At 71.2% G+C, this 55,037-nt stretch carries 55 protein-coding genes and 1 tRNA gene (1 of these 56 running past the window's edge); 28 read left to right on the top strand and 28 right to left on the bottom strand.

Features of this window, described 5'->3' with window-relative positions; genetic code table 11:
• The 4 genes from dctP to H288_RS0107095 all read left to right on the top strand — a co-directional run.
• Positions 1-308, top strand: the 3' portion of a protein-coding gene (gene dctP, locus H288_RS0107110; protein WP_020091898.1) for a TRAP transporter substrate-binding protein DctP. 715 nt of this gene lie to the left of the window's left edge; only the last 308 of its 1,023 coding nucleotides appear in the window; the start codon falls outside the window, past its left edge; the stop codon is at positions 306-308.
• Positions 305-997, top strand: a complete 693-nt coding sequence (locus tag H288_RS0107105; protein WP_020091897.1) for a TRAP transporter small permease — start codon at positions 305-307, stop codon at positions 995-997. Before dctP ends, H288_RS0107105 begins: the two co-directional genes overlap by 4 nt.
• Positions 994-2,346: a TRAP transporter large permease gene (locus tag H288_RS0107100; RefSeq protein ID WP_020091896.1), complete on the top strand. Its 1,353-nt coding sequence runs from the start codon at positions 994-996 to the stop codon at positions 2,344-2,346. The genes H288_RS0107105 and H288_RS0107100 overlap by 4 nt, the downstream gene beginning before the upstream one ends.
• Positions 2,347-2,540: 194 nt before the next feature.
• Positions 2,541-3,008: a YbaK/EbsC family protein gene (locus tag H288_RS0107095; RefSeq protein WP_020091895.1), complete on the top strand. Its 468-nt coding sequence runs from the start codon at positions 2,541-2,543 to the stop codon at positions 3,006-3,008.
• Positions 3,009-3,260: 252 nt separating this feature from the next.
• Here H288_RS0107095 and H288_RS0107090 read toward each other — a convergent pair whose 3' ends face one another.
• The 4 genes from H288_RS0107090 to H288_RS0107075 form a co-directional block, all read right to left on the bottom strand.
• Positions 3,261-4,073, bottom strand: a complete 813-nt coding sequence (locus H288_RS0107090; protein ID WP_020091894.1) for an enoyl-CoA hydratase/isomerase family protein — start codon at positions 4,071-4,073, stop codon at positions 3,261-3,263.
• Between the two features lie 23 nt (positions 4,074-4,096).
• Complete coding sequence (locus tag H288_RS0107085; protein WP_020091893.1) at positions 4,097-5,317, bottom strand: CoA transferase; 1,221 nt, start codon at positions 5,315-5,317, stop codon at positions 4,097-4,099.
• A gap of 6 nt (positions 5,318-5,323) precedes the next feature.
• On the bottom strand, positions 5,324-6,616 hold the full coding sequence (locus H288_RS0107080; protein WP_020091892.1) for an MFS transporter: 1,293 nt from the start codon (positions 6,614-6,616) through the stop codon (positions 5,324-5,326).
• A gap of 225 nt (positions 6,617-6,841) precedes the next feature.
• The gene (locus H288_RS0107075) at positions 6,842-8,104 is read right to left on the bottom strand and encodes an MFS transporter (RefSeq protein ID WP_020091891.1); all 1,263 of its coding nucleotides are present in this window, start codon (positions 8,102-8,104) and stop codon (positions 6,842-6,844) included.
• 512 nt (positions 8,105-8,616) lie between these two features.
• On the opposite strand from H288_RS0107075, the gene H288_RS0107070 reads away from it, so the two are divergent.
• The gene (locus tag H288_RS0107070) at positions 8,617-9,564 is read left to right on the top strand and encodes a L,D-transpeptidase (protein ID WP_020091890.1); all 948 of its coding nucleotides are present in this window, start codon (positions 8,617-8,619) and stop codon (positions 9,562-9,564) included.
• Positions 9,565-9,621: 57 nt separating this feature from the next.
• Here H288_RS0107070 and glpX read toward each other — a convergent pair whose 3' ends face one another.
• From glpX to H288_RS0107055, 3 genes are all read right to left on the bottom strand, one after another.
• Positions 9,622-10,605: a class II fructose-bisphosphatase gene (glpX, locus tag H288_RS0107065; RefSeq protein ID WP_020091889.1), complete on the bottom strand. Its 984-nt coding sequence runs from the start codon at positions 10,603-10,605 to the stop codon at positions 9,622-9,624.
• A gap of 145 nt (positions 10,606-10,750) precedes the next feature.
• Positions 10,751-12,067 (bottom strand): homoserine dehydrogenase, encoded by a 1,317-nt coding sequence (locus H288_RS0107060; RefSeq protein WP_020091888.1) that lies wholly within the window; start codon positions 12,065-12,067, stop codon positions 10,751-10,753.
• A 109-nt stretch (positions 12,068-12,176) separates the two neighbouring features.
• Positions 12,177-12,863, bottom strand: coding sequence for a ceramidase domain-containing protein (locus H288_RS0107055; RefSeq protein ID WP_020091887.1), 687 nt, complete (start codon positions 12,861-12,863; stop codon positions 12,177-12,179).
• Positions 12,864-12,958: 95 nt separating this feature from the next.
• Here H288_RS0107055 and xth point away from each other — a divergent pair, with 95 nt between their 5' ends.
• Both xth and H288_RS0107045 read left to right on the top strand, forming a co-directional pair.
• Positions 12,959-13,753 carry an exodeoxyribonuclease III gene (gene xth, locus H288_RS0107050; protein ID WP_020091886.1) on the top strand — a complete coding sequence of 265 codons (795 nt, stop codon included), beginning with the start codon at positions 12,959-12,961 and terminating at the stop codon, positions 13,751-13,753.
• Positions 13,754-13,776: 23 nt separating this feature from the next.
• Positions 13,777-14,400 carry a glutathione S-transferase family protein gene (locus H288_RS0107045; RefSeq protein ID WP_020091885.1) on the top strand — a complete coding sequence of 208 codons (624 nt, stop codon included), beginning with the start codon at positions 13,777-13,779 and terminating at the stop codon, positions 14,398-14,400.
• Between the two features lie 35 nt (positions 14,401-14,435).
• Here H288_RS0107045 and H288_RS0107040 read toward each other — a convergent pair whose 3' ends face one another.
• The 6 genes from H288_RS0107040 to H288_RS0107015 form a co-directional block, all read right to left on the bottom strand.
• Complete coding sequence (locus H288_RS0107040) at positions 14,436-15,338, bottom strand: tetratricopeptide repeat protein (RefSeq protein ID WP_020091884.1); 903 nt, start codon at positions 15,336-15,338, stop codon at positions 14,436-14,438.
• Positions 15,325-17,055 (bottom strand): dihydroxy-acid dehydratase, encoded by a 1,731-nt coding sequence (gene ilvD, locus H288_RS0107035; RefSeq protein ID WP_020091883.1) that lies wholly within the window; start codon positions 17,053-17,055, stop codon positions 15,325-15,327. The genes H288_RS0107040 and ilvD overlap by 14 nt, the downstream gene beginning before the upstream one ends.
• Before the next feature lie 716 nt (positions 17,056-17,771).
• Positions 17,772-18,632 (bottom strand): transglutaminase family protein, encoded by an 861-nt coding sequence (locus tag H288_RS0107030; RefSeq protein ID WP_020091882.1) that lies wholly within the window; start codon positions 18,630-18,632, stop codon positions 17,772-17,774.
• 218 nt (positions 18,633-18,850) lie between these two features.
• Entirely contained in the window at positions 18,851-19,456 is a 606-nt protein-coding gene (locus H288_RS0107025) for an LUD domain-containing protein (RefSeq protein WP_020091881.1), read from the bottom strand.
• Positions 19,453-21,024: a lactate utilization protein B gene (locus tag H288_RS0107020; RefSeq protein WP_020091880.1), complete on the bottom strand. Its 1,572-nt coding sequence runs from the start codon at positions 21,022-21,024 to the stop codon at positions 19,453-19,455. The genes H288_RS0107025 and H288_RS0107020 overlap by 4 nt, the downstream gene beginning before the upstream one ends.
• Positions 21,021-21,764: a (Fe-S)-binding protein gene (locus tag H288_RS0107015; RefSeq protein WP_020091879.1), complete on the bottom strand. Its 744-nt coding sequence runs from the start codon at positions 21,762-21,764 to the stop codon at positions 21,021-21,023. The genes H288_RS0107020 and H288_RS0107015 overlap by 4 nt, the downstream gene beginning before the upstream one ends.
• A 216-nt stretch (positions 21,765-21,980) precedes the next feature.
• Between H288_RS0107015 and H288_RS0107010 the strand changes: the two genes are divergently transcribed.
• Together H288_RS0107010 and H288_RS0107005 are read left to right on the top strand one after the other, a co-directional pair.
• Positions 21,981-22,373, top strand: coding sequence for a DUF2267 domain-containing protein (locus H288_RS0107010; protein WP_020091878.1), 393 nt, complete (start codon positions 21,981-21,983; stop codon positions 22,371-22,373).
• 174 nt (positions 22,374-22,547) lie between these two features.
• Positions 22,548-22,766, top strand: a complete 219-nt coding sequence (locus H288_RS0107005) for a hypothetical protein (RefSeq protein ID WP_012319883.1) — start codon at positions 22,548-22,550, stop codon at positions 22,764-22,766.
• Positions 22,767-22,769: 3 nt separating this feature from the next.
• On the opposite strand, the gene H288_RS0107000 is transcribed toward H288_RS0107005, so the two are convergent.
• Both H288_RS0107000 and H288_RS0106995 read right to left on the bottom strand, forming a co-directional pair.
• Entirely contained in the window at positions 22,770-23,663 is an 894-nt protein-coding gene (locus H288_RS0107000) for a hypothetical protein (RefSeq protein ID WP_020091877.1), read from the bottom strand.
• Positions 23,664-23,747: 84 nt separating this feature from the next.
• Positions 23,748-25,817: a M3 family metallopeptidase gene (locus H288_RS0106995; RefSeq protein WP_026604746.1), complete on the bottom strand. Its 2,070-nt coding sequence runs from the start codon at positions 25,815-25,817 to the stop codon at positions 23,748-23,750.
• 183 nt (positions 25,818-26,000) lie between these two features.
• On the opposite strand from H288_RS0106995, the gene H288_RS0106990 reads away from it, so the two are divergent.
• From H288_RS0106990 to H288_RS0106980, 3 genes are all read left to right on the top strand, one after another.
• Positions 26,001-26,960, top strand: a complete 960-nt coding sequence (locus H288_RS0106990) for an extensin family protein (protein ID WP_020091875.1) — start codon at positions 26,001-26,003, stop codon at positions 26,958-26,960.
• 76 nt (positions 26,961-27,036) lie between these two features.
• Complete coding sequence (locus H288_RS0106985; protein ID WP_043712288.1) at positions 27,037-28,146, top strand: L,D-transpeptidase; 1,110 nt, start codon at positions 27,037-27,039, stop codon at positions 28,144-28,146.
• Positions 28,147-28,416: 270 nt separating this feature from the next.
• Positions 28,417-28,806, top strand: a complete 390-nt coding sequence (locus H288_RS0106980) for a response regulator (protein ID WP_012319888.1) — start codon at positions 28,417-28,419, stop codon at positions 28,804-28,806.
• 38 nt (positions 28,807-28,844) lie between these two features.
• Here the strand turns inward: H288_RS0106980 and H288_RS0106975 are convergent, their stop codons facing one another.
• Together H288_RS0106975 and rsmI are read right to left on the bottom strand one after the other, a co-directional pair.
• Positions 28,845-29,234, bottom strand: a complete 390-nt coding sequence (locus tag H288_RS0106975; RefSeq protein WP_020091873.1) for a YraN family protein — start codon at positions 29,232-29,234, stop codon at positions 28,845-28,847.
• Positions 29,231-30,202, bottom strand: coding sequence for a 16S rRNA (cytidine(1402)-2'-O)-methyltransferase (gene rsmI / locus H288_RS0106970; protein ID WP_020091872.1), 972 nt, complete (start codon positions 30,200-30,202; stop codon positions 29,231-29,233). The genes H288_RS0106975 and rsmI overlap by 4 nt, the downstream gene beginning before the upstream one ends.
• A gap of 135 nt (positions 30,203-30,337) precedes the next feature.
• Between rsmI and H288_RS0106965 the strand changes: the two genes are divergently transcribed.
• Positions 30,338-31,600, top strand: coding sequence for a penicillin-binding protein activator (locus H288_RS0106965; protein ID WP_020091871.1), 1,263 nt, complete (start codon positions 30,338-30,340; stop codon positions 31,598-31,600).
• Here the strand turns inward: H288_RS0106965 and hemW are convergent, their stop codons facing one another.
• The 3 genes from hemW to rph are packed head-to-tail and all read right to left on the bottom strand — an operon-like array spanning position 31,601 to position 34,154.
• The gene (hemW, locus tag H288_RS0106960; protein ID WP_043712285.1) at positions 31,601-32,776 is read right to left on the bottom strand and encodes a radical SAM family heme chaperone HemW; all 1,176 of its coding nucleotides are present in this window, start codon (positions 32,774-32,776) and stop codon (positions 31,601-31,603) included.
• A 38-nt stretch (positions 32,777-32,814) separates the two neighbouring features.
• Entirely contained in the window at positions 32,815-33,444 is a 630-nt protein-coding gene (rdgB, locus tag H288_RS0106955) for an RdgB/HAM1 family non-canonical purine NTP pyrophosphatase (RefSeq protein WP_020091869.1), read from the bottom strand.
• Positions 33,441-34,154 (bottom strand): ribonuclease PH, encoded by a 714-nt coding sequence (rph, locus tag H288_RS0106950; protein ID WP_026604745.1) that lies wholly within the window; start codon positions 34,152-34,154, stop codon positions 33,441-33,443. The genes rdgB and rph overlap by 4 nt, the downstream gene beginning before the upstream one ends.
• 167 nt (positions 34,155-34,321) lie before the next feature.
• Between rph and hrcA the strand changes: the two genes are divergently transcribed.
• Complete coding sequence (gene hrcA, locus H288_RS0106945) at positions 34,322-35,377, top strand: heat-inducible transcriptional repressor HrcA (RefSeq protein WP_020091867.1); 1,056 nt, start codon at positions 34,322-34,324, stop codon at positions 35,375-35,377.
• 54 nt (positions 35,378-35,431) lie between these two features.
• Here hrcA and H288_RS32170 read toward each other — a convergent pair whose 3' ends face one another.
• Complete coding sequence (locus tag H288_RS32170) at positions 35,432-36,502, bottom strand: DUF1236 domain-containing protein (protein WP_326491905.1); 1,071 nt, start codon at positions 36,500-36,502, stop codon at positions 35,432-35,434.
• Positions 36,503-36,525: 23 nt separating this feature from the next.
• Between H288_RS32170 and H288_RS0106930 the strand changes: the two genes are divergently transcribed.
• The 3 genes from H288_RS0106930 to H288_RS0106920 all read left to right on the top strand — a co-directional run bounded on the left by H288_RS0106930 (position 36,526) and on the right by H288_RS0106920 (position 39,514).
• Complete coding sequence (locus H288_RS0106930; protein ID WP_020091864.1) at positions 36,526-37,890, top strand: MFS family transporter; 1,365 nt, start codon at positions 36,526-36,528, stop codon at positions 37,888-37,890.
• 82 nt (positions 37,891-37,972) lie between these two features.
• The gene (locus H288_RS0106925; protein WP_020091863.1) at positions 37,973-39,178 is read left to right on the top strand and encodes an alpha/beta hydrolase; all 1,206 of its coding nucleotides are present in this window, start codon (positions 37,973-37,975) and stop codon (positions 39,176-39,178) included.
• Positions 39,179-39,232: 54 nt separating this feature from the next.
• Positions 39,233-39,514, top strand: coding sequence for a DUF2312 domain-containing protein (locus H288_RS0106920; protein WP_020091862.1), 282 nt, complete (start codon positions 39,233-39,235; stop codon positions 39,512-39,514).
• A 54-nt stretch (positions 39,515-39,568) separates the two neighbouring features.
• Here H288_RS0106920 and H288_RS0106915 read toward each other — a convergent pair whose 3' ends face one another.
• Positions 39,569-40,546 (bottom strand): phosphoribosylaminoimidazolesuccinocarboxamide synthase, encoded by a 978-nt coding sequence (locus tag H288_RS0106915; protein ID WP_020091861.1) that lies wholly within the window; start codon positions 40,544-40,546, stop codon positions 39,569-39,571.
• Positions 40,547-40,758: 212 nt separating this feature from the next.
• Here H288_RS0106915 and H288_RS0106910 point away from each other — a divergent pair, with 212 nt between their 5' ends.
• The gene (locus H288_RS0106910) at positions 40,759-41,511 is read left to right on the top strand and encodes a Crp/Fnr family transcriptional regulator (RefSeq protein ID WP_020091860.1); all 753 of its coding nucleotides are present in this window, start codon (positions 40,759-40,761) and stop codon (positions 41,509-41,511) included.
• A 104-nt stretch (positions 41,512-41,615) separates the two neighbouring features.
• Here H288_RS0106910 and H288_RS0106905 read toward each other — a convergent pair.
• The 3 genes from H288_RS0106905 to H288_RS0106895 all read right to left on the bottom strand — a co-directional run bounded on the left by H288_RS0106905 (position 41,616) and on the right by H288_RS0106895 (position 42,630).
• Positions 41,616-41,691: transfer RNA gene (locus H288_RS0106905), tRNA-Phe, on the bottom strand.
• A 103-nt stretch (positions 41,692-41,794) separates the two neighbouring features.
• The gene (gene yacG, locus H288_RS0106900; RefSeq protein ID WP_020091859.1) at positions 41,795-41,980 is read right to left on the bottom strand and encodes a DNA gyrase inhibitor YacG; all 186 of its coding nucleotides are present in this window, start codon (positions 41,978-41,980) and stop codon (positions 41,795-41,797) included.
• Positions 41,977-42,630 (bottom strand): Maf-like protein, encoded by a 654-nt coding sequence (locus tag H288_RS0106895; protein WP_020091858.1) that lies wholly within the window; start codon positions 42,628-42,630, stop codon positions 41,977-41,979. Before H288_RS0106895 ends, yacG begins: the two co-directional genes overlap by 4 nt.
• A gap of 378 nt (positions 42,631-43,008) precedes the next feature.
• Between H288_RS0106895 and H288_RS0106890 the strand changes: the two genes are divergently transcribed.
• From H288_RS0106890 to H288_RS0106845, 10 genes are all read left to right on the top strand, one after another.
• On the top strand, positions 43,009-43,218 hold the full coding sequence (locus tag H288_RS0106890; protein WP_020091857.1) for a hypothetical protein: 210 nt from the start codon (positions 43,009-43,011) through the stop codon (positions 43,216-43,218).
• A gap of 170 nt (positions 43,219-43,388) precedes the next feature.
• Positions 43,389-43,634: a hypothetical protein gene (locus H288_RS0106885; RefSeq protein ID WP_020091856.1), complete on the top strand. Its 246-nt coding sequence runs from the start codon at positions 43,389-43,391 to the stop codon at positions 43,632-43,634.
• 235 nt (positions 43,635-43,869) lie between these two features.
• Positions 43,870-45,078, top strand: a complete 1,209-nt coding sequence (gene phaZ, locus H288_RS0106880) for a polyhydroxyalkanoate depolymerase (protein ID WP_020091855.1) — start codon at positions 43,870-43,872, stop codon at positions 45,076-45,078.
• A gap of 139 nt (positions 45,079-45,217) precedes the next feature.
• Entirely contained in the window at positions 45,218-47,848 is a 2,631-nt protein-coding gene (locus H288_RS0106875; RefSeq protein ID WP_051123723.1) for a TIGR02302 family protein, read from the top strand.
• Positions 47,849-47,915: 67 nt separating this feature from the next.
• A complete protein-coding gene (locus H288_RS0106870) occupies positions 47,916-48,101 on the top strand; it encodes a twin transmembrane helix small protein (protein WP_020091853.1) in 186 nt (61 codons plus the stop codon).
• A 138-nt stretch (positions 48,102-48,239) separates the two neighbouring features.
• Positions 48,240-48,869: an acyloxyacyl hydrolase gene (locus H288_RS0106865; RefSeq protein ID WP_020091852.1), complete on the top strand. Its 630-nt coding sequence runs from the start codon at positions 48,240-48,242 to the stop codon at positions 48,867-48,869.
• Between the two features lie 13 nt (positions 48,870-48,882).
• A complete protein-coding gene (locus H288_RS0106860; RefSeq protein WP_020091851.1) occupies positions 48,883-49,455 on the top strand; it encodes a cob(I)yrinic acid a,c-diamide adenosyltransferase in 573 nt (190 codons plus the stop codon).
• A gap of 167 nt (positions 49,456-49,622) precedes the next feature.
• Entirely contained in the window at positions 49,623-50,372 is a 750-nt protein-coding gene (locus H288_RS0106855; protein ID WP_020091850.1) for an electron transfer flavoprotein subunit beta/FixA family protein, read from the top strand.
• 66 nt (positions 50,373-50,438) lie between these two features.
• On the top strand, positions 50,439-51,392 hold the full coding sequence (locus tag H288_RS0106850; protein ID WP_020091849.1) for an FAD-binding protein: 954 nt from the start codon (positions 50,439-50,441) through the stop codon (positions 51,390-51,392).
• Positions 51,393-51,575: 183 nt separating this feature from the next.
• Complete coding sequence (locus tag H288_RS0106845) at positions 51,576-52,457, top strand: 3-hydroxybutyryl-CoA dehydrogenase (RefSeq protein ID WP_026604743.1); 882 nt, start codon at positions 51,576-51,578, stop codon at positions 52,455-52,457.
• Between the two features lie 45 nt (positions 52,458-52,502).
• On the opposite strand, the gene H288_RS0106840 is transcribed toward H288_RS0106845, so the two are convergent.
• From H288_RS0106840 to H288_RS0106830, 3 genes are all read right to left on the bottom strand, one after another.
• Positions 52,503-52,805, bottom strand: a complete 303-nt coding sequence (locus H288_RS0106840) for a hypothetical protein (RefSeq protein WP_020091847.1) — start codon at positions 52,803-52,805, stop codon at positions 52,503-52,505.
• A gap of 113 nt (positions 52,806-52,918) precedes the next feature.
• On the bottom strand, positions 52,919-53,932 hold the full coding sequence (locus H288_RS0106835) for an NAD(P)H-quinone oxidoreductase (protein WP_020091846.1): 1,014 nt from the start codon (positions 53,930-53,932) through the stop codon (positions 52,919-52,921).
• Positions 53,933-54,053: 121 nt separating this feature from the next.
• The coding region (locus H288_RS0106830) for an ABC transporter substrate-binding protein (RefSeq protein ID WP_020091845.1) at positions 54,054-55,037 on the bottom strand (984 nt) is incomplete at its 5' end.

Genomic DNA, 55,037 nt, shown 5'->3' with positions numbered 1-55,037 from the left:
GCTCCTACTGGTTCATGCTCGAGCCGATCATGATGTCCAAGATCGTGTTCTCGGGCCTGCCGAAGGAGCAGCAGGATCTGATCATGGCGGTCGGCACGGAGCTCGAGGCCTTCGGCCAGGCCGGCGCGAAGGAGGACGACACCCGCGTCGAGGAAATCTTCGCGAAGGCCGGCGCCAAGGTCGTCCAAGTCGACGAGAAGTCCCTCGGCCAGTGGCGTGATCTCGCCCGCAGCACGGCCTGGAAGGATTACGCAGCCAAGAACGCGAACTGCGCGGAACTGCTGAAGCTCGCGGAGCAGGTCGCGTGAGCCACGGCTTCGACGCGGCCACGGCCGCTCCGGAGGCGCGCGGGGCCGAGGAACCGCGCCTTCCGGGCCTCCTCGGCACCTTCGATCGGGGCATGCGCCTCCTGAACAAGGTGATCCTGGCCGTCGGCGGCCTCTGCCTGGTGGCAGCCTGCCTCGTCCTGACCCACAGCGTCGTCGTCCGCTACCTCCTGAAGGAGCCGACGGAGTGGCAGGACGAGATGGCGGTGTACCTCATCATCGGGGCCACCTTCCTGTCGGCGGCCGGCGTGCAGGCCAAGCGCGGGCACGTGGCGATCGAGGCCCTGACCGGCCTCCTCCCGCCCGCCGCCAACCGGGTCCGGCTCCTGCTGGCCGACATCGTCAGCCTCGCCTTCTGTCTGTTCTTCGCGTGGAAGAGCTGGTCGCTCGATCACGAGGCTTGGGTCGACGGGCAGGTCTCGCAATCGACCTGGGGGCCGCCCCTCTGGATCCCCTACACGCTGATGTCGGTCGGCATGAGCCTGCTGTGCGTCCAGTTCGTCCTCCAGATCGCCGAGGCCCTCGCCTACGGGCCCCGGGCCGCCGGCTGGGCGCAGCCCAAGATCGGGCTCGGGGCCGACGTGAATCGCGACATGCACGGGGCGGCCGAGGTCGCGCCCCGGGGACCGGACCCGATGGGTCAGACCGTTTCCGCGAAGGTTGAACGATGAGCACGGCCGCGATCGGCTTCCTGTACGCGGGCGCGACCCTTGGGGCGATGCTCTCGGGCATCCCCATCGCCTTCGCGCTGGGCTTCGTGGCGCTCGCCTTCATGGTGGCGTTCATGCCCGGGGCCTCCCTCGATACGGTGGCGCAGAACGTCTACGAGGAGATGGCCTCCATCACCCTGCTGTCGATCCCGCTCTTCATCCTGAAGGGCGCGGCCATCGGGCGGTCCAAGGCCGGCCAGGATCTCTACACGGCCATGCACGCCTGGATGCACCGCATCCCGGGCGGCCTGGGCATCGCCAACGTCTTCGCCTGCGCGCTCTTCGCCGCCATGGCGGGCTCCAGCCCGGCCACCTGCTCGGCGATCGGCTCGGCCGGCATCCCGGAGATGCGCAAGCGCGGCTACTCGCCGGGCTTCGCGGCCGGGATCATCGCGGCGGGCGGCACGCTCGGCATCCTGCTGCCGCCCTCGATCACCATGATCCTGTACGCGGTGGCGGCCGAGCAGTCGCTCGGGCGGCTGTTCCTCGCGGGCATCGGGCCGGGGCTCCTGCTCGTGGGCCTGTTCGCCGCGTGGTCGATGGTGCGCTTCCGCTCGGAATACGCCGCCGCGAAGGTGGCCCTGGAGCGCGGTGGGCCGGCCTCGCCGATCCTGGCGGACGAGCAGTACAGCATGGCGCAGCGCTTCTCGACGCTGCCGCGGGTCCTGCCCTTCGTGGTCCTGCTCACCGGCGTGATGGTGGCGCTCTACGGCGGCTACGCCACGCCGTCCGAGACCGCGGGCCTCGGCGGGCTGATGGCCCTGGCGCTGATCGCCGCGATCTACGGCGTCTGGCGGTTCCGCGACGTCACGCCGATCCTGACGGCGACGCTGCGGGAATCGACCATGCTGATGCTGATCATCGGCATGTCGCTGCTCTACGCCTACGTGATGAGCTACCTGCACATCTCGCAGTCGGCCGCCGCCGCGATCGTCGCGATGCAGCTGTCACCGTGGGTGCTGCTGGTGACCATCCTGGCGCTGGTGATCGCGCTCGGCTTCTTCCTGCCGCCGGTCTCGATCATCCTGATGACGGCGCCGATCATCCTGCCGCCGCTCAAGGCCGCCGGGTTCGACCTCGTCTGGTTCGGCGTGGTGATGACCATCACCATGGAGATGGGCCTGATCCACCCGCCGGTGGGCCTCAACATCTTCGTCATCAAGAACATCGCCCCGGACATCCCGCTCTCGGACATCATCTGGGGCACCCTGCCCTTCGTGATCCTGATGGCGGTGGCAATCCTGATCCTGTGCCTCGTGCCGGGCATCGCGATGTGGCTGCCGGACCTGCTGCTCACGACGACCCGGTAGCTCGATCCATCCGGCCCGTGCGAGGCAGGCCCCTCTCCGCCCGGAGAGGGGCCTGTCGCGTGAGGGAACGTGGTCGCGCGAGCGCCGCGTCCCGCGCAGCGGCGGCCCGCGTCGGCGCGCTGGCCGGCGCGACCGGAGCCGCCTATGGCAGCGCGCGCGCCGCCCCGCCCCGATCCCGAGCTTCGGACCGAACCATGAGCCTCGCCTCCGTGCGCGCCTTCTTCGCCGAGAAGGCGCCCGACATCGCGGTCATCGTGCTGGAGACCAGCACCGCGACCGTTGCCGAGGCGGCGGAAGGCCACGGCGTCGCCCCGGCCCAGATCGCCAAGACGCTCTCGATCCGGGTCGGCGATCAGGTCGTCCTGGTGGTGACGCGCGGCGACGCGCGGCTCGACAACCGGAAGGCCAAGGCTGCCTTCGGCGGCAAGGTGCGGATGCTCGACCTCGGCGAGGTCGAGGCGCTCACCGGCCATCCGGTGGGCGGCGTCTGCCCCTTCGGCCTGTCGACGCCGCTGCCGGTCTACTGCGACGTCTCGCTGCGGGCGTTCGACGAGGTGGTGCCGGCGGCCGGCAGCACCCACAGCTCGGTGCGGATCGCGCCGGCTCGGATGGCCGCGCTCACCGGCGCCGCCTGGATCGATGTCTGCGCGCTGCCAAGCTGAGCGGCGTGGCCAGCGCCATTCCCGCTCCGCACGAGGCGCGGATCCCCTCTCCCGCGCGGGAGAGGGACAGGGTGAGGGATCAGGTCTCTCCGGACGAGGCGCGCGCCGTCGACGGAGGATCGCGCTCTTGATCCTGAACGTTCTCGTCCCTCACCCCAACCCTCTCCCGCCCGGGAAAGGGGGCATGGCGCCACTGTCTCGACACCGAAGACGCCTTCTATCCGGACCGTCGCAACACCCTCCGGTGCGGCCCTAGCGCCCGGTCCAGTTGGGCGGGCGCTTGCCGAGGAACGCCTCCATGCCCTCGCGGAAATCCTGGCTCATGTAGCACATGAGGATCAGGTCATCGCCGGGATGCGGCGCGCCCTCGGCGCCGGCCTCCTCCTCGGCGAGCCGCCGCAGACCCTCCTTGGTCGCCTGCATGGTCAGCGGCGCGTGGTTGGCCAAGAGCTGGGCCAGCGTATCGACCCGCTCCGTGAGCGCGATCCGATCGTCGACCACCTCGCCCACGAGGCCGATGGCGAGCGCCTCCTCGGCGCCGACGAGGCGGGCGGTGAAGATGATGTCCTTGACTCGCGCCGGGCCGATCAGGCCGGAGAGCCGCTTGAGGTTGCCCTGGCTCAGGCAGTTGCCGAGGGTGCGGGCGATCGGGAAGCCGAAGCGGGCATCGCGCGTGGCGATGCGCAGGTCGCAGGCCGCCGCGATGGCCGCGCCGCCGCCGGTGCAGGCCCCGGCGATCGCCGCGATGGTCGGCACCCGCAGCCGCTCCAGGGAGCCCAGCACCCTGTCCATGAAGCGCTCGTAGCCCAGCGCGTCCTCGGCGGTGCTGAAGTCGCGGAACTGGGCGATGTCGGTCCCAGCCGCGAAGGCCTTGTCGCCCGCGCCCGTGATGATCAGCGCCTTGACCGCCGGGTTCGCGGCGATCGCCTCGCAGCAGGTGATCAGGCCCTGATACATCGCGAAGGTCAGCGCGTTGCGCGCCTGCGGACGGTTCAGGACGATGCGGGCGATGCCGGCCTCGTCGGCGGTGAACAGCAACTCGTCGGTCGCGGGCTTGGCGGTCATGCGCGGGTCTCCGGGTGGCGGCGTCAGGCCGCGGTCTCGCGGACCACGCCCCGCGCGATCAGCGCGTCGATCTCGGCCGGCGCGTAGCCGGCCTCCGCCAGGATCGCGCGGGAATGCTCGCCGAGCAACGGGGCCGGCCCGTGCACGCGTCCCGGCGTCTCGGAGAACTTCACCGGCAGGCCGAGCGTCTTCATGCGGCCGACCCGCGGGTGATCGACCTCGACCACCATCTCGCGGGCGAGGGTCTGCGGGTCCCGGTGCATCGCGTTCACGTCGAGGACCGGGCCGGCCGGGACGCCGCCGGCTTCCAGCCGGGCGAGCCACTCGGCCGAGCCGTGGGCCCGGAAGATCGGCGCGAGGGTCGCGGCGAGTGCGTGCCGGTTGGCCATCCGGTCGCGGTTCAGCGCGAAGCGCGGGTCCTCGGCGAGGTCGTCGGCGCCGATGGCCTTCAGCAGGCGCAGCCAGTTGGTCTGGTTGGCCGCGCCGATCGTGATCCAGCCGTCGGCGGTCTCGAAGGCCTCGTAGGGGGCGTTCAGCGGATGGGCCGAGCCCATCGGCCCGGGCGCGACCCCGGTCGCCATGGCGATGGCCGACTGCCAGTAGGTGTGGGTGATGCCGGCCTCGAACAGCGACGTGTCGACCGCCTGGCCCCGGCCCGTGCGGAGCCGGTTCGCGTAGGCGGCGAGGATGCCCATGGCGGCCAGGATGCCGGCGGTGATGTCGGTGACCGGCGGCCCGCACTTCATCGGCGGACGCCCGGGCCCCTCCCCGGTCACCGACATGAGGCCGCTCATGCCCTGGGCCACGAGGTCGAACCCGGCCCGGTCGGCGTAGGGACCGGTGCGGCCGAAGCCGGAGAGCGAGCAGTAGACCAGCTCCGGGAACTCGACCTTGAGGGTCTCGTACCCGATCCCGAGGCGCTCCATCGTGCCGCCGCGGTAGTTCTCGATCAGGGCGTCCGCGCCCTTGAGCAGGCGCCGCAGGACCGCGACGCCGTCCGGATCCTTCAGGTCGAGGCTGAGTCCGCGCTTGCCGCGGTTCATCATCATGTAGGCCGCGCTCTCGCCCTCGAGGGCGGGCGGGACGGTGCGACGGGTGTCGTCGCCCTCCCTCTTTTCGACCTTGATCACCTCCGCGCCCATGTCGGCGAGCATCAGCCCGCAGACCGGCCCGGCCATGATGTGGGCGAGTTCGATCACCCGCATCCCGGCGAGGGGACCCGACCGCTTCATCGTCTCCGCCATCGCGCGCTACTCCCCGGCCGGGACGGTGGCCGCGGGGCCGACCGGCGGCGTGACGGGATCCACGAATTCCCGCTCAGGGTGCATCGTGAAGGCCAGCGCGGCGCCGAGCAGGCACAGGCCGATCGAGCCGACGAACGGCAGCGTCCAGCTCCCGGTCACGTCGACGATGACGCCGAAGACGATCGGCGAGACGATCGCCGCCACCGCCGAGCCGGTGTTCATCAGCCCGCTGGCGGTGCCGGCGTATTTCGGCGCGATGTCCATCGGCACCGACCAGATCGGTCCGATCACCAGTTCCGCGAAGAAGAAGCCGGAGGACAGCAGCAGCGCCACGAGGGTCAGGTCCCGGGTCATGAACACGCCCGCGAGGCTCGCGGCCGCCCCGAGGAAGCCGATCACGATCACCGACAGGCGCGCGAGCTTCACCTTGCCGGTGCGGTGCAGGATCGAGTCGCTGAGCAGGCCGCCGACCGTGTCGCCGACGACGCCGGCGAAGAACACGCCCGAGGCGAACAGGGCCGAGTTCTTCAGGTCGAGGCTATAGTTCTCCTTGAAGAAGCTCGGCAGCCAGCCGAGGAAGAGCCACAGCGTCCAGCCGTAGCAGAAATACGTGACGGTGACCGGCAGCATCCGGCGCGTCAGGGCACCCCACGGCACGCTCTGCTTCGCGCCGACCTGGCGGGGCGGCGGCAGCGTCGCGAGCTCGGCCTCGGTGATCGCCGGATGCTCGGATGGGTCGTCGCGGAAGTACAGCCACCAGATCGCGACCCAGACGAAGCTCACCGCGCCGAGGATGACGAAGCTCGTCCGCCAGCCGAAATGGTAGATCAGGAACGCCACGATCGGCGGCGCCACCGCGTTGCCGAGCCGCGCGAAGGCGTGGGTGATGCCCTGCGCGAAGCCGCGCCGGCCGGGCGCCGTCCAGTTCTGCATGGCGCGGGTCGCGGTCGGGAAGGTCGCGCCCTCGCCGAAGCCGAGCAGCACCCGGGCCATGAACAGGCTGACGAGTCCGCCGACCATGCCGGTCAGGATGGTCGCCGAGGCCCAGATCACGCCGCAGGCGAGCAGCGTGCGCCGGGCGCCGAACTTGTCGCCGACCGAGCCGCCGATCACCTGGAAGATCGCGTAGGGGTACGCGAAGGCCGACAGGATCAGACCGAAATCGGTCTTCGACATGCCGAAATCGCGCATGATCTCCGCACCGGCCGTGGCGATGTTCACCCGGTCCAGATACGTGATGAAGTACATCAGACAGAGCAGGCCGAGCACGCCGTTCGTGGCGCTGAAGCGCTTCGACATCGACCGTTCCTCCCATGGGGGCGCCGCCTCGCGCGGTCGCCGGGCACCTCGGCTCTCGGACCGGGCGCTCTTTCGTAATGCATTATTCAAACGCGTCGCGCGGCGGAACGCAACCGCCGACGTGCATCCGGCACGTGAATTCATTCCACGGGGTGCAACTGAAAACGGGGGCCGCCCGGGCCCCCGTATCGTGTCGGTCGTCGCCGGGAGGCGCCGCGGCGCCGGTCAGGCCGTCGCGGGGCGGAGCTGACCCTGCTCGGCCTCGGTCGGGGTGCCGATCGCCTTGCCGAGCGCCTTGCCGCGCGGCCCGACCCAGCTCCCGACCCACTTGCGCTGCCAGAGGGCGAGGCAACCGAGCACGATCGCGGTGAAGACGGCGTAGCCGACGAAGCCCAGCGAGAACGAGCCGGTATACTGCTTCGACAGGCCCATGACGTTCGGCAGGATCGCGCCGCCGAGCGCGCCGATCTCGCCGATCATCGAGCCGGCCACCGCCGTGTTGGTGGGCCAGCGCAGCGGGACGAGCTGGAACAGCGCGCCGTTGCCGGCGCCGAGCGCCGCGAAGCACAGCATGAACAGGAGCGTCGTGAGCGCCAGCGACGGGGTCGCGGTCAGCGAGAGCAGGGTCGCGATCGCCGCCAGCAGCACCACCGACAGCACCGCGATGCCGCCCATCCGGTCGGCGAAGTAGCCGCCGACGATCCGGATGCCGGAGCCCATGAAGGCCGCCAGCATCGTCAGCCGCCCGGCCTCGACCTTCGTCACCGCGAACTGCTCGTAGAAGAAGGTCGGCAGGAAGTTCGACAGGCCGATGAAGCCGCCGAAGGTGATCACGTAGATCAGCGAGAACGCCCAGCCATCCTTCGTGAACAGGCAGGAGACGTGCTCCTTGAAGGACTGGTGCTCGCAATCCGGCGGCTCCTTGGCGAGCACGATCATGACCGCCAGCGGCAGCAGCATGACGAGGCCCGCGAAGGCGTAGGTGGTCTGCCAGCCGTAGGCCTGGGCCAGCGGCGGAGCGAACAGCACGGCCAGCACGGTGCCGGAATTGCCGGCGCCCGCGATGCCCATCGCCAGCCCCTTATGTTCCGGCGGAAACCAGCCGGAGCCGAGGGAGAGCGCGACGCCGAAGGACGCGCCGGCGATGCCGAGCAGCACGCCCATGGCGAGCACGTCGTTGTAGGAGGAGACGAAGAGATAGCCGTAGGCCATCGCCAGCATGATCACGACCATCTCGGTGATCGCGGCGTTCTTGCGGCCGATATACTGGGCCAGGACGCCGAGCGGGAAGCGCATCAGCGCACCGGCGAGGATCGGTAGCGAGATCATGAAGCCGGTCTGGGCCGGCGTCAGCTTGTAGGTCTCGGTGATGAACGGGCCCATGGCGCCGTTCAGGACCCAGATGGCGAAGCAGAAATCGAAGTAGAGGAATGCCGCGAACAGCGTCGGGGGGTGACCCGACTTCATCACCGTTTTGAAGCTGGCCATAGCTGGTGCTCGTCGTAAGTGGGCGAACCGCCGTGCGGTCGCTCATGCCGGGGATCCGGACTCACACCGTCCGCTGTTTGGAGCGTCGTTGCTCCGCCGCCGCAGCAGGCGCGGCTGACTGGGCAATGCAGCAAGCGTGCCATCCCGGACGGACGCCCGCCGACCGGATCGCTCGGCCGTCGCGGCGCCGCGGCCGAACCGCGTTCCGCCAAGTCGCTGGCGCCGAGTCGCTGCCGCTCGGCGAGGCAGGCGTGCCGAGTAAACGGGCGCTCGCCCGGCGCCCTCACGGATCGGTGAGCGGCGCGGCCGAAATCGTTGCTGCACGAGGGCAACACACGCGGCGAGAAACGACCCGGAAGACCCTGTAAGTTGCCCTCGATGACCGTCGGCAACTTGGCGGTAAAGCGCGACCTTTGCTAAGCCCCGGGATGAGCTGTGCCGCGACTTCGTGCCGGCCTGCTCGCCTGCGCGTCGCGGCAAGCCCCGGCGACGCCTCCCGAGGAATTCGAACCATGTCCGCCCCGATCCGTCGCCTTCTCCTGGCCGGCTTCACGGTCCTCGCCCTCGCCTCCGCCGCGCACGCCCAGGGCCGCGGCCCCGTGGGCGATGCCGGGATCGACGGGTTCGGCGACGACAATCAGCTCTACCAGGATCAGAACGGCGCGCTCTACGTGCGTCGCGGCGGCCGCTACCTGCCCTATACCGGCCGCACCGACTTCGTGCGCCCGGCCCCCCCGCCGCCCGCCGCGCAGGTCCCGGTCGCGCCGCCGCCGGCCGCCAACCTGGAGACGGACCCGACGGTCCCGGCACGCCCGGGCAGCGCGCCTGCGGCCGAGGGGCTCTCGCCGCTGGAGGCCGCCAAGGCCAAGGCCGTGCTCCGCGCACCCGACAACGAGCCGATCGACTACGCCAAGATCTACGGCCCGATCACGGACGACGTGTTCCCGGTCCAGGCGTTCAATTACAAGAAGATGAACCCCGCCTTCCTCCGTCAGGAGATCGCCTATCACGGTCCCTACGAGCCGGGGACGATCATCGTCGACCCGCGGGCCCACCAGCTCACCCTGGTCGAGGCCAACGGCCGGGCCCGCCGCTACGGCGTCGGCGTCGGCAAGCAGGGCTTCTCGTGGTCGGGCACCGCGACGGTGAATTCCAAGCAGGCGTGGCCGGACTGGTATCCGCCGAAGGAGATGATCGCCCGCAGCCCGAAGCTCGCCAGCGAGGTCGACAAGCTGCAGAGCGGTCTCGGCGTCGCCGGCGGTCTGCGCAATCCGCTCGGCGCCCGCGCCATGTACCTCTGGCAGGGCAACAAGGACACGCTGTTCCGCATCCACGGAACCCTCGAGCCCTTCTCCATCGGCAAGAGCGTGTCGTCGGGCTGCATCCGGATGATCAATCAGGACGCGATCGACCTGTTCAGCCGGGTCGGCGTCGGCAGCAAGGTGGTGGTGCTGAACTGAGGCCGGGCCGGGCCCACCGCCCGAGCGCCGCCGGTCCGGGACCGGCGGTCCGCCGGTTCAGGTCAGCCCGCGCCGGTGCTCGCCGAGGATCCGGCGGACCGTCCCGGCCTCGGACCGGTACACCAGGGTCTCGGTCTGGATCTTGTCCGGCCGGAAGCGCACGCCGCGCAGGAGAGCCCCGTCCGTGATGCCCGTGGCGGCCACGATGACGTCGCCGCTCGCGAGATCGGTCAGGTCGTATTTCCGGTCCAGATTCTCGATGCCCATCTCGGCGGCCCGGCGCCGACGGTCCGGGGTGTCGAGGATCAGGCGTCCCTGCATCTGGCCGCCGATGCAGCGCATCGCGGCGGCCGCCAGCACGCCCTCGGGCGCCGCGCCGGTCCCGAGATAGAGGTCGATGCCCGTCTCCTCGGGGCTCGCCGTGAAGATGATCCCGGCGATGTCGCCGTCCGAGATCAGGCGCACCGCCGCGCCGGCCGCCCGCACCTCGGCCACGAGGGCCGCGTGGCGCGGCCGGTCGAGGATCAGCGCGGTGATCTGCTTCGGGTCGACGCCCTTGGCCCGGGCCAGCGCCGCGATGTTGTCGGTCGGGCTGGCGTCGAGATCGACGAGGCCGGGCGGGTAGCCGGGCCCGATCGCGATCTTCTGCATGTAGACGTCCGGCGCGGCGAGGAGCGAGCCGCGCTCGGCCATGGCCATGACGGCGATGGCGCCGGGCATGTCCTTGGCGCAGAGGGTCGTGCCCTCAAGCGGATCGACCGCGATGTCGACCTCGGGCCCTTCCCCGAGACCGAGCTGCTCGCCGATGAACAGCATCGGCGCCTGATCGCGCTCCCCCTCCCCGATCACCACGGTGCCGCGGATCGGCAGGCCGTTGAGTTCGTCGCGCATCGCGTCGACCGCGGCCTGGTCGGCCGCCTTCTCGTCGCCCTGGCCGCGCAATCGGGCGGCGGCGATGGCGGCACGCTCCGTCACGCGGGCCAGTTCGAGGGCGAGCGTGCGCGGGACGCCGCGCGATGCCGGCTTGGGGGCCTCTTCCATGGTTTCCTGCCTCTGGCCGGGTCCGATCTTGGGGTCGGATCCCGGATGGATACCGTCGGATGACGGCCGCGCAGCGTATACGCCGGTTCGCTAATGCCCACTATCCTGCATCAAGCGGTGGGGGGTCACGCTACCGTATGCACTGTTATTCACGCTCGATCCGGATCAGCTGCGGCGGCTCCGCCAGCAGCCCGTCGGCGCCGATGGCGTCGAGGGCGTCGCGGATGTTGCCCTCGGTCGCCGCGTAGGTGATCAGCACCAGCGGCACCGGCCGACCGGAGCGGCCGCGCGGATCGGCCTCCGGCCCCTCGACGCGGCGCTGCAGGATGCTCTCCAGGGAGATGGATCGCTCGGCCATCCGCTGCGCGACGCCGGCCGCGACGCCCGGGCGGTCATGGACGGTGAGGCGGATGTAGTAGCCGCCCTCGTGACGCTGCATCTCCACGCGCTCGCTGGCGCGCATCGCCGCGGCCGGAACGCCGAAGGTCGGGCGGATCACGCCGCGCGCCACGTCGGCGATGTCGGCCACCACCGCGGAGGCCGTGGCCTCGCCGCCGGCGCCGGGACCGATGAGCGTGAGCTCGCCCACCGCGTCCGCGTCGATCGTCACGGCGTTGGTCACGCTCATGACCTGCGCGATCGCCGAGGATTTCGGCACCATGGTCGGGTGGACCCGCTGCTCGATACCGGCCTCGGTCGCCTGCGCGACGCCGAGCAGCTTGATCCGGTATCCGAGCTCGTCCGCCATGCGCAGATCGAGGGGCTGCACCCGGGAGATGCCCTCGACCGACACGCCGTCGGCGTCGACGACGGTCCCGAAGGCGAGGCTCGTCAGGATCGCGAGCTTGTGCGCGGTGTCGAACCCCTCGACGTCGAAGGTCGGGTCCGCCTCGGCGTAGCCCAGGGCCTGCGCGTCCTTCAGGCAGGCCTCGAAGGTCAGCCCCTCGCGCTCCATGCGGCTGAGGATGTAGTTGCAGGTGCCGTTGAGGATCCCGTAGACGCGGGAGACCGCGTTGCCCGGCAGGCCCTCGCGCAGGGTCTTGATCACCGGGATGCCGCCGGCCACCGCCGCCTCGAAGGCGAGGGCCACGCCCTTCGCCTCGGCCTGCGCGGCCAGGGCGGCGCCGTGGCGCGCCAGCAGCGCCTTGTTGGCGGTCACCACCGGCTTGCCCGCCGCGAGCGCCGCCTCGACCACGGCCTTGGCCGGTCCCTCGGCGCCGCCGATCAGCTCGACCACGCAGTCCACGGATTCCGACCGGGCGAGCGCCACCGGATCGTCGAACCACGCGATGCCGGACAGGTCGAGGCCGCGGTCCCGGCCACGGTCGCGCGAGGAGACCGCGGTGACGCGGATGTCGAGGCCCGCCGCAGCGAAGGCGGCGCGGCGGCGCTCGACCATCCGGACCACGGACGCACCGACGGTCCCGAGTCCGGCGATCCCGAGGCGAAAGCTCACTGTCATGACCCCTTCCGTGCCCGGGCGACCGCGATGGACCGGGCGCCCGATGCGGCGCACTTCTGCAAGAATTCCGCCCCGCCCGCAAGGAATTGGCCCGGGACCGTGGGGCGTGTCACCCGGCGGTCTCCCGGTGGCGGATCGCCGTCGCCACGAGGGCGTACAGGACGACGGCGTTCAGCACATGCCAGAGCGGGTGCGTGCCGGTCGGCAGCAGCGCGCAGGCCGCCCGGTCGCCGGTTCGCGCCGCGAGCGAGATCAGGAAGAGCAGGCCGATGCTGGCGAGCCGCCGCCCGGTCCCGACGAAGCGCTCCTCCGGCCGCCGCGCGGCCGCCCAGGCGACGCCGAACAGCGCCAGCAGGGCGGGCAGGTAGTCGACCGAGCCGTTGGTGAGCCGCGCGACGTCGAGGCCGGTCAGCCCGTCGAGCAGGGGCGTGAGCGCGAATCCGAGGAGCGCGAAGCCGCCCGTCGCCGCCGCGACCCGGACCGGCGCCAAGCGCAGGAACCGCGAGAGGGCCAGCGCGAGAAAGGCGTAGATGAACAGCGCGATCGGGACGACGTCCGCGAGCATCGCCCAGTAGACCGCCAGGGTGTGGAACAGGAACGAGCCGACGCCCACCACGGCGATCAGGGCCGCCAGCCCGAGGCAGGTCCGGTCCGGCGGATCGGTGACGGCGGCGCGCCGCGCCGCGGCGGCGGCGGCCAGCAGGAAGGCCGAGTTCGACAGCGCGTTCGCGGGCTCGGCCCAGAAGTCCGGCCCGCCCCGCTCGCAGTAAGCCGACACCGGCTCGAACCAGTCCATTCGCCGACCCTACTTCCCCGTCCTTGCGCCGGGATGGCCTTGTCAGCGCGACGCGAAGCGCGGATGACGGCCGGGCGGCGACCGGAAGCGAGGCGATGCGGATCACCACCTGGAACGTCAACTCGATCAAGCAGCGGCTCCCGCACCTCCTCGGCTTCCTGGAGGAGGCGCGGCCCGACGTGGTCTGCCTGCAGGAGCTGAAATGCCAGGACGAGGCCTTCCCGCGCGCCGACATCGAGGCGGCGGGCTACGCGGTCGAGACGCTGGGCCAGAAGGCCTATAACGGCGTGGCGCTGCTGGTCCGGGCGCCGCTGGCCATGTCGGAGATTCGGCGCGGGCTGCCGGGCGACGCCGCCGACGAGCAGGCCCGCTACATCGAGGCGCTGATCTCGGGCGCGGACACCCGCCCGGTGCGCGTGGCGTCGATTTACCTGCCGAACGGCAACCCGGTGGACAGCCCGAAATACCCGTACAAGCTCGCCTTCATGGAGCGGCTGCGGCTTCACGCCCGGGCGCTGCTGGACGACGAGATCGCGGTGGTGCTGGCGGGCGACTACAACGTCATCCCGGAGGCGGCCGACGCGGCCGATCCGGAGGCTTGGCGCTCGGACGCCCTGTTCCTCGGGACGACCCGGGCGGCGTTCCGGGCGATCCTCGCCGAGGGCTACACCGACGCCCTGCGCGCCTGCGACCCGCGCGACGGGCTCTACACCTTCTGGGACTATCAGGCCGGGTGCTGGCAGCGGAATGCCGGCATCCGCATCGACCACCTGCTGCTCTCGCCCCAGGCCGGCGACCGCCTGGTCTCGGCCTCGGTCCAGAAGCACATGCGCGGGCTCGACAAGCCGTCGGACCACGTGCCGGTCACGGCGGAACTGGCGGCCGGTTAGAGCCGCGATCGGGGGGAACGACGATGATCATCTACGGCAGCAGCGTGTCGCCCTACGTGCGCAAGGTGCTCGCGGCGCTCTACGAGAAGGGCGTCGCCTTCGAGCACCGCCCGGTCGGCTTCCACGCGCAGGATCCCGGCTTCCGGGCGGCGAGCCCGATGGGGAAGATCCCCGCGATGGAGGATGCCGGGTATCGCCTCGCCGATTCGAGCGCCATCGTGGACTATCTCGAGCGGCTGCATCCGGCGCCCGCGCTGATCCCCGAGGACGCGCGGGACGCCGCCCGCGCCCGCTGGTTCGACAAGTTCGGCGAGTGCGAGCTGACCCGGCAGGTGCTGGTGCCGTTCGTCGAGCGCTTCCTCAAGCCCCGCCTGTTCAAGGTCGAGGGCGACGAGGCCCTGGCGCAGCGGACCGTCGACACGGCGCTGCCGCCGCTGTTCGACTACCTCGAATCGCAGATCGACGGGCCCTACCTCGTCGGAGGCCGGTTCGGCATCGCCGACATCGCCGTGGCGGCGCCGTTCCACAACCTGCGGCTGGCCAAGGTCGCGGTCGACGGCGCCCGGTGGCCGAAGCTCGCCGACTGGGTCGCGGCGACGCTGGAGCGGCCGTCCTTCACCGCGGCGATCGCCGCGGCGAAGAGCTGAGGCCGCTCAGCGCCGCTTGCACAGTCGAGGGCGGCTCAGCGCCGCTTGCGGATCGAGCCCACGGTCTGGAGCTGCGTCTGCGCCTCGGCGCGGTCGTCCTCGCTGGCGGCCGCCCAGTTCTTCTCGTAGAGCGCGACGATCCAGTCGTCCTTGCGGCTCTCGGCGCCTTCCCGGGCGAGCGAGAGCCACATCAGGCCGCGCACCCGCTGGACCGGGATGCCGCCCAGGCCGTTGACCAGCATGTCGCCGAGCAGCGCCTGCGCCGGGTGGTGGCCCTTCTCGGCGGCGAGGTTGAACCAGCGCGCGGCCTGCCGCGGGTCGGCCTCGACGCCGGTGCCGTCGAGGTAGAGCCGAGCGAGATTGTACTGCGCGTTGGGGTCCCCGTAGTAGGACGCCGCGTAGTTGAACATGTCGTAGGCGCGCTCGGGATTGGGGCGCACGTAGGTGCCCTTGATCCCCTCCAGGAAGTACGTGCCCAGCGCCGTGAAGGCGCTGCCCAGGACCGCCGAGTTCTGCGGATCGGGCCCGTCATCGGTGCTGGCGTCGGCGATCCGCGAGAAGAACTCGAACGCCTTCAGGTCGTCGTGCGGGACGCCGTCGCCGTCGGCGTACATCCGGCCGAGCTTCCACAGCGCAAGGGCGTGGCCCTGGCCGGCCGCGTACTCCAGCGCGCGGGCGGCGCCCTGCTTGTCGCCGGCATTGTACTCGCGCATGCCGGCGCGCAGCGCGTCCTTGGCCGAGCGGTAGCTCTTGTCGGCGACCGGGACCTGCACGGGCGTGCGGACATTGGCGTCGAGGGCGCGCGACGGCGCGACCGGCAGCGCGACCAGGGCGAGCGCCCAGGCCGCGACCGCGAGGCCGCCGACGGACCGGAACCGACCGGGATCGGCCCCGGCCGGCGCCCTGCGCCGGCTGAGGTCAGTCCTAGACGTCCGCATAGCTCTGCGTCTCCTTGGCACCTCCCGGATGGGTGACGGCGCCGTACAAGGCCGGGCCGACGCCCTGCGCGTATTTCCAGAGGTAGCCGGAGGTCGCGGTGTTGGGCCGCGCAGTCCAGGCCTTGCGCCGCTCGGCCAGCTCCGCGTCCGACAGGGCGACACTGAGCGTGCCCTGGATCGCGTCGAGGGTGATGACGTCGCCGTCGCGCAGCAGCCCGATCGGGCCGCCCACGGCGGCCTCAGGTCCGACATGGCCGACGCAGAAGCCGCGGGTCGCGCCCGAGAAGCGCCCGTCGGTGATCAGCGCGACCTTGTCGCCCATGCCCTGGCCGTAGAGGGCCGCGGTGGTCGACAGCATCTCGCGCATGCCGGGGCCGCCCCGCGGGCCCTCGTAGCGAATCACGAGGACGTCGCCTTCCTCGTAGCTGCGGGCCTGCACGGCCGCGAAGCAGGCCTCCTCGCCGTCGAACACGCGGGCCGGGCCGGTGAAGACCTGCTTCTCGGCCGGGATGCCGGCGACCTTCACGATCGCGCCCTCGGGGGCGAGGTTGCCCTTGAGGCCGACGACGCCGCCGGTCGGGGTGATCGGCCGGTTCGCCGGATAGACCACGTCCTGGTCCGGGTTCCAGGTTACCCGGTCCATGTTCTCCGCGATGGTGCGGCCGGTGACCGTCAGGCAGTCGCCGTGCATGAAGCCGTGGTCGAGGAGCGTCTTCATCAGCAGCGGGATGCCGCCGACCTCGAACATGTCCTTGGCGACGTAGCGCCCGCCGGGCTTCAGGTCGGCGATGTAGGGCGTGCGCCGGAAGATCTCGGCCACGTCGAACAGGGTGAACTCGATGCCGCACTCGTGGGCGATCGCCGGCAGGTGCAGCGCCGCGTTGGTGGAGCCGCCCGAGGCCGCTACCACCGTAGCGGCGTTCTCCAGCGCCTTGCGGGTGACGATGTCGCGCGGGCGGATGCGCTTCTCCAGGAGCTCCATCACCTTCTCGCCGGCCGTGGCGCAGAACTTGTCGCGGATCTCGTAGGGGGCCGGGGCGCCGGCCGAGTAGGGCAGCGCCAGGCCAATTGCCTCGGAGACGGTCGCCATGGTGTTGGCGGTGAACTGCGCGCCGCAGGCGCCGGCCGACGGGCAGGCGACCTGCTCCAGCTCGTCGAGGTCCTCGAGGCTCATGTCGCCGACGGCGACCTTGCCGACCGCCTCGAACAGGTCCTGGACGGTCACGGGCTTGCCGCGGAACGAGCCGGGCAGGATCGAGCCGCCGTAGATGAAAATCGAGGGCACGTTCAGCCGGACCATCGCCATCATCATGCCGGGCAGCGACTTGTCGCAGCCCGCGAGACCCACGAGGGCGTCGTAGGCGTGGCCGCGCATGGTCAGCTCGACCGAGTCGGCGATGACCTCGCGCGACGGCAGCGACGCGCGCATGCCGCCATGGCCCATGGCGATGCCGTCTGTGACGGTGATCGTGCAGAACTCGCGCGGCGTCCCGTTGGCGGCGGCGACGCCCTTCTTCACCGCCTGCGCCTGGCGCATCAGCGAGATGTTGCAGGGCGCGGCCTCGTTCCAGCAGGAGGCGACACCCACCAGCGGCTGGTGGATCTGCTCACGGGTCAGGCCCATGGCGTAGAGGTAGGAGCGGTGCGGGGCGCGGTCGGGCCCCTCCGTGACGTGGCGACTCGGCAGCTTCGACTTGTCGTTCAAACGCGTCACCATGACTTCAGACCAAGCCTTCGCAGCCGATCCCGAGGGTGCGTTGAACCGCGGCGCGTCGCCGTTCGCGAGGCGCCGGGAGATCCGTCCGCGTGCTCGGGAAGTCCTCGTTTCCGAACGGTAAACCGTTGTCGAATTTGCCGTTTACCGCGGATGTTGAGGTGGGCCCGGACTATGGCGGGATCGCGGCGTTTACGGGCAGGTCTCGGGGCGGAGCGGGGATCGTTTTACGGTGTTGCGACCCCGCCACAGCCACGCTTGCGGCCATTTCGGCGGCGACGACAAGATGAAGGACAATGGCGCGGCGCTGACGAGACGCTTCCCCGAGACGCAACTTGTCTTCGGGCAAGCCGAGGATCTCCCGGCCGCGATCCGGGCGGGACGCGGCAATCCGGCACCCGGAAAGTCGCTGTATCACTATCCCTGTGCGGGACCGGCGCCGGCAATACGCCGACCGACGGGCGGAACGACATGTCGCGCCGCCGCCGCGGCGGGTCCCGCGCGCCAATCTGCTTGTGCGCCGCGCGGTCCTCGCTCGCGCGGAACGGCGGGTCCGGCGCGCGTCCGTGGCGGCGTCGCGGGCCTGATCGAATGGAGCCCGTGTGCCGCTCTTCGCCGACGCAGGCCGGGATCGGGCGTCCTGCACCGGCACCCGCTTCGCCGCGGCGCGGCCGGGATCACGGGATCACAGGACGACGTGATCCCGGCCGGATCCGCGCTCAGGCCGCTCCGGCGTGCGGCGCCGGGATCTCGGTCGAGATGGCGTCCACCGTGCGCGGCATCGGGCTGCCCTGCCCGTCCGCGCGCTGGATCCGGACCTGCTGATTGACCGGCTGCATGTTGCCGAAGGGCGTCGAGAAGGCGATCTCCGCGGCGTCGCGCCCGACGCCGATCCGCACCAGCCCGTCGAGGTCGGCCTGCCGGGTGGCGTCGAACAGCCACCAGCGCCCGTCGAGATAGGCCTCGAACACCGCGTGGAAGTCGCTCGGGACGAGGCCGTGGGCGTAGCAGCTCACGAACCGGGCCGGGATCCCGAGCGCCCGGCAGAAGGCGGCGCCGATATGCGCGAAGTCGCGGCAGACGCCGGCGCGCTTCAGGAGCGACTCGTGGGCGGTCGTCTCGCCGTCGCTGGAGCCGGGCTGGTAGGCGATGTGGTCGTGGATCCAGTTGCAGATCTGGTTCACGCGCGCGTGGCCCTTGGGGAGCGCCCCGAACTCGGCGAGCGCGAAGGGCGTCAGCCGGTCCGAGGAGACGAACCGGCTCGGCAGCAGGAACGGCAGGATGTCGAGCGGCAGCTGCCCGATGGGCGTCTCGTTGACGGTCGCCGGGTCGGCCCGGTGCACGGTCAGGTCGACCTCGGCATTGTACTCCAGCGCGAACTGACCGGTCGGGACGTTGACCGCGAGATAGCGGTTCTGGAGATCGGGGGTCGTGTAGAGATCGCGCTTGAGGTTCGGCGTCAGGACCAGGCTCTCGCTCAGGATCTCGACGCTCTTCAGCTTCGCCACCTCCAGATTGAAGATGAAGGTGGTGTCCGAGAGGATGTTGTAGGACAGGCTGCAACCGAGGGTGTAGCGCATCGGATCTCCTTGCCGGATGACGGCCCATCCGCCGTCCAAGCAAGGGGCGCGCCCGACCGTCGGTTCCGGCTCGATCGGGGGGTCGCGGGCGAGACGGCGGCGCCGCGTGCGTCGGACGGCGCCACCGTCATCGCCAGCGCAGCGAAGCGAGCCAGAGCAGCGCGTCCCTGGATTGCTTCGCTCCGCTCGCAAGGACGGCTGAAGCGATGGAGCCGGTCTCAGCCGCGCTCGGCGGCATCCCGCGGGAGCAGCACCGCCGTCAGAGAGCGCACGCCCTGCGCGCCGTGGATGAGGACGCCCTCGATGTCGGCGGTGGCCGACGGGCCGGTATGCAGCACCGCGTAGGCCGAGCGGCCGAATTCCGGCCGGCGGTAGGCCGCCTGCACGTTCGGCACGATGTCGGCCGGGTCGAGCAGCACGACGAGGTGCTGCGCGAGATAGGCGACGGCGTTGACGATCAGCTGGTCCTGCGTGAACAGCACCGAGCCGGTCTCGGCGATGCCGAACACCGCGCGGACCACCGCCACGTCCACGTCCTCGACCTCCTGGGGCGCGCGCACGCTCCGCAGGTCGCGGTTGCCGGTCAGCTCCGGCACCGCGGAGGCGATCACCTTGGCGGCGTCGAGGCGCTCGCGCACGCCCGCGAACACGTCGGCGGCGCCGGGCTCGGCCACGCGGCCGCCCATGCGCTTCAGCCGCTCGCCGAACTCGGCGACCAGGTCCTCGCCGACGAGCGGCGCGAACAGCGGCACCTCCGGCAGCGGGAAGTCGCCGGCCGGCCGGTTCCTGCGGATACCGTCGAGGATCGCGTCGCGGGCGCTCATCGACCCGTGTCCTTCATGCGGTTCTGCTTGTACCAGGCGTGGAAGGTCTGGCGCGGCGCGTCGGGCATCTCGCGCTTCTTCCCCCAGGTGTTGAGCGGGTTGTAGACCGCGAAGCGCGGCAGGACCTTCAGGGCGGAATCCGCCGCGCCGATCGCCGCCCGGTAGGCGGCCGGGCGCGAGAGCACGGCGCCCGCGGCCTTCATCATGCCCTGCTTGAGCGCCGGGATCTGGTGCTCCTCGACCAGCACCTTCCGCCACGCGAAGATCTGCTCGTGGATGTTGATCTTCACCGGGCAGACGTTGGTGCAGGAGCCGTTCATCGTCGAGGAGAACGGCAGCGTCGAGTATTTCCGCTTGTTAAAGGTCGGATCGATGATCAGCCCGATCGGCCCCGAATAGGTCGCGCCGTAGGAGAGGCCGCCCGAGCGCCGGTAGACCGGGCAGGTGTTCATGCAGGCGCCGCAGCGGATGCATTTCAGCGAGGTCCAGAACTCCTCCATGCCGAGGCGCTCGGAGCGGCCGTTGTCGACCAGCACCATGTGCATCTCGGTGCCCGCGCGGGGGCCGCGGAAATGCGAGGTGTACTGGGTGATCGGCGAGCCCAGCGCCGAGCGCGACAGCAGGCGGATGAACACCCCGAGGTGCTCGACCTTCGGGATGATCTTCTCGATGCCGATGGAGTGGATCTGCAGCGGCGGCACGTTGCCGGACAGGTCGGCGTTGCCCTCGTTGGTGCAGGTCACGACCGTGCCGGTCTCGGCGATCGCGAAGTTGCATCCGGTCATGCCGGCATCGGCCTTCAGGATGTAGGGCCGGGTGGTCTCGCGCTGGCTCTCGGCGAGGTAGTGCGCGTCGTCGTTGTCCGGATCGGTGCCGAGCGTCTTGGCGAAGACCTCGGCCACGTCCATCCGGGTCTTGTGGACGGCCGGCGCCACGACGTGGCTCGGCTCCTCGTTGTCGAGCTGCTGGATCCGCTCGCCGAGATCCGTCTCGATGACCTCGATGCCGTTGGCCGCCATGTGGTGGCGGAAGCCGCACTCCTCGGTGAGCATCGACTTCGACTTCACCAGCGTCTTGGCGCCGTGGCTCCGCAGGATGTCCAGCACGATCCGGTTGTGATCGGCGCCGTCCTTCGCCCAGTGCACGTGGACGCCGTTGGCCTTCGCGGCCGCCTCGAATTGCTCGAGGTACCGGTCAAGGTGGCTCAGCGTGTGGGTCTTGATCTGCGAGGCGAGCTCGCGCAGCTCCTCCCACTCCGGGATGCCGTGCGCGGAGGCGTCGCGCTTCTTGCGCAGGTCCCACAGGCGCTCGTCGTGGGCGGCCTGGTGCAGCGGCGCCGCGAGGAAGCGCTCGGCGGCCTCCGACTGGTTGATCGGCCGGTCGCCCCGGATCTTCGCGCCGCGCGGCTGCGGCTCCCGGGTCTGCGGGGCGCGGATCGGCTTCGAAGCGGCTTCCGCGTGCTGGAGGCGCCGGCCGTCCGGCGCCCGCTCGCTCTCGTCGTGGCCGGCCCGCACCTCGGGGTGGATGACGCCTTCGCGCTCGCGGGGGTTGAGGTCCTCGACGCTCATGCTGCGGCTCCGTTCAGCACCTGCGCGATGTGGATGTACTTGAGCGGCAAGCCGAGCCGTTCGGCGCAGCCCTTCTGGTGCATGAGGCAGGAGGAATCCGCCGAGACGACGTAGGCGGCCCCGGCCCGGTTCTGATCGGCGACCTTGTCGTAGCCCATCTTCGCCGAGACGGCGGGCTCGAACACCGAGAAGGTGCCGCCGAAGCCGCAGCACTCGTCCGGCCGGGCGAGATCGACGAGCTCGACGCCCTTCACGAGGCGCAGCAGGTCGAGGGGCTTCGAGTAGTAGGGCTTCACCAGCTCGGTCGGCCGCGCGTGGTGGATGCCCCGCAGGGCGTTGCAGTTGGTGTGATAGGCGACCTTGTGGGGGAAGTTCGCCCAGGGCAGGTCCTCGACCTTCAGAACGTCGTGCAGGAACTCCACCAGCTCGTAGGTGCTGGCGCGGACGTGTCGGACCTCGTCGGTCTGCGGGATCGCCGTCAGGTGCTCGCGCACCTGGTGAACGCAGGAGCCCGACGGGGCGACGACGTAGTCGAAGCCGGAGAAGTTCTTGACGAACAAGGCCTCGGTCGCCGCGGCCTCGGCGTGGCAGCCAGTGTTGGTCATCGGCTGGCCGCAGCAGGTCTGGTCGAACGGATACTCGACCGTGCAGCCCAGGCGCTCGAGGAGCTCCAGGGTAGCGATCCCGACCTCGGGCTCGAAGGCGTCGACGTAGCACGGCACGAACAGGCCCACCCGCATGGTCCGGCAACTCCCTGGATGGCCCGGCGCGGCGGCCTGGAACGGTTCAAGACTGACCGAGGGTCTACCGGAAGGGGCGGCCCTTGGCGAGGTTGCCCGCTGCGTCACCGTGCCCGCTGTAACCGGGGAGTTTTCCTGGGAAGCGATGCCGCGCGCTTGATTTCCGACGCCTCAGAGTCGAAGGACGTCTGGAAGCGTTCCGAAGAGATCATCACCATGGAAGAACTGCTCGCCCGCGTCACCACCCGCACCGGGCTCGACGCCGCGACCGCTCAGACCGCCATCGGGCACATCCTGGCCTTCCTGCAGAAGGAAGGGCCCGCCGCCGAGGTCAGCCAGCTGCTGGCGGCCCTGCCGGGCTCCGAGGCGCTGATCGCCGAGTCGAATGCCGGCGAGAGTGGCGGCGGCGGGCTGATGGGCATGCTCGGCGGGATGATGGGCGGCGGCGGCGTCATGGCGCTCGGCCAGAAGCTGATGGCCGCCGGCGTGCCGATGGGTCAGATGCAGCCGCTCGGCCAGGAGCTGTTCGCCTTCGGCCGCGAGAAGGTCGGCGAGGACGCGATGGGCCCGATCATCGGCTCGATCCCGGGGCTGAACCAGTTCGTCTGACCGCGGGCCGGTGTGCGCGGCCGCACTGCATTCGGGTGACGCCTGGACGAAAGTAAAAAAGAGGTTGCGGAGCGAAAGCTTGACGGAACCTGTCCACGCGATCCCCGTTATTGGGGATGTGGCCCGGATCGACGCCTTCGGCAGTGTCCGGTACCGCACTCAAGCAGGCCGGCCATGCCCGTCTTCGAAGCCAAGAACCTGGACAGCGAGTTCGAAGGGCAGTCCCTGCTCGCTGCCATCCTGCACCCGACCCGCGCGGCGCAGACCCGGGCCCTGAGGCACGGTCGCCGGCGCGCTGAGCGCGCGGCGGCCCTGGCCGATCCGATGACGATCGAGCCGCGCTTCCCGATCGCGCCCGGCGAGCTGGCGCCGACCGGGTTCACGGGCCGCTGAGGTCTACCAAGCCTGCGCGGTGACGAGGCCCTGGCGGGTCACCACCACCCATTCCCGACCGTGGCGCTCGACGCCCTCGACGCGGCCGACGCCCGGGATGACGTCGCCGGGCGCGACCTCGACGAGGCGGCGCCGGCGGTTCTCCAGGATCGCGGTGCCCTCGTAGACGTCCCGCAGGGCCCAGCCCTCGATGACCGGCGGCTTGTCGGCCGCCGCCGGCTTCGGCTTGGGCTCGCTCACCTTGGCGTCCGCGACCTTGACCTCGGGCTTCGCCTCGGCGGCGCGGGCGGGCTCGCCGATGCTGCCGGTCTGGGTCGGCTCCGCCTTCGCGGCGGCCGGAGTCGCGGCCGCGCGGCGGTCGAGCTGCGCGGCGAGGCCGCTGAGGCGGGTGTTGTGGTCGCGCTCGACCTGCTCGAGCCGCTCGCCGAGGGCCGTGACCTTGCCGTTCAGGCTCTTGTCGACCTGCGCCAGGCGCTCGCCGAGGGCGGTGCTGCGGCTGGCCGCCTCCTTCCGCGCCACGTCGGTCGAGGCGCGCAGGTCGGCGAGCACGGTGTGGAGCTGCGCGATGTCGGCGGCGAGGCGCACGGTCTCGGTGCGGCCGGCATCGAGCGTCGTCTCGAGGGCCGCGAGCGCGTCGGGCCGGACCGAGGCCGGGCGGGAAAGCGCCATCACGCCCCCGCCCAGGAGGACGCCGACCGCCAGAGTCGCGCCCGGGATCGCGAACCGCTTCGGATCCAGGCGCGCCAGCGACGCCAGCGCGAGCTTCCCGCCGGCCGGCGAGGCTGCGGTCTCGGTCGCGGCGGCCGCTGCGTCGGTCTTGCCGGTCACCGCGGCCTTGAGCAGGTCGGCCGGCGAGATGCCCTGGGAAACGCCCTGCTTGGCTTCGATCTTCGTCATCGCCCCGAACTCCGCACGCGGCCTCGCGCTGCAAGCGTTCGTTAAGGACGTTTGTTTACGAAACCCTTACCGCACGCCCGTGGCTCAGGCCGCGAGCCCGCGCTTCTTCAGGAGCGGCTCGATGCTCGGCATCCGCCCGCGGAAGGCCGTGTAGGCCTCGCGCGGGTCGCGCAAATTGCCGGCCCCGTACACGAAGGTCCGCAGCCGCTTCGCCGTCTCCGGATCGAAGATGTCGCCGGACTCGCGGAACGCGTCGAAGGCGTCCGCGTCCAGCACCTCAGACCAGAGGTAGCTGTAGTATCCGGCGGCGTAGCCGTCCCCCGAGAAGATGTGGGCGAAGTGCGGCGTCCGGTGCCGCATGCTGATCTCGGCCGGCATGCTGATCCGCCGCAGCGCCTCGGCCTCGAAGGCGGGCACGTCGAGACCGCCCTCGCCTTGCGCCGAGAGGTGCAGGGTCATGTCGACGATCGCCGAGGACGTGTACTCCACGGTGGCGAAACCCTGGTTGAAGGTCCGCGCGGCGAGCAGCTTCCGCAGCAGGGCGTCGGGCATGGGCTCGCCCGTGCGATGGTGGCGCGCGTGGGTCCGCAGGACTTCCGGCTGCTCCAGCCAGTGCTCGTAGAGCTGCGAGGGCAGCTCCACGAAGTCGCGCGACACCGCCGTCCCCGACAGGAGCGGGTAGGTCACGTCCGAGAGCAGCCCGTGCAGGGCGTGGCCGAACTCGTGGAACAGGGTGCGCGCGTCGTCGAAGGACAGCAGCGTCGCCTCGCCGTCCGGCGCCTTGGCGAAGTTCATGACGTTGACGATGATCGGCGTGACCGTCCCGTTCAGGCGCTCCTGCGAGCGGAAGGCGCTCATCCAGGCGCCGGACCGCTTCGAGGCGCGGGCGAAGTAGTCGCCCAGGAACAGGCCGACCTCGGACCCGTCGGGATTGCCGACCCGCCAGACCCGGACATCGGGATGGTAGCGCGGCACGTCGGCGAGTTCCGTGAAGGTCAGACCGAACAGCCGCGAGGCCGTGTCGAACGCCGCCTGAATCATTCGCTCCAGCGGCAGGTACGCCTTGATCTCGCTCTCGTCGAGGTCGTGCTCGGCGCGCCGCACCTTCTCGGCGTAGTGCCGCCAATCGTGCGCCTGGAGGGCGAAGTTGTGGCCCTCCGCCTGGATGGTGGCCTGGAGACGGTCGCGCTCCTCCGCCGCCCGCGCGCGGGCCGGCGTCCACACGTCCCGCAGCAGCCCGGTCGCCGCGTCCGGGCTCGCCGCCATCGTGTCGTCGAGGGCGAAATGGGCGAAGCTCTCGAAGCCGAGGAGCCGCGCCCGCTCGGCGCGCAGCCGGATGATCTCCGCGATGATCGCCCGGTTGTCGGTCGCGCCGCCGTTCTCGCCGCGCCGCGTCCAGGCCGCGTAGGCGCGCTCGCGCAGGTCGCGCCGGGTCGAGCAGACCAGGAACGGCTCGATCAGCGAGCGGGACAGGGTGATGACGTGCCCGTCGAGGCCGCGCTCCTTCGCGGCGCTCTCGGCCGCGGCCCGCAGGAACGGCGGCAGGCCGGCCAGATCCTCCTCGCCCTGCAGCGGCAGGGTGAAGCTGCTCTCGTCGGCCAGGAGGTTCTGGCTGAACGTGGTCCCGAGCTCCGACATACGCGCCGCGATCTCGGCGATGCGGGCCTTGTCCTCGGGCCCGAGATCCGCCCCCGACCGGCGGAAGCGGATCCGGTACCGGTCGAGGACCCGGCGCTGCTCCGCGCTCAGGCCCTCGGCGTCGATCGCCGAGATCCGGGCCCAGAGCTCGGGGTTCAGGTAGATGGCGCTGCCGTGCCGGGCGAGCTTCGGCCCGATCTCCCGCTCGATGGCCTGCAACTCGGGGTTCGTGTGGCTGCCTGTCAGGTTGTAGAACACACCGGCGACGCGCTCGAGGGCGAGGCCGGCCCGCTCCATCGCCTCGACGGTGTTGCCGAAGGTGGCGGTAGCGGACTCACTCGCGATGGCGCGGATCTCGGAATCGTGCGCCGCCAGGGCGGCGTCGAACGCGGGCCGGTAGTGCTCCGGCCGGATCCGCTCGAACGGCGGGAGGCCGTGCGGGGTGCTCCACTGCGCCTCGCGGAAGGGATTGTCCGGCGGCAGGCTCGGGAGCCCGGCATCAGCTGCGTCCGACATGCAGTCCTCGATCTCGACGTCCACGCGACGGCGCGATCGTCCGCGCCGCAGGTGCGCCGACATGGGGTGTGCCGGCGCGATCCGGAAGACAGTGGTCCGATCGGCGCGGCCGTCAACCGGGTCCGGGCGATCCGAATGGCGTCTCGCCCGTTGTAGAGGCCAACGCCCACGCTTCGAGGCCCCATGCCGGGACGCAGCCTGTCGATCCTCCGATCCGCGACGCTCCTGGCGGGCGGCGCCCTCGCCGCGGGGCTCGCCCTCTCCGCCACGCCGGTCGGCGCCGTCGAGACGCCGGCGGCCACGGTGCCGACGCCCCCGCCCCTGCCGCCGGAGCGCCCAGAGGCGCTGAAGCCGCCCGTCGCCGAGCCGGCGCCACCGACGCCGCCGGCGCGGCCGCCCGAACTGAAACCTGCCGCGGCTGAGCCGAGCAGGGAGCCGTCGAGGGAGACCGGCCGGGACAAGCCGACAGAGTCGGCGCAGGAGACCGCGAAGGAGACCGCGAAGGAGACCGCGAAGCCCGATATCCCCGCACCGCCGCCGGCGCCGCCCGCGCGGCCGCCGGAGCTGTCGGGCGCCGCAGCCCTGGCGCTCAAGGTGACACCGCCGGACGATTCCGCCTGCCGGACACGCCTCAAGCGCCTCGGGGTCGAGTTCGAGCCGCTGCCGCCGATCTCCGAAGGCCAGTGCACCGCGCCGCTGCCGCTCAAGGTGACGAAGCTCGCCGACGGCGTGACGCTGCCGCAGGGCGCCACGCTGACCTGCCGAACCGCCGAGGCGCTGGCTCGCTGGGTCACGGAGGTTCAGATCGAGGCCGATCGAACGCTGAAGCATCCGCTGACCGCGCTCGAACTCGGCGGTTCCTATGTCTGCCGGGGACAGAACCACGACGTCGACGCCAAGCTCAGCGAGCACGCCTTCGCCAACGCCGCCGACATCATGGGCTTCGCCTTCGCCGGACGCGCGAGTATCCCCGTCAAGGCGATGCCGGACGGTTCCGAGGAGGCGCAGTTCCTCGGCGCGGTGCGCGCCAAGGCCTGCGGCTTCTTCCGCACCGTCCTCGGCCCGGGCTCGAACGCCGCCCACGCCAACCATTTCCACCTCGACGAGCGCGAGCGCAATGGCGGTCACCGCCTGTGCCAGTAGAACCGGGTGGAACGTTCCCGCAGGTCCGGCATTTCTCGGCTCGGGAGCGCGTCCGCTCCCCGGAATGACGACGGCGATGATCCCGAAACCCTGGCGGCCGGTCTGCGTGGCCCTCCTGGCGAGTTGTCTGGCCGCGCACGGCGCGGCCGCCCGGACCGGGAAGGGCCGGAAGGCCGAGACGGCCCAGCCGCCGGCGCTGACCGCCGAGGCGGTGAACGCCGCGACCCTGGCGCAGCCGGGCGCCGGGAAGACCGAGGGCACGAAGTCTGAGAAGGCGCGTCGGGCCAAGTCGTCGGACGACAAGCCCGATCCGCTAATCGTCAAGGCCCAGGTGCTGCTCGATCGCGCGCGCTTCTATCCCGGAGCGATCGACGGCCGGAAGGGCGACAATTACCGTCACGCCCTCTCGGCCTTCGCGGTGGCCCAGGGGCTTCCCGCCGGCGAGACCCTGACGCCCGAGATCTGGGACAAGCTCCAGGCGACCAGCGACAAGCCCGCCGTCACCGACTACACGCTCTCCGAGGCCGACGCCGCGGGCCCCTACGTCGAGCGGATCCCGCCCAAGATGGAGGAGCAGGCCGAGCTCAAGTCGCTGGGCTACACCAATCCCCGCGAGATGCTGGCCGAGCGCTTCCACATGAGCCGCGACCTCGTCAGCGCGCTCAATCCCGGCAAGCCCCTCGACAAGGCCGGCACGACCATCGCGGTCGCGGCGGTGGACCCGATGGGCACGGACAAGCCGAAGGGCAAGGATCTGCCCCAGGAGCCGAAGGTCGAACGCATCGAGGTCGACAAGTCGAGCCTCGACGTCCGCGCCTACGGCGCCGACGGGAAGCTCGTGGCCTATTACCCCGCGTCGATCGGCAGTGCCGAGAAGCCGGCCCCGAGCGGCGAGACCAAGGTGAAGGGCGTCGCGTTCGACCCGGACTACACCTACAACCCGAAATACGCGTTCAAGGGCGTGAAGGCGCAGCACAAATTCACCATCCAGTCGGGGCCCAACAACCCGGTCGGCCTGGTCTGGATCGACCTGGCGATTCCGAGCTACGGGATCCACGGGACGCCCGAGCCCGAGAAGGTCGGGAAGACGGAGTCCCACGGCTGCATCCGCCTGACCAACTGGAACGCCCGCGACCTCGCCGCGCATGTGACACGGGGCGCCACGGTCACGTTCAAGGACGATTGAGCGGCAGCGCGGCGACACTCGCATACGCCCGCGCGAACCCGCCCGCACAAAAATGTATCATCGGTTAACATAGCGCCCGGTCTGGGTGTCGGAACGGGCCGGGAACGCTTGACACATTGCGCATTACGGGCGACGCCTCAGGTTGTCTCGCGGGCTGACCCTCGGGCCGCGTTCACCCGTCCGGACGCTGCTCACGCGGTGCGCAAGGCGTGACCAGCCGCATGGCAAGATCCCCGGCGACGGGGGCATTCGAAGGGAAGACGGCCCGGCGTGATTGCTGACCCCAACGACGACGTCCTCAACGGCGTCCGTGTTCTCGTCGTCGAGGACGAGGCCGCGATCTCGATGCTGCTGGAGGACATGCTCCTCGATTTCGGCTGCGCCGTGGTCGGGCCGGCCGCGCGGCTGTCCTCCGCGCTGGAGATGGCGTCGCAGGAAGCGTTCGAGGTCGCCATTCTCGACGTGAACGTGGCGGGTGAGCCGATCTACCCGGTGGCCGAGGCCATCGCCAAGCGCGACCTGCCTCTGGTCTTCTCGACCGGTTACGGCGGTGCCGGCATCCGCGAGCCGTTCCGCGACAGGCCCGTCGTCCAGAAGCCGTTCAGCCAGGCCGACCTGAAGCGGACCCTGATCGGAGCGATCCGCGCCGCCCGGGACTGAGACCCGGCGCGTCGGCTCCGCCGGCCTCGGGCCGCCCGTCAGAGACCCTCGATGGTGAAGACCCGCTCGACATGGGCGGGCCAGGTGCGGGATCCGACGAACACGGCGTCGGCCCGGAACGTCGACCCGGCACACCACGCATTGCGTCCGATCCAGGCGCGGACCGCGCGGGAGAACCGCCGCCGCTTGGCAGCGTCGATCGCTTCCCGGGCATCGTCGCGGCGCGCCCGAGCCTTCACCTCCACGAACACGACGGTCTTCCAGCGCCGGACGACGAGATCGATCTCGCCGCCCGCGACGCTCACGCGCCGGCCGATCGGCCAGTACCCCTTGAGCATCAGCGCGGCGAGCGCCAGCCACTCGGCGCGGTGGCCGAGCCGGTAGGCGGCGCGGCGCCGGCCGGCCCGGTCCGGCAGGGCCCCGGTCATCCCTGGTCCCGCGCCAGCGCCAGCGCGCGGGTGTAGACGAGGCGCCGCGGCTGACCGGTCTCGTCGGACACGAGGCTGGCGGCATCCTTGATCGAATGCCGCTCCAGCGCCGCCAGGATCAGGGCGTCGAGGGCGGCATCCGAATCCGCGCTGCGCTCCGGCGCCGTCGCCGCACCGATGATCACCACGATCTCCCCCTTCGGCGGTCCCTCCTGGGCGAAGCGCGCGCTCAGGCTGCCCAACGTATCGCGCCGGATGGTTTCGTAGAGCTTGGTCAGCTCGCGGGTCACGGCCGCCGGCCGCTCCGGACCGAGCACCGCGGCGGCGTCGGCCAGCATGTCGGGCAGGCGATGCGGCGACTCGAACAGGACCAGGGTGCCGGGAACCTGGATCAGCGCCTCTAGGCGGTTGCGCCGCGCTCCGGCCTTCTGCGGCAGGAAGCCCTCGAAGAAGAACCGGTCGGTCGGCAGGCCGGCCGCGACCAGCGCGGTCATCACCGCGGACGGCCCCGGGACGGGCGTGATGGCGATCCCGGCCTCGATGGCGGCCTGGACCAGCTTGTAGCCGGGATCCGAGACGAGCGGCGTCCCGGCATCAGAGACCAGCGCCAGGGCCTCGCCGGCGGTGAGCCGCGCCACCATCCGCTCGCGCACCGCGTCGTTTGAATGCTCGTGATAGGCGAGCAGCGGCGTCGTGATCCCGTAATGCGCCAGCAGGTTCCGGGTGACGCGGGTGTCCTCGGCCAGGACTGCGTCGGCGGCCGCCAGCGTCGCCAGCGCCCGGATGGTGATGTCGCGCAGGTTCCCGATCGGCGTCGCCACGATGTGCAGGCCCGGCGACAGGGGTTCGGTCTCGCTCGCGAGGCCGAAGGCCGTGAAGGTCGTGCTGCGCGGGCGGTCGGGGGCGAGCTTCGGGGACGGAGCTCGGGTCGGGGCGGCGGGCCCCGGGTCGTCGAATCTGCGGGTCATCACCGGCGATCTTGCCACACTGGTCGCCTCTCGTCGCGGCGAGGCCGCGTGGCCGGGGGGCAAGTCCCCGCCGCCGCGTTTACATTTGAGTATCCGCCGGTCAGGCTGCGGAGCCTGCCCGAAGGAGTACGCGCCATGGCGCGCCCGACAAGCGCGCGGGACCGTCTCGTGCGTGTCACCGCCCAGACCGCCGCGCTCTGCGCGATCCTGCTCACGCTCGGCGGTTGCGTCGGCAGCGACCTCGCGCGACGCGTGACCGGGCCGCAGGCCGAGCTGTCACCGCCGGCCGCCGTGCCGGATGCACCGGGCACCGCGCCCGCGGCGCCGATGCCGGCCGCGGGCGGCAGCGGGCGCATCGGGGCGGGCTCGGTGAAGGTCGCCCTGGTGCTGCCGCTGACCGGCCAGGGATCGACCGTGGGGGCCGCCATGCGCAACGCCGCGCAGCTCGCCTACGACGAGGCCCAGCAGCCCGACCTGACGCTCATCGTCGAGGACGACCGGGGCAGTCCGGACGGCGCCCGGGAGGCGACCCAGGAGGCGCTGCGGCAGGGCGCCGAGATCGTCCTCGGCCCGCTCTTCGCCGGCAGCGTCCAGGCCGCCGCGGCCGTCGCCAGGACCGCCGGCAAGCCGGTGATCGGCTTCTCCACGGACGCGACCGTGGCGAACCAGGGCGTCTACCTGCTGAGCTTCCTGCCGCAGCCGGAGGTGGACCGCGTGGTCGAGGACGCGGTCGCGGGCGGAAAGAGGTCCTTCGCGGCGCTGATCCCCGAGACCGCCTACGGCAACGCCGTCGAGGCGGCGTTCCGGGAGGTCGTCGCCCGCAAGGGCGCGCGCGTCGCCGCCGTGGAGCGCTACCCGGCCGGCGCGCCCGGCCCGGCGGTCGAGCGGCTCGCGCGGGTGATCGCCGGGCCCGGTGCCACCGCCGACGCGCTGTTCATCCCCGAGACCGCGGACGCGATGCCCGCCGTGGCGGCCGCGCTGACGAAGGCGGGCTTCTCGCCGGCACGGGTGCGCCCCCTCGGCACCGCCCTCTGGAACGAGCCGTCACTGTTCGCGCTGCCGGCCCTCCAGGGTGGCCGCTTCGCCGCGCCGGACCGCGTCGGCTTCTCGAATTTCAGCGCGCGCTACCAGGCTCGGTTCGGCGCCGTCCCGCCGCGGGTGGCCTCGCTCGCCTACGACGCGGTGCTGCTCGCCGCGGCCCTGTCGCGGCGCTACGGCTCGCAGCGCTTCGCCGAGAGCACCCTGACCAACGGCCTGGGCTTCGCCGGCGTCGACGGGACGTTCCGGTTCCGGCCGGACGGTCAGAGCGAGCGGTCCCTCGCGGTCTACGAGATCCGCAACAACGCCGCGACGCCCGTCAGCCCGGCGCCCCGGGTTCTCGCCAAGCCGGCGATCTGATCAGGCGGCGAGCTCGGCGACCAGGGCGTTGAGCACCGGCGCCCCCCGCGCCGTGGCGGCGATGCGGCCGCCCGGCAGCCGCTCGAGCAGGCCGTCCCCGATCAGCATGCCGATGCGGTTGCCGTTCAGGGGCCGGCCCTTGAGCGCCGCGTAGCGGTCGGGATCGATCCCCTCGCGCAGGCGCAGGCCCATCACCAGGAACTCGTCGGCCTGGTCGGCGGCCGAGAGGCTCTCGGTCTCGACGATCCCGTGGCCCTCGGCCTCGACGCGGGCGAGCCACGCCTCGGGCGACCGCTCCGTCACGGTTCCAACGCGACCCTGTCCCGTCACGAGCCGTCCGTGGGCGCCCGGACCGATGCCGGCATACTCGCCGTAGCGCCAGTAGAGCAGGTTGTGCCGCGATTCCGCCCCGGGCCGCGCGTGGTTCGAGATCTCGTAGGCCGGGAGGCCGGCCTTAGCGCAGAGCTCCTGGGTGACGTCGTAGAGGGCGCGACCGACCTCATCGTCCGGCGTCACCAGCTTGCCGGCGGCGGCGAGCCCGTGGAACGGCGTCCCGGGCTCGATGGTGAGCTGGTAGAGCGAGAGGTGCTCGGCGGCCCGCGCGAGCGCGTCGCTAAGCTCCGCCCGCCACAGGTCCGGCGTCTGTCCGGGCCGCGCGTAGATCAGGTCGAAGGAGGTCCGCGCGAAGGCCGACTGCGCCAGCGCGATCGCGCCGAGCGCCTGCGCGGTGTCGTGCAGGCGCCCGAGGGTCCGCAGCGAGGCGTCGTCGAGGGCCTGGATCCCGAGCGACACCCGGTTGACCCCGGCGGCGCGGTAGCCGTGGAAGCGGCCCGCCTCGACGCTCGACGGGTTGGCCTCGAGGGTTACCTCCGCGTCCGGCGCGACCGCCCAATGCTCCGCCACCGCGTCGAGCAGGCCGGCCACGGTCGCGGGCTGCATCAGCGAGGGCGTGCCGCCGCCGAGGAAGATGCTGGTCACGGTCCGGCCCGGCGTGCGGGCGGCGGTGTGGGCGATCTCGGCGCGGAAGGCCGCCACGAAGCGCGGCTCGTCCACGCCCGCGTGGCGGACGTGGCTGTTGAAGTCGCAGTACGGGCACTTCGCGGCGCAGAAGGGCCAGTGCAGGTAGATCCCGAAGCCCGCGTCGCGGGTCGGATGGTCCGGGCCGATCGATGACATGATGGCGGGCATGTGAGCGCCCGCGCGCCGTTTGGCAATCAGGCGCCGGGCGCGAGGCAGGCGCGGCTCAGCTCGACGAAGGCCCGCGCCCGGTGCGACAGGCCCCGCCCCTGCTGCCAGTCGACCCCGTGCTTCTCCTCGGCGCTCATCTCGCCGAAGGTGCGGTCGTGGCCGTCCGGCCGGAAGATCGGGTCGTAGCCGAAGCCTGCGGAGCCCTTCGCGGCGACGAGGTCGCCGAAGACCCGTCCCTCGAACAGCTCGGTGTGCCCGTCCGGCCAAGCCAGCACGAGGGCGGACACGAAGTGCGCCCGGCGCTCGGCGGCCCCGCGCCGGTCGAGTTCGGCGAAGATCCGCGCCATCGCGCCGGTGAAGTCCTTGGTCGCGCCGGCCCAGCGGGCCGAGAAGATGCCCGGCGCGCCGTCCAGGGCGTCGACGCACAGGCCGGAATCGTCCGCGAAGGCCGGCAGCCCGGTGGCGTCGGCCGCCGCCCGCGCCTTGATCGCCGCGTTCTCGGCGAACATCGTGCCGGTCTCGTCGGGCTCGGGCAGGCCGAGCTCGCCCGCCGACACCGCCTCGATCCCGAACGGCGCGAGCAGGTCGCGCATCTCGGCGAGCTTGCCGGCATTGTGCGTGGCGATGACCACCTTCCCGGTCAGACGGCGGCTCACGCGAGGGCCTCCTTCTGCAGGGCGACCAGCCGCTCGGTGCCGGCGCGGGCGAGGCCGAGGAGCTCGAGAAGCTGCTCCTGCGTGAAGGGCTCCATCTCGGCGGTGCCCTGCACCTCGACGATGCCGCCCCGGCCGGTGAGGACGAAGTTGGCGTCGGTCTCGGCCGCCGAATCCTCGGCGTAGTCGAGGTCGAGGACCGGCATGCCCTTGTAGAGGCCGCACGAGACGGCGGCGACGTGGTCGCGCAGCGGGTCGACGGAGATGATCGAGCGGGTCCGCATCCAGGCGAAGCAGTCGTGCAGCGCCACCCAGGCGCCCGTGATCGCGGCGGTGCGGGTGCCGCCGTCGGCCTGGATCACGTCGCAATCGATCGTGATCTGGCGCTCGCCCATGGCCGGGAGGTTGGTGACGGCGCGCAGCGACCGGCCGATCAGCCGCTGGATCTCCTGCGTCCGCCCCGAAGGCTTCCCGGAACCGACCTCGCGGCGGGTGCGTTCGTGCGTCGCACGCGGCAGCATGGCGTACTCGGCCGTGACCCAGCCCTTGCCGGAACCGCGCAGCCACGGCGGCGCGCGCTCTTCCAGCGACGCGGTGCAGAGCACCCGGGTGTTGCCGAAGCTGACGAGGCAGGAGCCCTCGGCGTAGCGCGAGACCGCGCGCTCCAGGCTCACGGGCCGCAACTCGTCGGCGGCACGCTTGGAAGGCCGCATCGCGGGCCCCTTCTGTCGAGAGTGTCGAGGGCCGGGCTCTTAGGCCGCCGCGCCACCGCGGGCAAGCATCGCCGTACGGATTGATCCGCGCGGGACGGTTGGACATGATCGGACCACAGGATGACCCCGTGACACACCCCAGTTCCAACTTCTCGAACGGCCAAGCGATGCAGGCGCTCGCCGCCCTCAACGAGCGTGCCCGGGAGATCTTCCGGCAGATCGTGGAGAGCTACCTCACGACCGGCGAGCCGGTCGGTTCCCGGAATCTCGCGCGCATCCTCCCGATGGCGCTGTCGCCGGCCTCGATCCGCAACGTCATGGCGGATCTGGAGCATTCCGGACTCATCTTCGCGCCGCACACCTCCGCCGGCCGCCTGCCGACGGAGCTCGGCCTGCGCTTCTTCGTGGACGCGATGCTCGAGCTCGGCGACGTCAGCCAGGACGAGCAGGCGCGCATCGAGGCGCAGATGCGCGCCGCCGCCTCGGGTCACACCTTCGACTCGGCCCTGGCCGAAGCCTCGACCATGCTGTCCGGCGTCTCCCGGGGCGCCGGGGTCGTCCTGACCACCAAGGCGAACGTCAACCTGAAGCACATCGAGTTCGTGCGCCTCGATCCCGCCCGCGCCCTCGTCATCCTCGTCTCGGACGACGGCTCGGTGGAGAACCGCCTCGTGGACCTGCCGGCGGGCCTGCCGGCCGGGGCCCTCCAAGAGGCGACGAACTTCCTCAACGCGCGCCTGCAGGGCCGCACCCTCGGCACGCTGCGCGCCGAGATCGAGGCCGGCCGCAAGGCGATGAAGCGGGAGCTCGACGCGATCACCGAGCGCCTCGTCGATGCCGGGCTCGCCACGCCGGTCGGCCCCACGGAGGCCCGCCAGCTGATCGTGCGCGGGCAGGCGAACCTGCTCGACGACCTGCGCGCGGTCGAGGATCTCGAGCGGATCCGCCTTCTGTTCAACGATCTGGAGACCCAGAAGGACGTGATCGACCTCCTGTCCCGCGCCGAGGGCGGCGAGGGCGTGCGGATCTTCATCGGCTCGGAGAACAAGCTGTTCTCGCTCTCCGGATCCTCGCTGATCGCGGCGCCGTTCCGCGACGGCTCGCAGAAGATCGTGGGCGTCGTCGGCGTGATCGGTCCGACCCGGCTGAACTACGCGCGGATCGTGCCGATGGTCGACTACACGGCGCGCGTGGTGTCGAAACTCCTGGACGGCGGACGGTAGAGGGCACCGGGCAGAGGATCCGCCCGGCCCACCGATCTTCCTGTGATTGCCCGCTCAGGCCGGGATCACGTCCACGATCTCGTAGGTGTCGGGATCGATGATCACGATGTCGTCGCGGACCAGGACGAAGTCGTAGCCCTCGTATTCCGGCACCAGCTCGATGATCGCCGGCGGCAGCCTGTGGAGCCTGACCGAGCGGGGGATCGCGGTGCCGATCGCCAAGCCGAAAGCCACGTCCCGGAGCGGCGAGACGCCCAGACGCGTGATCGAGCTGCGGAACTCGGTCCGCTGACGGGTGTCGAGGCGGCCGACAGCGCCGCGGACGGCGCCGCGGTCGCGGGCACCGGCACGGCCGTCCCGTTCGCCGGCCGGACCGCGACCGCCGCGCTCGGGACCGGCCGCGTCGCGGTTGCCCCGCTCGGGTCCGGCACCCGGCTCGCGGCCACCCCGATCGCCGGCACCGCGTTCACCCGCACCGCGTTCACCCGCACCGCGTTCACCCGCACCGCGTTCGCCCGCACCGCGTTCGCCCGCACCGCGTTCGCCCGCACCTGGATTCGCGGCCGCGCCGCCCCGGTCCGCCGGTCCGTTGCGCTCGGCCGCGCCGCCCGGGCGACCCGGTCCCTCGGCGCCGCGCGGCCCACCCTCGGCACCGCCGGGACCGCGCACCGCCCCGCCTTCGGGCGCGCCGCCCCGCATCCCGCCGCCGGCGCCGCCAGCAGGGCCGCCGGCCGGGCCGCCGCCGGACGGACCCGCGCCCGCGCCGGCCCCACCACCCGGACCGCCGGCGCCGCCGCCCGCACCACCGGGTCCGGCCCCGCCGCCGCCCGGTCCGCCCTGCGCGAACGCCGTCGCCGCTCCGGCGACGACGATGGCGGCCGCGACCGCGTCTCTCAGAACTCGCTTCATGGCTTCTTCCTCCTGTGGTGGTCGGAACGCCATCGACGCCCACGCCGGCCCGCAACGGGGCCCCGGGCCGAACCGTTCCCTCCCGCGGCACCGTGGACGCGCGGCCGGTGACACCGCCCTGCGCTGTCCTCGGCTAAGTCGGATCACGGTCTTGCGATCGGGCGCGTCACCTGTAACGTCGCGCCGCACCAAGAAGAGACCGGCCTCGGCCGGCACCAAGATTGATCGACGGAGACGCCATGTCCGCCTCGCGCGACGATACGATCGGTATCGCACCGAGCGACCTCGATGATGCCGCGGACCGCAAGCGCCGGATCTGGGCGATCGTCGGCTCGTCGTCGGGCAATCTCGTCGAGTGGTACGATTTCTACTGCTACGCGTTCTTCGCGCTCTATTTCGCGCCGGCCTTCTTCCCGAAGGGCGATTCGACCAGTCAGCTCCTGCAGACCGCCGGCATCTTCGCGGTGGGCTTCTTCATGCGGCCGATCGGCGGCTGGCTGTTCGGGCGCATCGCCGACCGCGTCGGCCGTCGGACCTCGATGGTCATCTCGGTGCTGATGATGTGCTTCGGCTCGCTGCTGATCGGCATCCTGCCGACCTACGAGCATGTCGGCACGCTGGCCCCCGTGCTGCTTCTCCTCGCCCGCATGCTCCAGGGCCTGTCCGTCGGCGGCGAGTACGGCACATCGGCGACCTACATGAGTGAGGTCGCGATCAAGGGGAAGCGCGGCTTCTTCGCCTCGTTCCAGTACGTCACGCTGATCGGCGGCCAGCTCCTCGCCTCGCTGGTCCTGGTTCTGCTGCAGACGGTGATGACCGGCCCGGAACTCACCGCCTGGGGCTGGCGCATCCCGTTCTTCATCGGCGCTGCGCTGGCGGTCGTCGCGCTCTATCTCCGGCGCTCGCTGGCCGAGACGAAGGACAGCAGCGACAAGGAGACCGCCGGCACCTTCTCGGCGCTGGCCAAGCACTGGCGGGCGTTCCTGGTCGTGGTCGCCTACACGGCCGGCGGCTCGCTGAGCTTCTACACCTTCACGACGTACATGCAGAAGTACCTCGTCAACACCGCCGGTATGCCGAAGACGTCGGCCTCGCAGACGATGACGGTTGTGCTGTTCGTCTACATGATCATCCAGCCGATCTTCGGCGCGCTCTCCGACAAGATCGGCCGCAAGGCGAACATGCTACTCTACAGCGGCCTCGGCACGCTCATGGTGGTGCCGCTGATGACGGCCCTCGGCACCAACAAGGACCCCTACCTTGCCTTCGCGCTGATCACCCTCGGGCTCGCCGTGGTGTCGTTCTACACGGGCATCAGCGGTATCGTGAAAGCCGAGCTGTTCCCCACCAACGTCCGGGCGCTCGGGGTCGGCCTCTCCTACGCGATCGCCAACGCCACCTTCGGCGGCACCGCCGAGTTCGTCGCCCTGTGGTTCAAGGACGCCGGCATGGAGAGCACGTTCTTCTGGTACGTGACCGTCCTGATGGCGATCGCCTTCGTGGCCTCGCTGATCATGCCGAACCCCAAGGTCCACGGCTATCTCGACGGCGCGGGCACCGTCGAGGAGGCGCTGGGGAAGAAGCCGCGCCTCGCCCACGCCTGAACGGACGCCCGGCTGGACCGGGCCGGACTTTCACGCTGATATGCCTCCCGCCGGGCGCGCCAGACGCCCGCGGGAGGACGCCATGTCGAGGAACGCCGCCGCCGGGGCGCTGGCCCTGCTCTGTCTCGCCACCGCATCGCCGTCCCGAGCCGCCGAGCCGGGTGCCGCCGACGGGCCGTTCAGGCCGACGCAGCCCGCGGGCTACTTCTTCGTCGGCGGCCGCTACGCCACCGCGGGCGGCAAGACGACGGCGTCCGGCCAGATGTTCGTGGAGTACCGCGTTCCGGAGCGGGTGACGCAGCCCTACCCGATCGTCCTGGTGCACGGCACCGCCCAGACCGGGACCAACTTCCTCGGGACGCCCGACGGCCGGCCGGGCTGGGCCGACCGCTTCGCCGCGCAGGGCTTCGCGGTCTACGTCGTCGACCAGGTCGGTCGCGGCCGCTCGGGCGGCGACCCGGACACCTACGGCCCCTACGCCCGCCTGCCCGCCGAGGATCTGGAGACGGTGTTCACCGGGCAGGAGCGGTCCGCGCTCTACCCGCAGGCGAAGCTCCACACGCAGTGGCCGGGTGGCGCCGGGATCCGCGGCAACGCCGCCTTCGATCAGTTCTACCTCTCCCAGGTGCCCTACATCGCCAGCGCCCTGAGGAGCGAGGAACTGGTCGACCCGGCGCTGATCGCCCTGCTGGAGAAGATCGGCCCGGCGATCCTGCTGACGCACTCGCAGGCGGGCGTCTTCGGCTGGGCGGTGTCGGATCAGCGGCCCGACCTCGTGAAGGCGCACGTCGCCGTCGAGCCGAACGGGCCGACTTTCTACGACATCCGTTTCAAGGGCGGCGCGGACTGGTACGAGCGCGTCGGCGAGGCCCGGGCGCGGCCCTACGGCATCACCCGGGTGCCGCTGCACTTCGAGCCGCCGGTGAGCGGCCCGGCCGACCTGACGGTGGTTCAGGCGGAGAGCGCCGCCGCGCCCGACCGGATCCGCTGCTGGCTCCAGGCCGAGCCCGCGCGCCGATTGCCGAACCTCGCCCGGGTGCCGGCGGTGATCGTGACCGCCGAGGCGTCGTTCCGGGCCACCATGGACGATTGCACGGCGGCGTTCCTGACTCAGGCGGGCGCGAAGCCGGACCGGCTGGCGCTCGCCGACCACGGCATCCGCGGCAACGGCCACATGATGATGCTGGAATCGAACAGCGACGCCGTGGCGGACGCGATCGCCGGGTGGATCCGGAACCGGGTCCAGGGCCCGGTCCAGGGCCAAGTCGAAGCGCCGGCCCGGCCTTAACCCGCCGCTTACCCTGTCGGGCGAGGGTGCCCCCGTCATCCGACGAGGGACTGCATGACCGACATGACCGACACCGTGGGCGTCGCGGGCGACCGCATCCGCTCGATCATCGAGCGCGTGGAACGGCTGGAGGAGGAGATCAAGGACCTGATGGAGGCCAAGAAGGAGGTCTTCGCCGAGGCCAAGGGCGAGGGTCTCGACGTGAAGGTGCTCAAGGAGATCCTGAAGATCCGCAAGCAGGACAAGGACGAGCGCGACGAGCAGGAGACGCTCCTCGACGTCTACCTGCGCGCCATGGACGCGCCGTCGCCGGCCCCGATCGCCGCGGCGGCCTGACAGGCTCGACCGGGTGCGGCGGCGGGCGCCGCACCTCCTGTCCCGACCCCGAGGCTACGCCGCGAGATAGGCGGCGATGTTGCGCCGGATCCGCTCCAGGGGCTCCTCGGCCGGGTCCGGCAGGACGAAGCGCTTGCCCGTGATCGTCTCGTAGGCGCGGATGTAGACCGCCGCGGTCTCCAGGACGACCTCGGCGGGGATCTCCGGGATCGCGTCCTTGTACGGGTCGCAGCGGGCGACGACCCAGTTGCGCACGAAGTCCTTGTCGAAGCTCTCCGGGGCCGAACCCGCGGCGAAGCGCTCGGGATAGCTCTGCGCGAACCAGTACCGGCTGCTGTCCGGCGTGTGGATCTCGTCGGCGAGGACGATCCGGCCCTCGGGATCCGTGCCGAACTCGTACTTCGTGTCGGCCAGGATCAGGCCGCGCTCCGCCGCCAGGGCCGTGCCGCGCGCGAACAGCGCCAGGGCCGCCCCCGACACGGTCTCCCACTGCGCGCGCGTCAGCAACCCGCGCTCGAGGATCTCCGCCTCGGTGAGCGGCTCGTCGTGGCCGCCGTCGAACGCCTTGGTGGTCGGCGTGATGATCGCCTCCGGCAGGCGCTGGTTCGGCCGCATCCCGTCGGGGAAGGTGTGGCCGTACATGTCCCGCTCGCCCGCGCGGTAGCGCGTCAGGATCGAGGTCGACGTGGTGCCCGCGAGGTAGCCGCGCACCACCACCTCCACGGGCAGGATATCCAGGCGCCGGCCGACCACCACGTTGGGATCGGGATAGGCGAGGACGTGGTTCGGGCACAGGTCGGCGGTCTGCTCGAACCAGTACCGGGCGGTCTGGGTCAGGACCTGGCCCTTGAACGGGATCGCCGCGAGCGCCCGGTCGAAGGCGCTGATCCGGTCCGACGTGATGAGGATGCGCCGGCCGTCGGGAAGGTCGTAATTGTCCCGGACCTTGCCGCGGTAGTGCCGGGGCAGCTCGGGCAGGGTCGCGTCGCGCAGGACCTGATGCGCGTGCGGGGCGAGATCTGCCGTGTTCATCGGGCTTTCCGTCAGGCTGAACGGCGACCGCGCCGCCGGACTTCTGTGCGCGGACGGGGCGGGAAATTCCAGTCCCGGCCTCACCGAGGGCGCCCGGTGCCGGCCCTCGCCCTGGTCGCGCCCGACCGGGACCCTACACTTACGCGGGGACCAACGACGGTGGACGACCGGCCGCGCGACGCCGAGCGCTTCTGCCGGACGGCCGAGGCGCGATGAACGAGACACCCCAACCGTCGGTCAGAGATCCGTTCCTGCGCCGGATCGAGACCGTGGCCCTGTTCCGGCTGTCCGACGCGGAGCGCGCCGCCCTCGTCGCGCTCCCGCTGCAGGTCGCCCAGTTCGAGCCCAACCAGGACATCATTCGGGAGGGCGACCGGCCGTCCCGGAGCTTCACGCTGCTCAGCGGTATCGCCTGCACCTACAAGTCGACACGCGCGGGCAAGCGGCAGGTGATGAGCTACCACGTCCCCGGGGACGTGCCGGATTTCCAGAGCCTGTTCCTGGAGGTGCTCGACATCAACATCGCCACGGTGAGCGCCTGCCGCCTCGGCTTCGTTCAGCACGACACGGTCCGGGCGATGCTGCGGGCGCACCCGCGCCTCAACGAGGTGTTCTGGCGCGCGACGCTGATGGACGCCGCCCTGGTCCGGGAATGGATGCTCAACACCGGGCGCCGGGAAGCGTATGCGCGGATGGCCCACCTGTTCTGCGAGCTGATGACCCGCCTCGACGCCGTCGGGCTGGCACCCGACCGGACCTGCGACCTGCCGATGACGCAGCCCGAACTCGCGGATGCCCTCGGGATCACGTCGGTCCACGTCAACCGGACGATCCGCGATCTCAAAGCCGCCGGCCTGATCACGCTCCGGGGTCGCCGCCTCACCGTCCACGACTGGGCCGGGCTGCAGGAAGCGGCCGAATTCGATCCGACCTACCTGCACCTGCGCGACGCGGAGACGCGCTGATTGGGACGCGCGGACGCGCGCGACCTGCAGCCGAGTATTGTCAGAAAATCGAAGATCCTGTCGCCGGCTCTACCGATCCGATGGTCGGGGGCTCAGCGGGATGATGGTGCCCAGGGACGGAGTCGAACCGCCGACACTGCGATTTTCAGTCGCATGCTCTACCAACTGAGCTACCTGGGCGTCGTCCGCGCCGGTGCCGGCCTCGGACGTCGCGGGGTATAGTGAGTGCTTGGCGGCCTGTCCAGCCTCGCGTGACATTGACGGGACCGGAAGGCCGAAAAATTCAGCGCTCCGGATCCGGCGGGGGCGGCGGCGCGTCGGGATCGAGCTCCTCGGGGATCGCGTAGCGCTCGTTGAGCCAGCGCCCCAGATCGACGTCGGCGCAGCGCTGGGAGCAGAACGGCTGGAACTCCGGCGCGGACGGTTTCCGGCAGATCGGACAGGGCGGCGGCCGGCGTTCGCGGTTCATGCGAGGGCGCCCCACCCGGCCCGCACAGGATACCCCTCGCCGTCGAGCAGGCTCAGGGTCTCGTAGAGCGGCAGGCCGACCACGCCGCTGTACGAGCCGACCAGCTTGACCACGAAGGCCCCGGCCAGGCCCTGGATCGCGTAGCCGCCGGCTTTGCCGCGCCACTCGCCCGAGGCCACGTAGCCCTGGATGTCCCGGCCCGAGAGCCGCTTGAACCGGACGCGGCTCTCGACGATCCGCTCGCGGCGCCCGCGGGGCGAGAGCACGCAGACCGCCGTGTAGACCCGGTGCTGCCGGCCCGAGAGCAGGCGCAGGCAATCCGCGGCCTCGTCGGGGATCTCGGCCTTCGGCAGGACGCGCCGCCCGACCGCGACGACCGTGTCGGCCGAGAGAAGCCAGGTCGGCGTCGTCGTGTCCTCCAGGTGGAGCGCCGCCTCGGCGGTGGCGAGCTTCGTCCGCGCGAGGCGACGCGCCAGCTCGCGCGGCGGCTCGGCCTTGCGCGGTGTTTCGTCGATCTCGGCGGGCAGGAGCGCCGCCGGCTCGATCCCGATCTGCTGGAGCAGCGCGAGACGGCGGGGCGAAGCGGACGCGAGCACGAGTCGCGCCGTCGGCTCATGCGTCGCGCCGATCGCTTCAGGTTTGGCGTCCATGATGTCCCGTTCGCACAATCGACCGGAGCCGCGCGACCGGAGCCGTGCGCGCCCTGCGCGGCGGCACTTCGTCGGCCGGGACAGGCTCGATGCGCCTGCCTGATAAGGGAAGGGGTCCGGCTTGTGAACTCGAGCGGGTGCCGACGCCCTGGCGAACGCGCGTGGATTCGCCTGGGCGTCCCACGCGGCCCGGTGCGTCCGCGGGCAGCGTTACTCAGGTCTGGCGGCGCCTCGGCGTGACCGAGGGCGCCGACGAATCCAGCTCAGAGCCCGGCGCGAAAGCGTCCGCAAGAACAGCGCAAGATGTCGAGGCGGCACGTAACCCATCGTTAACCACGATCGACGCAGGATGGCGTCACTCCAATGGGATCGTCATCGATGCTGAACGCTGACCCGCTCGTGCCGCGCCCGAAGCTCGTCAATGCGGCTCTGCTCGCCCGCGCCCTCGACGGGCTCCGGCCGCAGGTCGCCTCGCCGGTCGAGATGTGGCAGCGCCTCACCGATCAGTACGTGGTCGACCTCGACGCGGTCGCGGCGCTCCTGCCCGCCGACGAGCCGGAGACGCGCTGGCTTCCCGCCCGCGACTGAGGCCGGCCCGGACGGCACTGCACCTCTCAAGGGACGCGTCGTGCTGCGCTGGCACATGACGTGCTTCAAGTCTTCAGCAACCGGAGGAAGCGACCAGGCAACGACAACGCGGTGGCTCGCACGCCGGAGCACCCCGCGGACCTTTCGATCACTCGAAGCTGAGGTCCGTCATGTCGGAATTGCTCTCCGTTGCCCTCGTCTGTGCCGGCACGCTGCTGGCCCAGGACTGCTCGCGCGACACCGCCCTCGACGTCATCGTCGCGCCGGCGCACACGCCGATGGAATGCCTGATGCACGCCCAGACGATGGCCGCCCAGGCCGGGTTGCCCGGGGGCAGCGACCGGTACCTCAAGGTCGCCTGCGAGCATCGTCGGAGCGAGTCCGACCCGCGCCCGGTCATTCGCCGCGCCTCGTGACGGCGGGGGTGTGCCGGACGATTCGGCACACCCGAATGTGATCGGCGCGGCGCGTGGTGCATCAAAGTCACGTCACGACAATTCTTGTTCGCATCCGCCTATCGGACAGTTGCCGCCCCCGGGAACGGGACCCATCCTGCACGGCCACGCTGATGCAACCCTCACTCCGGCATCCGCCAACGTTGCCGCCCCGATGGCCCGCGTGCCGGGCAGGGCTCAAGCGAGTGCCTGCCCGATGCTGTACGACGCGTTCGATCTGCAGACCGACATGGCCGCCCAGACCCGGGCGTGGGGGCGGCTGCTGAACGACATCTGGTCGCCCTGGGTCGGGTGGGGCGAGCCGGCGACCTGGATGTCCGCCGGGGCCCGGATGATGATGCGCGCCGGCCTGACCTTCGCGCGGCCGCCCTACGGCATCGAGTCGGTGAATGTCGGGAACCGGAGCGTCCCGGTCTCCGAGGAGGCGGTCGAGGTCACGCCCTTCGCCACGCTGCTCCACTTCAAGAAGGACATCCACACCGAGCAGCCCAAGGTGCTGATGGTGGCGCCGATGTCGGGCCACTTCGCCACGCTGCTCCGCGCCACCGTGCGCACGATGCTGCCCGACCACGACGTCTACATCACCGACTGGCACAACGCCCGGGACGTGCCGCTCTCCGACGGGACCTTCGGCTTCGACGACTACGTGAGCCACCTCATCCAGTTCCTGCGGACCATGGGCGAAGGCGCCCACATGGTGGCGGTGTGCCAGCCCGCCGTGCAGGCCCTGGTAGCCGCCGCCGCGATGGCGCAGTCGAAGGACCCGGCCGCCCCGCGCAGCATGACCCTGATGGCCGGACCGGTGGATTGCCGGATCAACCCGACGGGCGTGAACGAGCTCGCGACCTCCAAGCCGATCGAGTGGTTCGAGAAGAACCTGATCGCCACGGTGCCGTCGCGCCACAAGGGGGCCGGCCGCAAGGTCTATCCGGGTTTCGTGCAGGTCTCGGCCTTCATGGCGATGAACGCCAAGCGCCACGTCCAGGGCCACGCCGACCTGTTCTGGCACATGGCCAACGGCGAGCACGACAAGGCCGAGGCGATCGAGTCCTTCTACGACGAGTATTTCGCCGTGCTCGATCTCGCCGCCGATTTCTACCTGGAGACGGTCAAGACCGTGTTCCAGGACCACGCCCTGGCCCGGAACGCGGTGTCGTATCGGGGCGAGCCGATCGACCTGCGCGCGATCCGCCGCACGGCGCTCATGACGGTCGAGGGTGAGCGGGACGACATCTGCGCCGTCGGCCAGACCATGGCGGCCCACGACCTGTGCTCGGACCTCGCCCCGTACATGCGGACCCATCACCTCCAGGCCGGCGTCGGCCATTACGGCGTCTTCGCCGGCCGGCGCTGGGAGTCGCAGATCTACCCGCAGGTGCGGAACTTCATCCAGGCGCACAACTGACCGCGCCCCGGTCGGGTCGGCGTCGCGCCGATTTGACCCGCCGACCTGCGCGGCCCACCATGCTAGGCACGTGTGACGGGGCCCGCCGGGCGCGGCTCCGTGGGCCACTCCTTCGGCGTGAGGCGGAACGGTCGGCGTGATCGGCAGCAACGGCACCGAGAGCAAGACCCGGGTGGGCGGAGCGGACGCTGCGTCCACGCGGCTCGACCGGCTCGTGGCGCAGGCGCGGGCCGCCGCCCTGTGGGAGCAGGCCTGGCCCGTGCTCTGGCGCGGCATCGGCGTCTTCCTGCTCTTCCTGGTCGTCTCCTGGGCGGGCGTCTGGCTCGACCTCACGCCGCTCTGGCGCCAGATCGGCCTCGGCGCCCTCGCCATCCTGCTCGTTGCCGCGCTCCTGCCGCTGATCCACATCGCCCGGCCGGACCGTCGCCTCGCCCTGGCGCGGCTCGACCGCGAGGCCGCCTCCCGCGATCCGAAGCTGCGGCACGGGCCGGCCTCGGCCGCCCAGGACAGCCTCGCCGTCGGCGCCGCCGATCCGGGGAGCCGGCTGCTGTGGGACCTCCACCAGCGCCGCGCCGCGCAGGCGATCTCGGCCCTGCGGGTCGGCCTGCCGCGGCCGGGCATGACCCGGCACGACCCCTTCGCGCTGCGCGCCGGCCTAGTGGTCGCGGCGGTCGCCAGCCTGTTCGTGGCCGGCCCCGAGTGGCGCCAGCGGATCGGCGCCGCCTTCGACTGGCAGGAGCCGGCGGCGCCCGGCCCGAACTTCCGCGTGGACGGCTGGATCGACCCGCCGCTCTACACGCGGCTTCCGCCGCTGCTGATCGCGATGGACGGGAGCGACCAGCACCTGCGCGCGCCGGTCAACGCGCAGCTGATCGTGCGGATCGCCGGCCAGGGCAAGGCCGCGTCCGAGACGACCCCCACGCCGAATGCCGGCCTCGTCCCGGTGCCGGGCCAGGAGGCGCGCGCCGACCTGCGCGAGGAGCGCTACCGCATCGTCGGCGGCGCCGCGCTGACGATCGTCACCCCGGCGGGCAAGCAGCGTCTCACGGTCGACGCGATCCCCGACCGGCCGCCGGAGGTGACCGCCGTGGGCGGCCCCGAGGTGAACGGGCGCGGCACCTTCAACCTGACCTACCGGGCGAAGGACGATTACGGGATCAGCTCGGCCGAGGCGGTGATCGAGCCGCTGAAATCCGCGCGGGCCCTGGTCCCGGTGCCGCAGATCAACCTGGCGCTGCCGGGCGACGCGAGCGGCGACACCGATACCAAGACCCTCGTGGACCTCACCGAGAGCCCGTGGTCCGGCGCGAAGGTGCGCTACCACATCGTCGTCAAGGACGAGGCCGGCCAGGAGGGGCGCACGCCCGACACCGAGATCGTCCTGCCGGCGCGGCCGTTCCGCGAGCCGCTGGCGCGGGCGCTCGCCGAGCAGCGCCGCCGGCTCGTCATCGCGCCCGACACGGATCGCCGCTGGGTCCAGGGGGCGCTGGACGCCCTGCTGGTCGCGCCCGACACGTACACGCCGCAGCCCGCGATCTTCCTCGGCCTGCGGACCGCGACCGAGCGCCTGCGCCGCGCCCGAACGGATGCCGACCTCGTCGCGGTGGCCGACCTCCTCTGGGAGATGGCTCTCAAGATCGAGGACGGCGACCTGTCGGACGCCGAGAAGCAGCTCCGCCAGGCCCAGGACCGGCTGAAGGAGGCGATCGAGCGCAACGCGCCCGACGACGAGATCAAGCGCCTGACGCAGGACCTGAAGCAGGCGCTCGACAAGTTCCTGTCCGAGATGGCGCAGAAGCAGGGCCGCGAGCCCCGCGAGCAGAGCGAGCGCGGCCAGAGCAACGGGCAGACCAAGACCGTCACGCCGGAGGATCTCGACAAGATGATCCAGGACATGGCGGAGGCGATGAAGCGCGGCGACACCGCCGAGGCGCAACGCCTGATGGAGCAGCTGCGCAACATCCTGGAGAATCTCCAGACCGCCGAGCGCGGCGGACGCTCCGATCAGGCGTCCCGCGAGATGCAGAAGCAGATGCGCGATCTCGACGCGATGTCGCGCGAGCAGCAGGGCCTGCGCGACGAGACCTTCAAGGACGGCGAGGAGCAGCGCGACGGCCAGCGCCCGCAGAACCGCGGCCAGCCGCAGCAGGGACAGCGCGGCCAGCAGGGCCAGCGCCAGCAGGGTCAGAAGGGTCAGCAGGGGCAAGGCCAGCAGGGTCAGGGCCAACAGGGCCAGAAGGGTCAGGGGCAGCAGGGCGAGGGCCAGCAGGGCGGCGTCGGCGAGCGCCAGCAGGCGCTCCGGCAGCGGCTGGAGGACCTTCAGAAGCGCATGAAGGAGAACGGCATGCGCGGCGAGCAGGGCCTCTCCGACGCCGAGGACGCCATGCGCGAGGCCGAGAACGCGCTGAAGGACGGCGATTCGGACGGCGCGGTCGACGCGCAGGGCCGCGCCCTCGACGGCCTCAAGCGCGGCGCCGACGGCATGGCCCAGCAGATGCAGGAGATGGCCGAGGGCCAGGGCGAGGGCCAGCAGGAGGGCGGCCAGCAGCCGGGCCAGCAGGGTCAGGCCGGCGCGCGCGACGACGATCCCCTCGGGCGCCCGACCCGCGGCCGCGACATGAGCGACGGGCGGGTCCGCGTCCCCACGGCCGACGAATCCGCGGTCCAGCGCGCCCGGCGCATCATGGAGGAGCTGCGGCGCAAGCTCGGCGACCCGAGTCGCCCCCGCGAGGAACTCGACTATTTCGAGCGCCTGCTCCGCCGCAACTGAGCGCCCGACACCTCAACGACGCGCCGAGCCGCATCGCGGCTTGCGCCCCACCCGGATCCCCGACCGCATGTCGTCCAACACCCTCGTCCTGATCGCCTGCCTCGCCGTCGCCGCGGTCCTGGTCGCGGGCCTCGCCAACATGATGCGCGGCGGCAGCGTGAACCTCTCGCAGAAGCTGATGCGCCTCCGGGTGCTCCTGCAGTTCGTCGCGATCGTGATCATCATGGGCGTCGTCTGGTGGCGCTCGGCGTGACGTCGTCGGGCCGGGTGTGACCGCGCCGCCGCACCGAACACCTTTCGATCCGGTGAAGGATGAATAGGCCGCCCCGCCGCGCGGGCCTCTGCTACGCTCGGTAGAAGCAAATCGCTGCGCCTAACCGGCCGAGCCCGCATGACTGCCCCTTCCCGCCTCCGTCTGTTCGGCCTTCTGACCGGGGCGGCGATTCTGCCGGCTTCGGCCGCCGACCTCGCGCCGCCGCCGCCCGCCGCCTACGCGGCCCCCGTCCAGCCGCTCAGCATCGTGTCGGAGATCCGGATCGGCGGCTCGGTGCAGGATCCCGGGAGCGCCGAGGGCAAGCTCCCCGGCTTCAGCAAGGCGAACGTCAACGGCGAGATCCTGTTCGCCAAGCCGCGCATCAGCGACGATCCGTTCTGGCAGGCCTTCGTGCCGCGGCCGACCGTCGGCGGCAGCTACAACACCGGCGGCCGGACCAGCTACGCCTATCTCGGCGCGACCTGGACGCTCGAGATCTTCCCCGAGACCTTCAACCGCCGCGTGTTCCTCGACGGGTTCTTCGGCGGCGTGGCCCATAACGGCTGGACCGGCCCGAAGGCCGAGACGCCCTACGGCTTCAACACCCTCGGCTGCTCGCCGATGTTCCGCGAGGCGGCCGCCCTGGGCTTCCGCCTGACGGAGCACTGGAGCATCATGGCGACGGTCGAGCACATGTCGAATGCCGGGCTCTGCGCCAACAACCGCGGCCTGACCAATTTCGGCGGCAAGATCGGCTACACGTTCTGAGGCACGCCACCCCGTGGTCAAGCTCAACCGCATCTACACGAGGACCGGCGACAAGGGGACGACCGCGCTAGCGGACGGGCAGCGGCGCTCGAAGGCGGACCTGCGGGTCGAGACCTACGGCACCGTCGATGAGACCAATGCCTGCATCGGCATGGCGCGCCTGCACACGCAGGGCCCCCTCGACGGGATGCTGGGGGCGATCCAGAACGACCTGTTCGACCTCGGCGCCGACCTCGCGACGCCGCCGACCCCCGAGCCCCTCCCCTACGAGCCGCTGCGGATCGTGGCGAGCCAGGTCGACCGGCTGGAGCGCGACATCGACGCGCTCAACGCCGCGATCCCGCCGCTGAAATCCTTCGTGCTGCCCGGCGGCTCGCCGGCTGCCGCGGCCCTGCACCTCGCCCGGACCGTCTGCCGGCGCGCCGAGCGGCTCGCGGTGAGCCTCGCGGCGCGGGAGGACGAGACGGTCTCGTCCGAGGCGCTGCGCTACCTCAACCGCCTGTCGGACTTCCTGTTCGTGGCGAGCCGGGCGGCGAACGGCGACGGGGCCGACGACGTGCTCTGGGTGCCCGGCGCCAATCGCTGAGCCGGCATCGCGGTTTTCGCGGGGCCGCCACGGCGCCGCGTTGACAAGGCGGAAATGTGGCCGTTACGGTCCGGCGCCTTGCGTGCCCCGGCCACGCTGCGCCTCGCGCGCCCGTGGGAGTGGCCTGCACGACGACAAGAATCCTCCGGGGAAGGATCGTGACCGCCATGAAGGTGCTGGTGCCCGTCAAGCGGGTGGTGGACTACAACGTCAAGATTCGCGTGAAGGCCGACGGCTCCGGCGTCGAGCTCGCCAACGTCAAGATGTCCATGAACCCCTTCGACGAGATCGCCGTCGAGGAGGCGATCCGCCTGAAGGAGAAGGGCAAGGTCACCGAGATCGTGGCCGTGTCGATCGGCCCGCAGCAGGCGCAGGAGACGCTGCGCACGGCACTCGCCATGGGCGCCGACCGGGCGATCCTGGTGAAGACCGACGTGAACTGCGAGCCGCTCGCCGTCGCGAAGCTCCTGAAGGCCGTCGTCGAGAAGGAGAGGCCGGAGCTCGTCATCCTCGGCAAGCAGGCGATCGACGACGACTCGAACCAGACCGGCCAGATGCTCGCCGCCCTGCTCGGCTGGCCTCAGGGCACCTTCGCGTACAAGATCGAGCCCGGCGAGGGCAGCCTCGACGTCACCCGCGAGGTCGATGGCGGCCTGCAGACCGTGAGCCTCAAGCTGCCGGCCATCGTGACGACGGACCTCCGCCTCAACGAGCCGCGCTACGCATCGCTGCCCAACATCATGAAGGCCAAGAAGAAGCCCCTGGAGGAGCTGGCACCCGACGCGCTCGGCGTCGACGTCACGCCGCGGCTCACGGTGCTGAAGACCGCCGAACCGCCGGGCCGCTCGGCCGGCGTCAAGGTCGCCTCCGCGGCCGAGCTCGTCCAGAAGCTCAAGGTCGAAGCCGGCGTCATCTGATCCGAGGCGGGGCTCCCGGTCGACGGTCGAGCCCCGCGCCACCACCTTCGAGGGCACCAGCAGACCATGACGACACTTCTCTTCGTCGAGCACGGCAACGGCCAGATCAAGGACAGCACGCTGAAGGCGCTCGCCGCCGCCAAGGAGATCGGCGCGCCGGTCCACGCCCTCGTGCTGGGCACCGGCTCCAAGGCCGTGGCCGAGACCGCGGGCAAGCTCGACGGCGTCGAGAAGGTCCTGAACGCCGAGGACGGCGTCTACGACCACGATCTCGCCGAGCCGGTCTCGGCGCTCATCGCCGCCATCGCCGAGCCCTACGACACGATCATCGCCTCGGCCTCGACCACGGGCAAGAACGTGCTGCCGCGCGTGGCCGCCCTGCTCGACGTCGCGCAGGTCTCCGACATCATCAAGGTGGTCTCGCCCGACACGTTCGAGCGGCCGATCTACGCCGGCAACGCCATCCAGACCGTGCAGGCGCCCGCCGGCAAGAAGGTGATCACCGTGCGCACGGCGGCCTTCAAGGCGGCCGAAGAGGGCGGCGCCCCGGCGCCGGTGGAGGCCGTCTCGGCGGCCGCGCCTGAGGCGGGCGGCTCGAGCTTCAAGGGCGAGGAGATCGCCAAGTCCGACCGGCCGGAATTGGCCTCGGCGCGGATCATCGTCTCCGGCGGCCGCTCGCTCGGATCCTCGGACAAGTTCCACGAGCTGATCGAGCCGCTGGCCGACTCGCTGGGCGCCGCCGTCGGCGCCTCGCGCGCCGCCGTGGACGCGGGCTACGCGCCGAACGACTGGCAGGTGGGGCAGACCGGCAAGGTCGTGGCGCCGGACCTCTACGTCGCGGTGGGGATCTCGGGCGCGATCCAGCACCTCGCCGGCATGAAGGACTCGAAGGTCATCGTCGCCATCAACAAGGATGAGGACGCGCCGATCTTCCAGGTGGCCGATTACGGCCTCGTCGGCGACCTGTTCCAGGTCGTTCCCGAGCTGCAATCCGAGATCGGCAAAGCCAAGGGCCAGTAACGGCACCGGATCTGGCAACCCGCGAGCATTGTCGCAGAACGCGGCTTCACGGGTTCCTTCCGGATCGAGGATTGGTCTAGAAGGCAGCAGCGGCGAGACTTCGCGCGGTGCCGTCGCGTCCGTGCCGTCCAGAGAGCTGGGCGGCAGCGCTGCGGCATCCGCCTTGGGGGCACAGGTCGGCACATGCATATGGAGATCAAGCGGGTCGGCATCGTCGGCGCGGGCCAGATGGGCAGCGGCATCGCGCAAGTCTGCGCCACCGCCGGCTTCGAGGTTCTGCTGAACGACCGCGATCCCGCCCGGCTCGAGAACGGGCTGTCGGTGATCGAGGGCAGCCTCGCGCGCCTCGTCTCGAAGGGCACGCTCACCGAAGGCGACAGCGGCGAGGCCCGCTCGCGCATCGTCCCCGCCCGCGACTTCGCTGCCCTCGGCCCGTGCGATCTCGTCATCGAGGCGGCGACCGAGAACGAGGCGACGAAGCGCGAGATCTTCACCACGCTCTGCGGGTCGCTGCGGCCGGAGACCCTCGTGGCGACCAACACGTCGTCGATCTCCATCACCCGGCTGGCGGCGGCGACCGACCGGCCGGAGAAGTTCATCGGCATCCACTTCATGAACCCAGTGCCGGTGATGCAGCTCGTCGAGCTGATCCGCGGCATCGCGACCGAGGACACGACCTACGAGTCGGCCAAGGCGTTCATCGCGAAACTCGGCAAGACGTCGACGATGTCGGAGGATTTCCCGGCCTTCATCGTCAACCGGATCCTGCTGCCGATGATCAACGAGGCGATCTACACGCTCTACGAGGGCGTCGGATCGGTCGAGTCGATCGACACCGCCATGAAGCTCGGCGCGAACCACCCGATGGGCCCGCTGCAGCTGGCCGACTTCATCGGCCTCGATACCTGCCTGTCGGTCATGCAGGTTCTCTACGAGGGCCTCGCCGATTCGAAGTACCGGCCCTGCCCGCTCCTCGTGAAGTACGTCGAGGCCGGCTGGCTCGGCCGGAAGGCCAAGCGCGGCTTCTACGATTACCGCGGCCCGACGCCGATCCCGACCCGCTGAGAGGGTCGGCCGCGGGACGGCGCATCCCGTCCCGCGCGCGACGCCTTACTTCGGCGCGCCGTTCGCGCCCGGCTGGGCCGGCTGCGGATAGGACGGGTTGCCGCCCGGGACGGCGGTGCTGTTCGACGGCGACGACCCGCCGGACTGGCCGTTGACCGAGCCCGTCACCTCCTTGCGCGACGCGTCCTGGCTCTGGCTGGCGTAGTCCTTCGGCGAGTTCGCGCCGTTCCACGTGAGCAGGCCCACGGTGGCGATCGCCAGCAGGACGAGGCTCGCCACCAGGACCCAGAGCACCGGCTTGCCGCGCTCGCCCTGGCGGCTCTCGTTGGGGTTCAGTCTCTCGGCCATGTGCAAAACCTTCCTCGGCGGGACGCCACACGCCGGAACGGGCGCTGTGCGACACGATCTCGTTACCGGCCGCCAACGCGGGGCCGCCGAGGCAGGTTCCTGACGGGGCCGGCTCAGCGGCCGGTCGTCAGCAGGATCTTGCCGAGATGGGCGCTCGATTCCATCAGCTCGTGCGCCTCCCGCGCCCGCTCGAGCGGGAACGTGGCGTGGGTGACGGAGCGGATGCGTCCGGCCTCGAGTTCGGGCCAGATGTCCCGACGGAGACCGTCGGCGATCGCGGCCTTGTCGGCCTTCCCGCGTGGCCGGAGCGTCGAGCCGGTGAAGGTCAGGCGGTTGCGCATGATCGGCGTGATGTTCAGCCCGTCGACCTTGTAGCCGCCCATCAGCGCGATCATCACCAGCCGCCCGTCCGGTGCCAGCGACTTCAGGTTCCGGGCGAGGTAGCTGGCGCCGATCATGTCGAGGATGACGTCGACGCCGCGCCCGTCGGTGAGGCGCTTCAGTTCCTCGGCGAAGTCGGCCTGCTTGTAGTCGATCGCGGCATCCGCCCCGAGATCCTCGCAGAACCGGCACTTCTCGGCGGAGCCCGCCGTCGCGAAGACCCGGGCGCCGACATGCTTGGCGATCTGGATCGCCGTGGCGCCGATGCCGCTCGACCCGCCGTGGACGAGGAAGCTCTCGCCGCGCGTCAGGCGGCCGCGCTGGACCACGTTGGAGTAGACCGTGAAGAAGGTCTCCGGCAGACCGCCGGCATCGACCAGCGAGACGGCCTTCGGTCGCGGCAGGCAGTGGGCCGCCTCGGCCACGGCGTACTCGGCGTAGCCGCCGCTGATCACCAGGGCGCAGACCTCGTCGCCGGCCGACAGGCCCTCGACCCCGCTGCCGAGCGCGACCACGCGGCCGGCGACTTCGAGGCCGGGAATCTCGGTGGCGCCGGGCGGCGGCGGGTACACCCCGGACCGCTGCGCGACGTCGGGCCGGTTCACCCCGGCCGCCACCACCTCGATCAGGACCTGGCCGGGCCCCGGGCTCGGCACGGGCGCGTTCTCCAGGCTGATCACCTCCGGTCCCCCGGAACCCGCGTAACGGATCTGGCGCATGGTCCCGGGCAGGTCGGTGGTGGCCATCAGCGATTGTCCTCAGCGCGCACGTCGTCTCGGCCGCGCTCACGGTGTCGCGGCCCGGCTCTACTTGCGGCAACGGGCGCGCTTGGCAAGCCGCGTGCCCGTTGCCGGTCCGGGGAGCCGCCTAGCGGGCCGCCGCCTTCACGGCGGCCGGGAGGACGATCGCGCCCTGCGCGAGGCTCTTCGGCCAGACCGCGACCTGCTTGCCGTCCTGCCACTGCGCCATCAGGCCGGTAACGAAGCCCGGCCCGTACTTGATCGAGTGGGTGAATTGGTCGTCCTTGCCGTAGAACTGCGTGCGCCCGACGGTGCCGACCCAGTCGGTCTTCTCCAGGGCGTCGACGAGCTTGTCGGCCTCCGTGGTGCCGGCCCGCTTCACCGCGTCGGCGGCGTAGTAGACCTGATCGTAGGCCATGTACCCGGCGTAGGACGGGTCGCTGCCGAAGCGCTTCTTGAACGCGGCGCTGAAGGCGAGCGACTTGTCGGTGATCGCCGCGCCCGGCACGGCGATGCTCTGGAAGATCACGCCCTGGGTCGCGCCGTTGGTGTTCGACCAGAAGGTCGAGGAGGTCGCCTGCGAGTTCATGCCGGTCATGGCGAGCGGCACCTTCTGGTTCTGCCACTGCACGGTCGGCTGCACGCCGACATGCGAGATGCCGGTGACGATCAGGTCGGGCTTGGCCGCCTCGATCTTGTTGTAGATCGGCGTGAAGTCGCCCGTGTCCGGCGAGAAGCGGATGTGGTCGACGACCTTCACGCCGATCTCGGGCAGGCACTTCTCGTAGCCGACGTCGAGCGGCCGGGTCCAGGCCGCGTCCTCGCTCATGATCGCGGCGGTCTTCACCTTCATCAGGTCGATCAGCATGTCCTTGGTGGAATCGCAGATGGACTGGGCGAGCGCCGCCGAGGTCAGGTAGCCATGGAAGGTGTACTTGTTGCGCGCGTAGTCCTTGTGGACCGCGGCGCTGATCTCGTTCGAGGCCGCGCCGGGCGTGATCATCGGCGTCTTGAGCCGGGCCGCCCAGGGCATCAGCGCCAGCACGACCTCCGAGATGTAGCTGGCGATGACGAGGTTGACCTTGTCCTCGGAGACCGCCCGCTGGAAGGC

Source organism: Methylobacterium sp. 285MFTsu5.1 (assembly GCF_000383455.1).
In the GTDB taxonomy this organism is placed as follows: domain Bacteria; phylum Pseudomonadota; class Alphaproteobacteria; order Rhizobiales; family Beijerinckiaceae; genus Methylobacterium.
Note: the sequence above shows the minus strand (reverse complement) of the source record. Positions and strands in the feature narration are given on the sequence as shown.

Bases quoted from the DNA above. Each gene is read 5' to 3' on its own strand.
- H288_RS0107100 (WP_020091896.1), top strand. From the start codon at position 994: ATGAGCACGGCCGCGATCGGCTTCCTGTACGCGGGCGCGACCCTTGGG.
- H288_RS0107095 (WP_020091895.1), top strand. From the start codon at position 2,541: ATGAGCCTCGCCTCCGTGCGCGCCTTCTTCGCCGAGAAGGCGCCCGAC.
- H288_RS0107090 (WP_020091894.1), bottom strand. From the start codon at position 4,073: ATGACCGCCAAGCCCGCGACCGACGAGTTGCTGTTCACCGCCGACGAG.
- H288_RS0107085 (WP_020091893.1), bottom strand. From the start codon at position 5,317: ATGGCGGAGACGATGAAGCGGTCGGGTCCCCTCGCCGGGATGCGGGTG.
- H288_RS0107080 (WP_020091892.1), bottom strand. From the start codon at position 6,616: ATGTCGAAGCGCTTCAGCGCCACGAACGGCGTGCTCGGCCTGCTCTGT.
- H288_RS0107075 (WP_020091891.1), bottom strand. From the start codon at position 8,104: ATGGCCAGCTTCAAAACGGTGATGAAGTCGGGTCACCCCCCGACGCTG.
- H288_RS0107070 (WP_020091890.1), top strand. From the start codon at position 8,617: ATGTCCGCCCCGATCCGTCGCCTTCTCCTGGCCGGCTTCACGGTCCTC.
- glpX (WP_020091889.1), bottom strand. From the start codon at position 10,605: ATGGAAGAGGCCCCCAAGCCGGCATCGCGCGGCGTCCCGCGCACGCTC.
- H288_RS0107060 (WP_020091888.1), bottom strand. From the start codon at position 12,067: ATGACAGTGAGCTTTCGCCTCGGGATCGCCGGACTCGGGACCGTCGGT.
- H288_RS0107055 (WP_020091887.1), bottom strand. From the start codon at position 12,863: ATGGACTGGTTCGAGCCGGTGTCGGCTTACTGCGAGCGGGGCGGGCCG.
- xth (WP_020091886.1), top strand. From the start codon at position 12,959: ATGCGGATCACCACCTGGAACGTCAACTCGATCAAGCAGCGGCTCCCG.
- H288_RS0107045 (WP_020091885.1), top strand. From the start codon at position 13,777: ATGATCATCTACGGCAGCAGCGTGTCGCCCTACGTGCGCAAGGTGCTC.
- H288_RS0107040 (WP_020091884.1), bottom strand. From the start codon at position 15,338: ATGCGGACGTCTAGGACTGACCTCAGCCGGCGCAGGGCGCCGGCCGGG.
- ilvD (WP_020091883.1), bottom strand. From the start codon at position 17,055: ATGGTGACGCGTTTGAACGACAAGTCGAAGCTGCCGAGTCGCCACGTC.
- H288_RS0107030 (WP_020091882.1), bottom strand. From the start codon at position 18,632: ATGCGCTACACCCTCGGTTGCAGCCTGTCCTACAACATCCTCTCGGAC.
- H288_RS0107025 (WP_020091881.1), bottom strand. From the start codon at position 19,456: ATGAGCGCCCGCGACGCGATCCTCGACGGTATCCGCAGGAACCGGCCG.
- H288_RS0107020 (WP_020091880.1), bottom strand. From the start codon at position 21,024: ATGAGCGTCGAGGACCTCAACCCCCGCGAGCGCGAAGGCGTCATCCAC.
- H288_RS0107015 (WP_020091879.1), bottom strand. From the start codon at position 21,764: ATGCGGGTGGGCCTGTTCGTGCCGTGCTACGTCGACGCCTTCGAGCCC.
- H288_RS0107010 (WP_020091878.1), top strand. From the start codon at position 21,981: ATGGAAGAACTGCTCGCCCGCGTCACCACCCGCACCGGGCTCGACGCC.
- H288_RS0107005 (WP_012319883.1), top strand. From the start codon at position 22,548: ATGCCCGTCTTCGAAGCCAAGAACCTGGACAGCGAGTTCGAAGGGCAG.
- H288_RS0107000 (WP_020091877.1), bottom strand. From the start codon at position 23,663: ATGACGAAGATCGAAGCCAAGCAGGGCGTTTCCCAGGGCATCTCGCCG.
- H288_RS0106995 (WP_026604746.1), bottom strand. From the start codon at position 25,817: ATGTCGGACGCAGCTGATGCCGGGCTCCCGAGCCTGCCGCCGGACAAT.
- H288_RS0106990 (WP_020091875.1), top strand. From the start codon at position 26,001: ATGCCGGGACGCAGCCTGTCGATCCTCCGATCCGCGACGCTCCTGGCG.
- H288_RS0106985 (WP_043712288.1), top strand. From the start codon at position 27,037: ATGATCCCGAAACCCTGGCGGCCGGTCTGCGTGGCCCTCCTGGCGAGT.
- H288_RS0106975 (WP_020091873.1), bottom strand. From the start codon at position 29,234: ATGACCGGGGCCCTGCCGGACCGGGCCGGCCGGCGCCGCGCCGCCTAC.
- rsmI (WP_020091872.1), bottom strand. From the start codon at position 30,202: ATGACCCGCAGATTCGACGACCCGGGGCCCGCCGCCCCGACCCGAGCT.
- H288_RS0106965 (WP_020091871.1), top strand. From the start codon at position 30,338: ATGGCGCGCCCGACAAGCGCGCGGGACCGTCTCGTGCGTGTCACCGCC.
- hemW (WP_043712285.1), bottom strand. From the start codon at position 32,776: ATGTCATCGATCGGCCCGGACCATCCGACCCGCGACGCGGGCTTCGGG.
- rph (WP_026604745.1), bottom strand. From the start codon at position 34,154: ATGCGGCCTTCCAAGCGTGCCGCCGACGAGTTGCGGCCCGTGAGCCTG.
- hrcA (WP_020091867.1), top strand. From the start codon at position 34,322: ATGCAGGCGCTCGCCGCCCTCAACGAGCGTGCCCGGGAGATCTTCCGG.
- H288_RS0106930 (WP_020091864.1), top strand. From the start codon at position 36,526: ATGTCCGCCTCGCGCGACGATACGATCGGTATCGCACCGAGCGACCTC.
- H288_RS0106925 (WP_020091863.1), top strand. From the start codon at position 37,973: ATGTCGAGGAACGCCGCCGCCGGGGCGCTGGCCCTGCTCTGTCTCGCC.
- H288_RS0106920 (WP_020091862.1), top strand. From the start codon at position 39,233: ATGACCGACATGACCGACACCGTGGGCGTCGCGGGCGACCGCATCCGC.
- H288_RS0106915 (WP_020091861.1), bottom strand. From the start codon at position 40,546: ATGAACACGGCAGATCTCGCCCCGCACGCGCATCAGGTCCTGCGCGAC.
- H288_RS0106910 (WP_020091860.1), top strand. From the start codon at position 40,759: ATGAACGAGACACCCCAACCGTCGGTCAGAGATCCGTTCCTGCGCCGG.
- yacG (WP_020091859.1), bottom strand. From the start codon at position 41,980: ATGAACCGCGAACGCCGGCCGCCGCCCTGTCCGATCTGCCGGAAACCG.
- H288_RS0106895 (WP_020091858.1), bottom strand. From the start codon at position 42,630: ATGGACGCCAAACCTGAAGCGATCGGCGCGACGCATGAGCCGACGGCG.
- H288_RS0106890 (WP_020091857.1), top strand. From the start codon at position 43,009: ATGCTGAACGCTGACCCGCTCGTGCCGCGCCCGAAGCTCGTCAATGCG.
- H288_RS0106885 (WP_020091856.1), top strand. From the start codon at position 43,389: ATGTCGGAATTGCTCTCCGTTGCCCTCGTCTGTGCCGGCACGCTGCTG.
- phaZ (WP_020091855.1), top strand. From the start codon at position 43,870: ATGCTGTACGACGCGTTCGATCTGCAGACCGACATGGCCGCCCAGACC.
- H288_RS0106870 (WP_020091853.1), top strand. From the start codon at position 47,916: ATGTCGTCCAACACCCTCGTCCTGATCGCCTGCCTCGCCGTCGCCGCG.
- H288_RS0106865 (WP_020091852.1), top strand. From the start codon at position 48,240: ATGACTGCCCCTTCCCGCCTCCGTCTGTTCGGCCTTCTGACCGGGGCG.
- H288_RS0106855 (WP_020091850.1), top strand. From the start codon at position 49,623: ATGAAGGTGCTGGTGCCCGTCAAGCGGGTGGTGGACTACAACGTCAAG.
- H288_RS0106850 (WP_020091849.1), top strand. From the start codon at position 50,439: ATGACGACACTTCTCTTCGTCGAGCACGGCAACGGCCAGATCAAGGAC.
- H288_RS0106845 (WP_026604743.1), top strand. From the start codon at position 51,576: ATGCATATGGAGATCAAGCGGGTCGGCATCGTCGGCGCGGGCCAGATG.
- H288_RS0106840 (WP_020091847.1), bottom strand. From the start codon at position 52,805: ATGGCCGAGAGACTGAACCCCAACGAGAGCCGCCAGGGCGAGCGCGGC.
- H288_RS0106835 (WP_020091846.1), bottom strand. From the start codon at position 53,932: ATGGCCACCACCGACCTGCCCGGGACCATGCGCCAGATCCGTTACGCG.